At 60.2% G+C, this 41,681-nt stretch carries 40 protein-coding genes, 1 tRNA gene and 1 rRNA gene; 20 read left to right on the forward strand and 22 right to left on the reverse strand.

From position 1 onward, the window contains the following. Both AB5Y68_RS04040 and AB5Y68_RS04045 read left to right on the forward strand, forming a co-directional pair. Positions 1-230, forward strand: a 230-nt coding sequence (locus AB5Y68_RS04040; protein WP_368203035.1) for a hypothetical protein, incomplete at its 5' end; no start/stop codon positions are given. Positions 231-319: 89 nt separating this feature from the next. Next, a complete protein-coding gene (locus tag AB5Y68_RS04045) occupies positions 320-859 on the forward strand; it encodes a gamma carbonic anhydrase family protein (protein ID WP_039041153.1) in 540 nt (179 codons plus the stop codon). A 77-nt stretch (positions 860-936) separates the two neighbouring features. Here the strand turns inward: AB5Y68_RS04045 and polA are convergent, their stop codons facing one another. Then, entirely contained in the window at positions 937-3,687 is a 2,751-nt protein-coding gene (gene polA / locus AB5Y68_RS04050) for a DNA polymerase I (RefSeq protein WP_039041150.1), read from the reverse strand. Between the two features lie 401 nt (positions 3,688-4,088). Between polA and elbB the strand changes: the two genes are divergently transcribed. Continuing rightward, positions 4,089-4,739: an isoprenoid biosynthesis glyoxalase ElbB gene (elbB, locus tag AB5Y68_RS04055; protein WP_039041149.1), complete on the forward strand. Its 651-nt coding sequence runs from the start codon at positions 4,089-4,091 to the stop codon at positions 4,737-4,739. Positions 4,740-4,811: 72 nt separating this feature from the next. On the opposite strand, the gene AB5Y68_RS04060 is transcribed toward elbB, so the two are convergent. The 4 genes from AB5Y68_RS04060 to AB5Y68_RS04075 all read right to left on the reverse strand — a co-directional run bounded on the left by AB5Y68_RS04060 (position 4,812) and on the right by AB5Y68_RS04075 (position 8,244). Next, entirely contained in the window at positions 4,812-5,021 is a 210-nt protein-coding gene (locus AB5Y68_RS04060) for a cell division protein ZapB (protein ID WP_010672454.1), read from the reverse strand. Positions 5,022-5,242: 221 nt separating this feature from the next. Then, positions 5,243-6,523 (reverse strand): hypothetical protein, encoded by a 1,281-nt coding sequence (locus tag AB5Y68_RS04065; protein ID WP_010672453.1) that lies wholly within the window; start codon positions 6,521-6,523, stop codon positions 5,243-5,245. Between the two features lie 21 nt (positions 6,524-6,544). Further along, a complete protein-coding gene (cysE, locus tag AB5Y68_RS04070) occupies positions 6,545-7,324 on the reverse strand; it encodes a serine O-acetyltransferase (protein WP_010672452.1) in 780 nt (259 codons plus the stop codon). Between the two features lie 8 nt (positions 7,325-7,332). Further along, entirely contained in the window at positions 7,333-8,244 is a 912-nt protein-coding gene (locus AB5Y68_RS04075; protein WP_039041148.1) for a cation diffusion facilitator family transporter, read from the reverse strand. An 87-nt stretch (positions 8,245-8,331) separates the two neighbouring features. Between AB5Y68_RS04075 and AB5Y68_RS04080 the strand changes: the two genes are divergently transcribed. The 3 genes from AB5Y68_RS04080 (at position 8,332) to trmL (ending at position 10,914) form a co-directional block, all read left to right on the forward strand. Further along, complete coding sequence (locus AB5Y68_RS04080) at positions 8,332-9,027, forward strand: response regulator (RefSeq protein ID WP_010672450.1); 696 nt, start codon at positions 8,332-8,334, stop codon at positions 9,025-9,027. Next, positions 9,024-10,379, forward strand: a complete 1,356-nt coding sequence (locus AB5Y68_RS04085) for an ATP-binding protein (RefSeq protein WP_039041147.1) — start codon at positions 9,024-9,026, stop codon at positions 10,377-10,379. Before AB5Y68_RS04080 ends, AB5Y68_RS04085 begins: the two co-directional genes overlap by 4 nt. Before the next feature lie 70 nt (positions 10,380-10,449). After that, the gene (gene trmL, locus AB5Y68_RS04090; RefSeq protein WP_039041146.1) at positions 10,450-10,914 is read left to right on the forward strand and encodes a tRNA (uridine(34)/cytosine(34)/5-carboxymethylaminomethyluridine(34)-2'-O)-methyltransferase TrmL; all 465 of its coding nucleotides are present in this window, start codon (positions 10,450-10,452) and stop codon (positions 10,912-10,914) included. Positions 10,915-10,945: 31 nt separating this feature from the next. On the opposite strand, the gene dinF is transcribed toward trmL, so the two are convergent. The 4 genes from dinF to lexA form a co-directional block, all read right to left on the reverse strand. Continuing rightward, on the reverse strand, positions 10,946-12,316 hold the full coding sequence (gene dinF, locus AB5Y68_RS04095) for an MATE family efflux transporter DinF (RefSeq protein WP_052258911.1): 1,371 nt from the start codon (positions 12,314-12,316) through the stop codon (positions 10,946-10,948). A gap of 14 nt (positions 12,317-12,330) precedes the next feature. Further along, the gene (locus AB5Y68_RS04100; RefSeq protein ID WP_039041144.1) at positions 12,331-12,957 is read right to left on the reverse strand and encodes an SCO family protein; all 627 of its coding nucleotides are present in this window, start codon (positions 12,955-12,957) and stop codon (positions 12,331-12,333) included. Positions 12,958-13,147: 190 nt separating this feature from the next. Beyond that, entirely contained in the window at positions 13,148-13,438 is a 291-nt protein-coding gene (locus tag AB5Y68_RS04105) for a hypothetical protein (protein WP_010672445.1), read from the reverse strand. 350 nt (positions 13,439-13,788) lie between these two features. Next, the gene (lexA, locus tag AB5Y68_RS04110) at positions 13,789-14,415 is read right to left on the reverse strand and encodes a transcriptional repressor LexA (RefSeq protein ID WP_039041143.1); all 627 of its coding nucleotides are present in this window, start codon (positions 14,413-14,415) and stop codon (positions 13,789-13,791) included. Positions 14,416-14,619: 204 nt separating this feature from the next. Here lexA and plsB point away from each other — a divergent pair, with 204 nt between their 5' ends. Beyond that, positions 14,620-17,043, forward strand: a complete 2,424-nt coding sequence (gene plsB / locus AB5Y68_RS04115; RefSeq protein ID WP_039041142.1) for a glycerol-3-phosphate 1-O-acyltransferase PlsB — start codon at positions 14,620-14,622, stop codon at positions 17,041-17,043. Between the two features lie 64 nt (positions 17,044-17,107). On the opposite strand, the gene ubiA is transcribed toward plsB, so the two are convergent. Together ubiA and AB5Y68_RS04125 are read right to left on the reverse strand one after the other, a co-directional pair. Further along, a complete protein-coding gene (gene ubiA / locus AB5Y68_RS04120) occupies positions 17,108-17,971 on the reverse strand; it encodes a 4-hydroxybenzoate octaprenyltransferase (RefSeq protein ID WP_039041141.1) in 864 nt (287 codons plus the stop codon). Continuing rightward, on the reverse strand, positions 17,968-18,519 hold the full coding sequence (locus tag AB5Y68_RS04125; protein ID WP_039041140.1) for a chorismate lyase: 552 nt from the start codon (positions 18,517-18,519) through the stop codon (positions 17,968-17,970). Before AB5Y68_RS04125 ends, ubiA begins: the two co-directional genes overlap by 4 nt. A gap of 145 nt (positions 18,520-18,664) precedes the next feature. On the opposite strand from AB5Y68_RS04125, the gene AB5Y68_RS04130 reads away from it, so the two are divergent. Together AB5Y68_RS04130 and AB5Y68_RS04135 are read left to right on the forward strand one after the other, a co-directional pair. Next, complete coding sequence (locus AB5Y68_RS04130; protein WP_010672440.1) at positions 18,665-19,096, forward strand: flagellar basal body-associated FliL family protein; 432 nt, start codon at positions 18,665-18,667, stop codon at positions 19,094-19,096. Between the two features lie 56 nt (positions 19,097-19,152). Then, positions 19,153-19,323, forward strand: a complete 171-nt coding sequence (locus tag AB5Y68_RS04135) for a hypothetical protein (protein WP_010672439.1) — start codon at positions 19,153-19,155, stop codon at positions 19,321-19,323. A 57-nt stretch (positions 19,324-19,380) separates the two neighbouring features. Here AB5Y68_RS04135 and AB5Y68_RS04140 read toward each other — a convergent pair whose 3' ends face one another. The 3 genes from AB5Y68_RS04140 to AB5Y68_RS04150 all read right to left on the reverse strand — a co-directional run bounded on the left by AB5Y68_RS04140 (position 19,381) and on the right by AB5Y68_RS04150 (position 21,294). Then, the gene (locus tag AB5Y68_RS04140) at positions 19,381-19,719 is read right to left on the reverse strand and encodes a DUF2799 domain-containing protein (protein WP_010672438.1); all 339 of its coding nucleotides are present in this window, start codon (positions 19,717-19,719) and stop codon (positions 19,381-19,383) included. Between the two features lie 168 nt (positions 19,720-19,887). Further along, a complete protein-coding gene (locus tag AB5Y68_RS04145) occupies positions 19,888-20,010 on the reverse strand; it encodes a hypothetical protein (RefSeq protein ID WP_010672437.1) in 123 nt (40 codons plus the stop codon). Between the two features lie 261 nt (positions 20,011-20,271). Then, the gene (locus AB5Y68_RS04150; protein ID WP_039041139.1) at positions 20,272-21,294 is read right to left on the reverse strand and encodes a LacI family DNA-binding transcriptional regulator; all 1,023 of its coding nucleotides are present in this window, start codon (positions 21,292-21,294) and stop codon (positions 20,272-20,274) included. A 252-nt stretch (positions 21,295-21,546) separates the two neighbouring features. Here AB5Y68_RS04150 and AB5Y68_RS04155 point away from each other — a divergent pair, with 252 nt between their 5' ends. The 4 genes from AB5Y68_RS04155 to AB5Y68_RS04170 all read left to right on the forward strand — a co-directional run bounded on the left by AB5Y68_RS04155 (position 21,547) and on the right by AB5Y68_RS04170 (position 24,853). Beyond that, positions 21,547-21,990 carry a PTS sugar transporter subunit IIA gene (locus AB5Y68_RS04155; protein WP_103858482.1) on the forward strand — a complete coding sequence of 148 codons (444 nt, stop codon included), beginning with the start codon at positions 21,547-21,549 and terminating at the stop codon, positions 21,988-21,990. Positions 21,991-22,022: 32 nt separating this feature from the next. Beyond that, a complete protein-coding gene (locus AB5Y68_RS04160) occupies positions 22,023-22,310 on the forward strand; it encodes a PTS sugar transporter subunit IIB (RefSeq protein ID WP_026142047.1) in 288 nt (95 codons plus the stop codon). 60 nt (positions 22,311-22,370) lie between these two features. Further along, entirely contained in the window at positions 22,371-23,627 is a 1,257-nt protein-coding gene (locus AB5Y68_RS04165; protein ID WP_042864639.1) for a PTS ascorbate transporter subunit IIC, read from the forward strand. A gap of 215 nt (positions 23,628-23,842) precedes the next feature. Then, positions 23,843-24,853, forward strand: coding sequence for a glycosyltransferase family 9 protein (locus tag AB5Y68_RS04170; protein WP_368206923.1), 1,011 nt, complete (start codon positions 23,843-23,845; stop codon positions 24,851-24,853). A 314-nt stretch (positions 24,854-25,167) separates the two neighbouring features. Here AB5Y68_RS04170 and AB5Y68_RS04175 read toward each other — a convergent pair whose 3' ends face one another. From AB5Y68_RS04175 to rfaD, 4 genes are all read right to left on the reverse strand, one after another. Further along, entirely contained in the window at positions 25,168-26,088 is a 921-nt protein-coding gene (locus AB5Y68_RS04175; protein WP_201895274.1) for a glycosyltransferase family 2 protein, read from the reverse strand. Positions 26,089-26,172: 84 nt separating this feature from the next. Then, positions 26,173-27,486 carry an O-antigen ligase gene (locus AB5Y68_RS04180; RefSeq protein ID WP_231959404.1) on the reverse strand — a complete coding sequence of 438 codons (1,314 nt, stop codon included), beginning with the start codon at positions 27,484-27,486 and terminating at the stop codon, positions 26,173-26,175. Further along, entirely contained in the window at positions 27,470-29,230 is a 1,761-nt protein-coding gene (locus tag AB5Y68_RS04185) for a polysaccharide deacetylase family protein (protein WP_368206924.1), read from the reverse strand. The genes AB5Y68_RS04180 and AB5Y68_RS04185 overlap by 17 nt, the downstream gene beginning before the upstream one ends. Positions 29,231-29,279: 49 nt before the next feature. After that, positions 29,280-30,239 (reverse strand): ADP-glyceromanno-heptose 6-epimerase, encoded by a 960-nt coding sequence (rfaD, locus tag AB5Y68_RS04190; RefSeq protein ID WP_039041134.1) that lies wholly within the window; start codon positions 30,237-30,239, stop codon positions 29,280-29,282. A gap of 154 nt (positions 30,240-30,393) precedes the next feature. Between rfaD and AB5Y68_RS04195 the strand changes: the two genes are divergently transcribed. The 5 genes from AB5Y68_RS04195 (at position 30,394) to AB5Y68_RS04215 (ending at position 36,588) form a co-directional block, all read left to right on the forward strand. Then, complete coding sequence (locus AB5Y68_RS04195; RefSeq protein WP_010672429.1) at positions 30,394-31,038, forward strand: TetR/AcrR family transcriptional regulator; 645 nt, start codon at positions 30,394-30,396, stop codon at positions 31,036-31,038. A 183-nt stretch (positions 31,039-31,221) separates the two neighbouring features. Beyond that, positions 31,222-32,412 (forward strand): glycine C-acetyltransferase, encoded by a 1,191-nt coding sequence (locus AB5Y68_RS04200; RefSeq protein WP_039041133.1) that lies wholly within the window; start codon positions 31,222-31,224, stop codon positions 32,410-32,412. A gap of 89 nt (positions 32,413-32,501) precedes the next feature. Then, positions 32,502-33,527: an L-threonine 3-dehydrogenase gene (tdh, locus tag AB5Y68_RS04205; RefSeq protein ID WP_010672427.1), complete on the forward strand. Its 1,026-nt coding sequence runs from the start codon at positions 32,502-32,504 to the stop codon at positions 33,525-33,527. 220 nt (positions 33,528-33,747) lie between these two features. Beyond that, positions 33,748-34,200, forward strand: coding sequence for a cytochrome c5 family protein (locus AB5Y68_RS04210; protein WP_039041132.1), 453 nt, complete (start codon positions 33,748-33,750; stop codon positions 34,198-34,200). Between the two features lie 84 nt (positions 34,201-34,284). Beyond that, positions 34,285-36,588, forward strand: a complete 2,304-nt coding sequence (locus tag AB5Y68_RS04215) for a bifunctional diguanylate cyclase/phosphodiesterase (protein WP_052258909.1) — start codon at positions 34,285-34,287, stop codon at positions 36,586-36,588. Here AB5Y68_RS04215 and rep read toward each other — a convergent pair. Further along, the gene (gene rep, locus AB5Y68_RS04220; protein ID WP_039041131.1) at positions 36,575-38,587 is read right to left on the reverse strand and encodes a DNA helicase Rep; all 2,013 of its coding nucleotides are present in this window, start codon (positions 38,585-38,587) and stop codon (positions 36,575-36,577) included. The genes AB5Y68_RS04215 and rep overlap by 14 nt on opposite strands. Positions 38,588-38,739: 152 nt before the next feature. Between rep and AB5Y68_RS04225 the strand changes: the two genes are divergently transcribed. Next, the gene (locus tag AB5Y68_RS04225; protein ID WP_039041130.1) at positions 38,740-39,960 is read left to right on the forward strand and encodes a cysteine desulfurase; all 1,221 of its coding nucleotides are present in this window, start codon (positions 38,740-38,742) and stop codon (positions 39,958-39,960) included. 13 nt (positions 39,961-39,973) lie between these two features. Continuing rightward, complete coding sequence (locus tag AB5Y68_RS04230; protein WP_039041129.1) at positions 39,974-40,408, forward strand: SufE family protein; 435 nt, start codon at positions 39,974-39,976, stop codon at positions 40,406-40,408. 21 nt (positions 40,409-40,429) lie between these two features. On the opposite strand, the gene tcdA is transcribed toward AB5Y68_RS04230, so the two are convergent. The 3 genes from tcdA to rrf form a co-directional block, all read right to left on the reverse strand. Continuing rightward, positions 40,430-41,266, reverse strand: coding sequence for a tRNA cyclic N6-threonylcarbamoyladenosine(37) synthase TcdA (tcdA, locus tag AB5Y68_RS04235; protein ID WP_039041128.1), 837 nt, complete (start codon positions 41,264-41,266; stop codon positions 40,430-40,432). A 147-nt stretch (positions 41,267-41,413) separates the two neighbouring features. Further along, a tRNA-Asp gene (locus AB5Y68_RS04240) sits at positions 41,414-41,490 on the reverse strand. 98 nt (positions 41,491-41,588) lie between these two features. Continuing rightward, positions 41,589-41,681: ribosomal RNA gene (rrf, locus tag AB5Y68_RS04245) — 5S ribosomal RNA — on the reverse strand; the annotation flags it as partial.

A 41,681-nucleotide genomic window follows, 5' to 3' on the forward strand; every position in this document is an offset into this window, starting at 1 on the left:
ATTGCTTGATTCAAATTGTTAAAGAGCGACGCAGCTTTTGGCTGCTGCGGGAGTGGCATTCTACTCAACCGCCTTCTCGAGTCAAGCCTTATTTTCAAAGGCTTTTCGATGCTACCGACTCAGGCTTTGCGTTGCCGCTTGCCCTGTCGATGGAGGCGCATTATAGGGAGCGGATTCGTTCTGGCAACCCCTCCTCTGCAATAAAATTGCAAAAATCGGCACTTTTTTAGTTATTCATATCCAGGCACAGCTTTTATACAAACTTATCCACAGAAACCGGCCTCGAATTGCTAGAATGGCCGAAAACAAGGAGGCCAAGATGGACTTGCGACTGAGACCTTACAAGGGAAAATGCCCGCAACTGGGCAAACGGGTATATGTGGATCCCTGTGCCACCCTGGTGGGGGATATCCAGCTGGGTGACGATGCCAGCATCTGGCCCATGGTGGCCGCCAGAGGGGACGTCAACCATATCCGCATCGGTGCCCGCAGCAATATCCAGGACGGCACAGTGCTGCACCTGACCCGCAAGAGTGCCAGCAACCCCGGCGGCTATCCGCTGCTGATAGGTGAGGATGTCACGGTCGGTCATAAGGCCATGCTGCACGGTTGCACCATAGGCGACCGGGTGCTGGTCGGCATGGGTGCCATCCTGCTGGATGGGGTGATCGTTGAAGACGATGTGATGATCGGGGCGGGCAGCCTGGTGCCACCGGGCAAGCGGCTCGAGGCCGGCTTTCTTTATATGGGCAATCCCGTCAAGCAGGCCCGCCCTCTCAAGCCGGTCGAGATCGCCTTCCTGAAGACCTCGGCCGACAACTATGTGCTGCTCAAGGATGAATACCTGCAAGAGGCCTGACCCTGCAGCCACAAACAGGAAGCCCGGCATCATGCCGGGCTTCTCTTCTTATATAGCTATGTGACCATCAGGCAGGATCAGTGGGCCTGATCCCAGTTGTCACCGGTGCCCGCTTCCACCACCAGCGGCACATGCAGTTCTGCTGCGGCTGACATCTTCTCCTTGATGAGGGCGATGTACTCCTCCAGCTTCTCTTCGCGGATCTCGAACACCAGTTCATCGTGTACCTGCATCAACATACGGATCGACTCGTCTTCAATGCCCCGGATCCAGCCATCCACGTTGATCATGGCGCGCTTGATGATGTCGGCAGCGGTGCCCTGCATAGGTGCGTTGATGGCGGCCCGTTCGGCCGCCTTGCGCAGACCGGCGTTGCGGGACTTGATATCCGGCAGATAGAGGCGACGGCCAAACAGGGTTTCGACATAGCCCTGGACGTCCGCCTGCTGGCGGGTACGCTCCATGTACTCCAGCACACCCGGGTAGCGTTCGAAGTAAAGATCCATGTACTTCTGCGCTTCGGCGCGACCGATCCCCAGCTGCTTGGCCAGACCGAAGGCACTCATGCCATAGATGAGACCAAAGTTGATCGCCTTGGCACTGCGGCGCATGTCGCTGGTCACCGCATCGAGCGCGACCCCGAACACCTCGGCGGCGGTCGCCTTGTGGATGTCCTTGCCCTCGGCGAAGGCGGTCAGCAACCCCTTGTCACCGGAGAGGTGGGCCATGATGCGCAGCTCGATCTGGGAGTAATCCGCCGCCACCAGCTTGTAACCGGCGCACGGAATGAAGGCCTGCCGAATACGGCGCCCCTGTTCGTTGCGCACCGGAATGTTCTGCAGGTTGGGGTCGGTTGACGAGAGTCGACCGGTCGCCGCCACCGCCTGGTGATAGGAGGTGTGCACCCGCCCGGTCTGCGGCTTGATCATCAGCGGCAGCTTGTCGGTGTAGGTGGACTTGAGCTTGGCCAGCCCACGGTGCTCCATCAGCAGTTGCGGCAGCTCATAGGTCTCCGCCAGCTCGGCCAGCACCTCTTCCGCAGTGGATGGCGCTCCCTTGGGGGTCTTTTTGATGATCGGCAGCCCCAGCTTGGTGAAGAGGATTTCACCCAGCTGCTTGGGCGAGGAGAGATTGAACTCCTGCCCGGCCAGCTCGTGGGCCTGCTTCTCCAGCTCTGCCAGACGTACTTCGATCTCCTGGCTCTGCTGGTGCAGCAACTTGGGCTCGATGGTGGTACCGAGTCGCTCCATCCGTGCCAGCACCGGCAGCAGCGGCAGTTCGATCTCGCTGAATACCTTGGCAAGTCCCGGCTCGGCAGAGAGCTTGCCCCACAGCGTCTGATGCAGACGCAGGGTGATGTCGGCATCTTCCGCCGCATAAGGGGCCGCCTGCTCCAGTTCGATCTGGTTGAAGGTGAGCTGCTTGACCCCCTTGCCGGCGATCTCTTCGAACGAGATGGTTTCGGCGTTCAGATACCTGCGGGCCAGGGAATCCATGTCGTGGCGGCTGGCGGTGGAGTTGAGCACATAGGATTCGAGCATGGTGTCGTAGGCGATACCCTGCAGCTCGATGCCGTGGTTGAGCAGTACGTTGCGATCGTACTTGAGGTTCTGCCCCACCTTGAGACGGGTCGGATCTTCCAGCAGCGGTTTGAGCTTGCCGAGTACCACGGCCTCGGTCAGCTGCACCGGCGCCCCCAGATAGTCGTGGCCGAAGGGCACATAGGCCGCCTTGCCCGGTTCGATGGCAAAGGAGACGCCAACGACCCGCGCCTCCATATAGTCGAGACTGGTGGTCTCGGTGTCGAAGGCAAACAGCGGCGCCGCCTGCAACCGTGCCAGCCACTCATCGAATTCGGCCTCATCCAGGATGCAGCGATAGTCGGTTTCGATGGCGGCTGCCGGGGCGGCGCCTTCCTCATCACCTGCGGCTTCGCTCTCCTCGTCACCAGACTCCAGCTCTTTGATCAGGTTGCGCAGCTCATACTCGCGATAGACCGCCAGCAGAGCCTCTTTGTCGATGGGGCCAAGCTGCAACTCTTCCAGGCTCTGCTCCAGCGCCACGTCGGTCTTGATGGTGGCCAGCACATAGGAAAGGCGCACCTGCTCTTCCTGCTCGCGGAACTTGTCGGCGAACGCCTTGGAGCCACGGAAGCCGAGCGCCGCCACCTTGTCGAGGTTGGCGGCGATCTCGTCGATGCTGCCTATCCCCTGCAACAGGGCCAGTGCGGTCTTCTCGCCGACACCTGTCATGCCGGGAATGTTGTCCACCTTGTCCCCCATCAGCGCCAGGTAATCGATGATGAGCTCGGGCGGTACGCCGAACTTCTCGATCACCCCTTCCCGATCGGTCTTCACATCCTTCATGGTGTCGATCAGGGTGACATGGTCGGAGACCAGCTGCGCCATGTCCTTGTCGCCGGTGCTGATGAGCACAGGCAACTGTTTCTCGGTCGCCTGACGGGCCAGAGTGCCGATCACGTCGTCGGCCTCCACCCCTTCGACCATCAGGAAGGGGAAACCCATCGCCTTGATCATCTGGTGGATAGGGGCGACCTGGCTGCGCAGATCGTCCGGCATGCTGGCGCGTGTTGCCTTGTATTCGGGATAGATGTCGTCACGGAAGGTCTTGCCCTTGGCGTCGAACACCACGGCCACGTGGCAGTCGGGGTACTGCTTGCGAAGGCTGCGCATCATGTTGGCCATGACACGGACGGCGCCGCTAGGCAAGCCGGTCGAGGTGCGCAGATCGGCCTGCTGCGAGGCAAAGAAGGCGCGGTAAAGATATGAAGAGCCGTCGACCAGAATAAGAGGATTGCTAGAGGCCATGAAAATCGTCCTGCCAAGAATAAACAGCCGCTAGGATGCCACAGGGCCCGCACCACACCAAGGGGACTCCCACCATCACCCCGGCGCACCGGTGGGGCATATTGCTGTGGATAACTCTGTGCTCAAAAATGGCACCATTGCATCACGGCCGTGATAAAGCTGTGGATTAAAACAAAAAATATCTTTTAAAACATTACGTTGAGATCATTAAAACTCAACATGACACACGCATCATGATCTCGAACAATGTGGAAAAAAATTCAAGGGGGGTACTGAGGCAGGATCCAAAACGAAACAATCCTAGCACAGGGAGATGACTTGACCAGCGGAGGTCGAACGATAACCATACAAAAGTACAACAATCTACCCTGGCTCACATTTTCAACAACGAGGAGTCTGTCATGAAAAAAGTGGCCGTGATCTTGAGTGGTTGTGGCGTGTTTGACGGCGCCGAGATCCACGAGGCCGTCATCAGCCTGCTGGCGCTGGCCCGTCAGGGAGCATCCGTTCAATGCTTCGCCCCCAATGTCCCTCAGCTTCATGTCATCAATCACCTGACCGGCGAGGTCAGCGAGGGAGAGAGCCGCAACGTGCTGGTCGAGGCGGCCCGCATCTGCCGCGGCCAGATCAGGGATGTGGCTGAACTGGATGCAGCCGACTTCGACGCCCTGCTGGTGCCGGGCGGCTTCGGCGCCGCCAAGAACCTGTGTGACTTCGCCATCAAGGGAGCAGAGTGCCGCATCCAGCCGGATGTGCTGAAGGCCTGCCAGAGCTTTGCCAGAGCAGGCAAACCGGCCGCCTACATCTGCATCGCACCGGCCATGATCCCGCTCATCTATGGCGCCGGTACCCTGGCCACCATTGGCAACGACGAGGGCGCCGCCAACGCCATCGAAGCCATGGGTGGCAGTCATCTCGACTGCCCGGTGCGCGAATTCGTGGTGGATCAGGAGCGCAAGGTCATCTCCACCCCTGCCTACATGCTGGCCAACAATATTGTGGAGGCGGCGGACGGCATCGAGAAGACCGTCAAACAGCTGCTGGCACTCTGATTGCCCGGCAGACCAAAACAAGCGGGCCGCTCAAGGAGCGGCCCGCTTTCATTCCGGTCAATCTAGACGGGATCAGATGGCATCGCCCATCTGGTCCATCTTGCCCAGCAGGGCACGCAGACGCTCTTGCCAGGCAACGTGCTCGTTGCGCAGTTGGTGGTTTTCGTCTTGCAGCTTGCTGTTCTGCTCTTTCAGCTCGTCCAGCTCCATCTTCAGCAAGGAGATGTTGTCGACGGCGGATTGTACTTTGGATTCGAGTTGCTCAAGGACTTCTAGTGACATATGCATACCTGTATGTTCAATTGCGATGCCCCACAGAGGGCGATTCAAGCGCGTGGAGCCAGCATACCCTGATGCGCTCGGCACAAACAAGCCAGCACGTTGCAAAATGCGCCCTGCGGCCCGGTATTGCTTAAATATGCGTCGGTTTTTCTCGCAGGCAGCAGGAACCTCGATCCCGGGCGTCCGCCGTGGCATAACCCGCCCTCCTGCCGATGCCGCCATCAGCCATGCAAGGCGATGAAGCCCCCCATCATCAGACAGGCCACGGCGTACATCAACAGGCCGTAGAGCAGGTTCCAGCGCAGCAGCAGCCCGGCGCTCAGGTTGTAGCGGGACGCCAGCGCCAGATTGGAGCCGGAGAGCGGGCTCGTCCCGGTCGCCAGCCCCCACCCCATGAGGAAGCACATGCCAAGCAGGCTGGGATCCGGTGCCAGCGGCCAGAGCAACGGCGCCACCCCCGAGATGCTGATGAGAGGATGCACGCCCACTATGGCCACCAGGAAGATCAGCAGCAGGGTCAGGCAGGCTTCCAGCCAGCCGAAGTGGTTGAACAGCGGCAGGCCGTGGCCACTGCCAAAGTCCAGTACTGACAGCGCGCTGTTGATGCCAGCCGCCAGCAGGCCGGCCCCCAGAAACAGCACAAGCTGGCCACCGATGGCCGGGAAGCGCTCCACCACCTGGCGCTTGAGAGCAGCCCCTCGCCCCGCTTGCGGCATGAACAGCAAGGCCAGCAAGGGCGCCACCAGGGCGATCACCGCCAGAATGCTGAGTCCGGGCCAGAAACGGTGGATCACCAGCACCAGCAGTGCCAGGGTCACCGGTAGCCCCAGGGTCTGGAGCCGCAGCGGATAACCTTCAAAGGTCTCCACACCGAGTCGCTCTACCTGCCAGGCCGTCAGCCCCATGGCCAGCAAGGCCGCCAGTATGCCAAAAGGCAGTATGCTGCCCAGTTGCAGACCCGGTGCATAGGTGAGGGCCACCGCCATGGCGACGAAGAAGGGGGACCAAAACGCAGCAGCACAGAAGATCCGGCTCAGCACCATGACCTGACGCCGCTCCAGCGTCCCGTTGCGCTCCAGCCGATCGCCGATGATGAAGAGCACCGAAAGATTGATGACGGCCCCCAGCAGATTGAGGCTGGCCATGGTGCTCCACAGCCCCTTGCGACCGGACCAGGAGGCGGTACCGGTCAAGAGACCGGAGGTAGCCAGATTGAGGGTGCTCACTGCGGCAAACATGGTCAGCATGTTGATATTCGGCAAGAGCCAGTCACCTGGGCTGAGGCTGGCACCTCGCCACCAAGAAAAGAGCAGCAGCAGGAGCGCCGCGCCGTAGAGGGCCAGCGCCTGACGCCGTGCGGCACCCACCAGCCAGGGCCAGGTGAGCAGGGAGGCGGCCCAGGCCGCGATGGCGGCGGGCCAGGGGGAGAAGTCCAGATAAAGGTGCAGCAGGTTGAGCAGCCACATCCCCAGGATCAGAAAGCCTGACCAGCGCTTGACCATACAACGGCCTCGGTCAGGGGATCAGAGGCACTGATCCATGTCCAGGGAAGGTTTGTCGCACTCGGGGCGGCCCACAATCCTGGCGGGCACGCCAGCGACCGTGGTGTGAGGCGGCACCGGGTTGATCACCACGCTGCCGGCACCGATCTTGGCGCCGACGCCCACCTCGATGTTGCCGAGGACCTTGGCCCCCGCCCCTATCATCACCCCTTCCCGGATTTTGGGGTGACGATCGCCACTCTCCTTGCCGGTCCCCCCCAGAGTCACACTCTGCAGGATGGAGACGTCGTTCTCGATGACGGCGGTTTCCCCGACCACGATACCGGTGGCATGGTCAAACATGATGCCCTTGCCGATGCGGGCGGCAGGGTGTACATCCACGCCGAACACCACGGAGATCTGGTTTTGCAGATAGAGCGCCAGGGCACGGCGTCCCTGACGCCACAGCCAGTTGGCCACCCGATACCCCTGAAGAGCATGGAATCCCTTGAGGTAGAGCAGCGGGGTGGAGAAGAGGTCGACCGCCGGGTCGCGATCCTGCACCGCGCAGATGTCGGCGGCCACTGCGGCCAGCAGCTCGGGTTCGCTGCGCAGGGCCAGCTCGATCACTTCCCTTAAGGCGATGGCAGGCATGGTGGTGCTGTCGAGCTTGTTGGCGAGCTGGAAGCTCAGCGCCGAGCGCAAATCCCGGTGATTGAGAATGGTGGAATGAAAGAAGCTGGCCAGCATGGGCTCCTGGGCCGCCATGCTCTGCGCTTCCTGCTGAATTTTTTGCCAGGTTCTGGCAACCAGATCATCCATGTTGCAGCCTACTGTTGTTCAGGGTGAGTGCTTTGTCGTTCTTTTGTCAGCACCGAGATGGGGTCCATGTGAATGATCACATCCATCCGCTCGAAGGCCTGGCGGACGGCCAGTTCAGCCTCGTCGGCTATCTGATGGGCCCTGACCAGAGGCAGTTGATCATCGAGTTCCAGATGCAACTGCACGAAACGGGTCGGCCCGGATTGGCGGGTACGCAGGTCATGTACGCCATGCACCCCCTCTACGGCGCAGCAGAGGGCCATTATTCTCGCTTGTTCCTCCTCTGGCAACTGACGATCGAGCAGGGCCTGCACCGATTCGTAGCCGATATGGACAGCCCCCCACACCAGGAACAGACCGATCAGAATGGCAAACAGGCCGTCGGCCCAGTACCACCCTTGCCCCGCCATCACCAGTGCCACCAGCACGCCGCCATTGAGCAGCAGGTCGGAACGGTAGTGCAGCATGTCAGCCTTGATGGCCACACTGTTGGTCTTGCGGATGACAAAGCTCTGGAAGCTCACCAGCAGCAGGGTCAGCACGATGGAGCCGACGCTGACCCAGATCCCGGCCTCCAGGCGCACCACGGGCACCTGATTCAGCATCGACGAGATGCCGTGCATCACCAGCAGCAGGGCGGACCCCGAGATGAAGGCCGACTGCACCAGACCCGCCAGGGACTCCGCTTTGCCGTGGCCGAAGCGATGCTCTTCGTCGGCAGGGGCCAGCGCATAACGGATGGCCAGCAGATTGATGAGAGAGGCGCTGATGTCCATGAAGGAATCGGTCAGGGATGCCAGCAGGCTGGATGAATCCGTCATCAGCCAGGCGATCAGTTTGCCCAGGATGAGCAGGGTGGCGGTGGTCACAGCGGCCATGCTGGCCAGGGTGACCCAGCGGGAATAGTGTTGGTGGCTCAAAACCGGCTTTCCTCCGACGCGTAAAAACTTATTATACCCTGACCCGGACGTCAGTTTGGCGTGCAAAATCAACAGAGTGACTCCCAGATGAACAAAATACTCCTGGTCGACGACGATCTCGAACTGACCCAGCTGCTCACCGAAATCCTGACCCTGGAGGGGTTTGAGGTCACCGTCGCCGAGGATGGGGAAGAGGGATTGCAGCGACTGGCAGAACAGGCATTCGACCTGGTGCTGCTGGACGTCATGATGCCCAGACTCAACGGCTTCGCCATGCTGACCCGGCTGCGCAAGACCCACGACACCCCGGTGTTGATGCTGACCGCCCGTGGCGACAGCCAGGATCGGGTCAACGGGCTGGAGGCCGGTGCCGACGACTATCTCGCCAAGCCGTTCGACGACAGGGAACTGCTGGCCCGGGTGCGCGCCATCCTGCGTCGAACCCAGAGCCAGGCTCCCCAGCGCGGCGGCAGCTCGGAAGAGGTGCGCTTCATGGATCTGGTGCTGCAGCCCGGCCTGCAACAGGCTCGCTGCGACGATCAGTTGCTGGAACTCACCGCCACCGAGTTCGGCCTGCTGGAGTGCCTGCTGCGCAATCCGGGCCAGATCGTCAGCAAGGGCCTGCTCTCCGAGCAGGTGCTGGGCAAGAAGCTCGAACCTTTCGATCGGGCCATCGACATGCACCTGAGCAACCTGCGCAAGAAGCTGCCGGAGCGGGCCGACGGCCAGCCCCGCTTCAAGACGGTGCGGGGACGAGGCTACCTATGGCTGGAGCAGGCATGAAATCGGCCCGCACCTTCAACGGCCTTTCCACCCAGATCTTCCTCTGGTTCTGGTTCATCCTGCTGCTGGTCGTGGCCGCGGTGGTAATCCTACCCACCCTGGACCCCCGCAACATCATCCCGCTGCCGGCCCACGAGATTACCCGTCTCAACAACAACCTGGCGGCGCTGCAACGGGGCGCGGATCCCGAGCAGGATTTCGATCTGGCCAAGGCCATCGATGCCGCGGGCCTTTTGCCGGTGGACAACATCTATCTACGCGATGCCAAGGGGCAGATGCAGTCCAGCACCCGGCTGAGCAAGTTCGTGATCCGTTTCATGCTCGACTCGGACAACCCGGCCAAGCCCATGCTGGGCAGCGAACACCAGCGCGCCATCGCCGGCCCCTTCCAGATGGTCCATCACGGCCAGACCTATCACGTCTATTTCGGTCTGAACGTCGAAAACTCCTACCTGTTCCTCTTCATCCAGATCCTGGATCACCCCATCCAGATCCTGGGCATCGCCATGCTGGTCAGCACCCCGCTCTGTCTATTGCTCGCCTGGCGCCTGACCCGCCCCATACTGCAGTTGCAGCAGTCGGTCTCCCAACTCGCCCAGGGTAACCTGGAAATACAGATCCCCAACCTGGGGCGGCGCGACGAGATAGGCCAGCTGGCCGAACATGTCAGTCGCATGGTCGATACCCTCAAGGACATGATCCAGAAGCAGAAGCAGTTGCTCTCCGACATCTCCCACGAGCTGCGCAGCCCCCTGACCCGCATCCAGCTCGCACAGGCGCTGATCCGCCGCAAGCAGGGGGACAGCGCCGAGCTGGCGCGCATCGAAGGGGAGATAGCCCGGCTCGACAAGCTGATAGGGGATCTGCTGGATCTGTCGCGGGTGCAGCAACATGTGGAGGCGCCGGTGACGCTGCCCCTGGCGGAGCTGCTGGAGCCCATCCTGGACGATGCCATGTTCGAGGCAAACCAGAACGGCAAACAGCTCAGGCTCCCTTCCCTGCCCGCCGAATCCCTCACCATGTGGCCGGAGCTGCTGGCGCGCGCCCTGGAAAACCCGCTGCGCAACGCCCTCAAGTATGCCCGCGAGTTCATCAAGGTGGACTGGTACCGGGAGGGACGGGAGTGGGTCATGACCATACGGGATGACGGCCCTGGCGTGCCGGTGGAGCAGCAGCCCCGGTTGTTCCTGCCCTTCTTTCGGGTGGACGATGCCCGCAACGCCAAGACCGGGGGCACGGGTCTCGGCCTTGCCATTGCCGCCGAGGCGATCCAGCGTCATGGGGGGACCATCCGGGCCAGCAGCAATCAGCCGACCGGACTGGTCATCACCATCCGTCTGCCCATGCCCTGACCTCCCCCTTTTCATCGACACGGGTGCTGGGTATGCTGGCGCCCGTTTCGCACCAGCCCAGGATCCTTCCATGCTCGATATCGTGCTCTACCAACCGGAAATCCCCCCCAACACCGGCAACATCATTCGCCTCTGCGCCAATACCGGCTACCGGTTGCATCTGATAGAGCCCCTGGGGTTCGAGTGGGATGATAAACGGGTCAAGCGGGCCGGGCTCGACTATCACGAGTTTGCCGACGTCAAGCGCTGGCCTGACTATGAGGCCTTTCTGGCGGCCGTCGCCCCCCAACGGGTCTTTGCCTGCACCACCAAGGGACGCACCGCCCACTCGGCGGCCCGGTTTGCCCCCGGTGACGCCCTGCTGTTCGGGCCCGAGAGCCGAGGCCTGCCCATGGAGATCATCGAGAGCCTGCCATTCGAGCAGCGGCTGCGCATCCCCATGCTGCCCCAGAGCCGCAGCATGAATCTGGCCAACGCTGTCGCGGTGTTCGTCTACGAGAGCTGGCGACAGTTCGACTATTCAGGCTCGCTCTGACCGCTGACGATATTGGCAAGGCGGCCAGAATTCAGACTGACTGCGCCGTCCCCTGCCCCGCCAGCAGCCGTCCATCACGCTCCAGTCGCCAGCAGAGCCAGCCCAGCGTCAAGCCACGACCGGCCATCAGGGCACTCATGGCGGCCCACAGGGCCGCCACACCCCATCCCTGGCAGAGCCACCAGATGGGAAAGAAGCCGGCAAACACCGCCACCAGCATGCTGTTGCGCATCTCCCGGGCCCGGGTGGCGCCGATGAAGACCCCGTCCAGCAGGAAGCACCAGACCGCCAGCAGCGGCATGGCCACCAGCCAGGGGAGCTGACGTTGCGCCTCGGCGATCACCGCCGGTATGTCGGTAATGTGACGGATGAGCCAGTGGCCCCCCAGGGCAAACGAGAGGGTGAATGCCAGGGCGATCAGCAGCGCCCAGCCCAGATTGAGGACGATGGCCTCCCGCAGCAGCGGCCTATCACGCCGCCCGATGGCGCGCCCTACCATGGCTTCCACCGCATAGGCAAATCCATCCAGCCCGTAGGAAATCAGCATCAGGAAATTGAGCAGCACCGCATTGGCGGCCACCGCCACATCCCCCAGTCTGGCCCCCTGCAGAGTCATGAACACGAAGCAGAGTTGCAGGCAGAGGGAGCGGATGAAAATATCCCGGTTCAGGGCGAGCAGCCGCAGCAGGGCCGGCCACTGGCGCCAGCGCTGCCAGGCGTTGTGCCACACCCCGGGGTCAAGTCGGCGCAGATGCCGGCTCACCAGCCAGAACCCCACCACGAGCGTGCTGTAATCCGCCAGCAGGGATGCTGCGGCCACCCCTTTCACCTGCCAGCCCAATCCCAGCACGAACCAGGCATCCAGCACCATGTTGACGAGATTGCCCAGGATCAGCAGCAGCATGGGACTGCGTGCATCCTGCATGCCCAGCAACCACCCCATGATGACCAGATTGCACAAGGCCGCCGGGGCGCTCCAGACCCGCACCGACACATATTGACCGGCATAGGTCTGTACCTCGGAAGAGCCGCCGCCGAGGGCGATGATGGCAGGCAGGAACGGCAACAACAGGAGCAACAGCGCCATGCCCAGTCCGATCGCCAAGCCCAGGGCCCGCGCCAGGGTGTCGAGCTGCCCTTCGGCATGGGCTGCACCCTGAGCCTGGGCAGTCAGCCCTGTGGTGGACATGCGCAGGAAGCCAAGCAGCCAGAACAGCAGATTGATGAAGGTCGCACCGACCGAGACGCCGCCGAGAAACCAGGCCTGGCCAAGATGACCGATCACCCAGGTGTCCACCAGCCCCAGCAAGGGCGTGGTGACGTTGGAGAACACCATGGGCAGGGCCAGGGCGAAGACGGCTCGGTGGCGGCGAGGATCCTTCAGCCAGGCGGGAATCAGCATGGTGCGCGCCGGGCTCACTCGCCAGCCAGCCGCACGATGCGCGCGAAGTCGGCCACCATGGTCTGCATGTCCACGTGGGGCACCTCACCCGGTGCCACTTTGGGTCGGAAGGTGGCCACCAGCTTCCCCTCGGGGTTGATCAGCACGATGGAGGCGGAGTGGTCGATCAGGTAGTCCTTGCGATCCCCTTCCACGATGGAATAGACCAGCCCCAGATTGCGGACCAGAGGAAAGAGGGCACTGTGAGGTGCGGTCGCCGCCTTGAACTCGGGCTCGAAGAAGGCGGTATAGCTCTTCAGGCGGGCGCTGTCATCCCGCTGGGGATCCGCCGAGATGAATACCACCTGGCTAGTGGGGGCTATCTTCTTCAACGCCGGATAGACGCTGCGCAGATCCGCCAACGTGGTCGGACAGACATCCGGGCAGTAGGTGTAGCCGATGAACAGAAAGCTCCAGTGTCCCGTCAGGTTGGCAGGGGTAAAGGGCTGTGCATCCGCATCCGTGAGGGCAAACGGGTTGATGTCTCGCCCCGCCGGGTAGTAATCGGCCTGTTCCGGCACCGCGGGCTGACTCCAGTAATAAGCCGCCGCAATGGCGCCGATGAACAGCAATAGCAGCAGGTAAAAGCGTGGTTTAACCATATAAAACAAAGCCTTGCTTATGTTAGAAGCCCTGGGGGCAAAACCGGTAGGGGTCATTGTAACCCGCCTGCCCCCGCCGATGGCTAGTCTTGCATCCCGGCGGGAAAGCGTCTGTGCCATGGATAAGCCGCATCGGCGCCAAAACAAGAGCCCCGCTCTGGCGGGGCTCTTGTTTGTACAGGAAGAGGGATCAGGGCCGCAGCCTGTGCTGCGGCTGGGCACGTCTCAGGGGGACGCGCAGCGGGATGACGGGGGCAGTCCAGGGCTCATCCGGCAATCCGATGTCGTGATGACGGCGAAACAGACGAACCAGGCGGACAATCTTGTCTTTGGGGCACCCAAGCCAGATGGTCCAACCATCTCCCTTGTGATAGACCCAGAGCGCATAGAACCATGTCATCCGACTGCCCTTGATGAATCGGGTGATGGAAGATGCGGGCGCTGCGGCCGGCACCGGATCCCACGGCGAGCTTGAAGCCATACCTGTCCTCCTTGCTCAACAGGTCACGCTGACGGGTCTCTTTGTCCCCAACGACGAACCAACCACGGCAGCGTACTGACTGTACGAGTCCCCAGTCTGAGGCGACTCTCCCTTATGCGCACCGACCCGGCGATCATGCATCCCTGCCATGGCGTACTGCCCGGTGCGACTCCCCCTTCCCTGATCACCGACCATGACAGGGGCCTTATCAAAGGATATATCCGAAATGCATGTCGTGCGGCGAGACTATGTGCACAGGAAGGAGAAGCGAAAAGGTGGGGAGGGAGATGCCATCGGCAGATGAAAATGAAGAGGCCTCCCGCAGGAGGCCTCTTCATCGCATCGGATGCTTACATCCAGTCGGCGTTGCGGATCACGCCGACCGCCAGGCCCTCTATGGTGAGGTGCTGACTGGCGAGATCCACCTCGATGGGGGAGAGATCTTCGTTTTCCGGCAGCAGCCATACCTGGCTGCCCTTGCGCTGGAAGCGCTTGACGGTGACGTCCTCGTCCAGACGTGCCACCACGACCTGGCCGTTACGTACCTCCTGGGTCTTGTGTACCGCCAGCAGGTCCCCGTCCATGATGCCGATGTTCTTCATGCTCATGCCCTGCACCCGCAGCAGGAAGTCTGCCCGCGGGTGGAACAGGGCGGGATCCACCTGGTAATGGCTCTCGATGTGTTCCTGGGCCAGGATGGGTTCCCCGGCCGCCACCTTGCCGATCAGTGGCAGGCCGTTTTCTTCAGGCTGCACGTCCTCTTCTTCGAGCAGCAGACGAATGCCGCGGGACGTGCCCGGCATGATCTCGATGACCCCTTTTTTGGCCAGGGCCTTCAGATGTTCTTCGGCCGCGTTGGCCGACTTGAAGCCAAGCTTCTGGGCAATCTCGGCGCGAGTCGGCGGCATGCCGGTCTCGTTCATGTTCGCCTTGATGAGCTCGAGTACTTCAGCCTGGCGAGGGGTAAGGGGTTTCATAGCATGGGCACCTGTCTTTTTATACAGCACACTGGCAGTATATACAGTGCTGGGGCCAAGGCAAGGCGCAACTGGCATTTGTCGCGACCCGACGCACATTTGTCCCTCCCCCCGCTCTGAAGTGCCGACTCATCGTACCTCTCGGCGACAAGCTGTCGGTGATTTGCTATGCTCACGCCGCATTTTTTTGGAGAGCAGACGCACATGTCCCTTGGACAGAAGATTTCCAGAGCCATCCTGCAATGGCCGGTCAGCGGCTTGGTCAATCACAAGAGCCTGCCGGAAAATCCCATCACCGAGCTCAAGCTGGATCCGGCCAGACCCATCGTCTACGCCCTGAAGACCAGCTCGATCACCGACCTGATGACCCTGCAACAGTGCTGCGAGGATCTCGGCCTGCCCGGCCCCTTCACGCCGCTGGAGCTGAACGGTCAACTGCTGCCACGCTACGTCTGTCTGGATCGTCCGCCTCCCCTGTTCGGCACGCGCAACAAGCCACTCCCCTTCCTGCAGGAGTTCCACCAGCTGCTGGACCTGCACAAGCAGGATCCGGCGCTGGACATCCAGGTAGTACCCGTCACCCTGTTCTGGGGCCGCGCCCCGGGCCGGGAAGACGAGGAGGCCTCCGGCTGGAACATCATCAGCAGCCTGGCGCCAAACCGCCTGAAGAAGGCGCTGATCGTGATCCTGAAAGGGCGCGAGAACCTGGTGCGCTTCTCCCCGCCCCTCTCCCTGCGCTACATGGCGGACAAGCACGGCACCGACGAGGCCATCGCCCACAAGCTGGCGCGGGTGGCCCGTACCCACTTCAGCCGCCAGCAGCTGGCCGCCACCGGGCCCAAGCTGCCGAACCGCAACCTGCTGTTCAAGCAACTGCTGGATTCGAGCGTGATCCAGCAGGCCATCGAGGAGGAGGCCAGACGGGAAGGGATCAGCCTGGAGAAGGCGCAAAAGCGTGCCCACGGCTACATGGACGAGATCGCCTCCAATTTCTCCTATCGGTTGATCCGCCTCGGGGAGAGTTTCCTTGGCTGGCTGTGGAACAAGCTCTACCGGGGCCTCTCGGTCAACGGTGCCGAGCAGGTGCGTCAGCTGGCCCAGGAAGGGCACGAGATCGTCTACGTCCCCTGCCATCGCAGCCACATGGATTACCTGCTGCTCTCCTACGTCATCTACCACCAGGGCATGGTGCCGCCCCACATCGCGGCGGGCATCAACCTCAACTTCTGGCCGGCAGGCCCCATCTTCCGCCACGGCGGCGCCTTCTTCATCCGCCGCACCTTCAAGGGCAATCCGCTCTACAGCACGGTATTCCGGGAGTACCTCAACCTGCTGTTCGCCAAGGGCTACTCGGTGGAGTTCTTCACCGAGGGCGGGCGTTCGCGTACGGGTCGCCTGCTGCCCCCCAAGACCGGCATGCTGGCGATGACCCTGCAGGCCATGATGCGCGGGCTGGACAGACCGGTGACCCTGGTCCCCGTCTATCTGGGCTACGAGCACGTGATGGAGGTGAACACCTATCACAACGAACTCAAGGGGAGCCGCAAGGAGAAGGAGAGCTTCCTGCAGGTGCTCGGCATCCTGCGCAAGCTGCGCAACTATGGCCGTGGCTTCGTCAATTTCGGCGAGCCGCTGACCCTCAACAGCTATCTCGGCGAACATGTGCCCACCTGGAAGGAGAGCATCGGCCGGGAGGAGCGTCCCGAGTGGATGGCCTCCACCGTCAACCAGCTGGCCGAGCTGCTGATGACCCGCATCAACGATGCCGCCGCCGTCAACGGCCTCACCCTGAGTGCCCTGGCCCTGCTGGCCGCCGAGCGCCACGCCCTGACCCGGGACGAACTCCAGGCCCAGCTCAACACCTATCTGGACCTGCTCAAGCAGGTGCCCTACAGCCCGCACAGCACCATGCCGGACGAGGACGCCAGGACCCTGCTGGAGCAGGCGATGGAGCTCAACAAGTTCGAGGTGAGCGAGGACAAGCTGGGCCAGATCATCAGCCTGGACCGCTATCAGGCGATCCTGCTCACCTACTACCGCAACAACATACTGCACCTGTTCGCCATGCCCTCCCTGGTGGCGGCCCTGATCGAGCGGTGCGAGGGGATCTCCCGCAGCGAGATCGTCGCCCGCTGTGTCGACATCTACCCCCTGCTCAAGACCGAACTCTTCCTGCGCTATGAAGAGGACGAGCTGCCGGAGCTGATCGATGCCCTGCTGGCCGAGCTGTTGCGCCAGCAACTGGTCGAGGCCCGCGACGGCGGCTACTGGGTCAACCCCGGCAACCAGATGCGCCTGCTGCTCTTGGCCGAAAGCATTCAGGAGACCCTGCAACGCTACGCCATCGTGCTGACCCGCATGCTGGCCCAGCCCCACATCGAGGCGGAGCAGCTGGAAGCGGACGGCCTGATGATGGCGGAGCGCCTCGGCACCCTGCACGGCATCAACGCCCCCGAGTTCTTCGACCAGAAGCTGTTCAGCACCCTGATCCACACCCTGCGCAGCGAAGGCTATCTGGATCCGGGCTGCAAACCGGATCTCGGCCGCTTCCAGGCATTGGCCGACAACATAGTGCCGCTGCTCAGCAACAAGATCCGCCGCACCATCCAGGCGGGCAACCGGCTCTGAGGCGTCGACACCCAACAAAAAGGCCGCATCATGCGGCCTTTTTTCATCAAGGAAGGGGCGCGGGTTAGAGGTAGTGAACCATCACCCCGAGCAGCACCAGCGCCCCCACGTAGTTGTTGTTGAGAAACGCCTGGAAGCAGGCTTCCCGCTGCCGCTCCCGGATCAGTCGCTGCTGGTAGACGAACAGCGCCGCCGCCCCCAGCAGCCCCCAGTAATAACCTGACCCCAACCCCATCAGCTGCCCGACCCCCAGCAGGATCAGCAGGGTCGCCAGTTGCAGCGCGCCGATGATCCGCTTGTCGTGGCGACCGAACAGGATGGCGCTCGATTTCAGGCCGAGCTTGAGGTCGTCATCCCTGTCCACCATGGCGTACTCGGTGTCATAGGCAATGGTCCACAGCAGGTTGGCAAGAAACAACAGCCAGGCTTCCGGCGGCAGGGTATTGGCCTGGGCCGCATAGGCCATGGGAATGGACCAGGAGAAGGCCATGCCGAGCACCAGCTGGGGGATGGGGATGAAGCGCTTCATGAAGGGGTAGCAGACCGCCAGCAGCAGACCGGCAAAGGACAGGCTGATGGTGAGCGGGTTCAACGTCAGCACCAGGGCGAACGAGAGAAGCGCCAGCACGGCAAACAGCACCAGCACTTCCCGCTCGGCGACCCGCCCCATGGGCAGCGGTCGCCCGGCGGTGCGTTTGACATGACCGTCGAAGTTGCGATCCGCATAGTCATTGATGACACAGCCGGCGGAGCGCATCAGAAAGACGCCCACCACGAACACGGTCAGGATCCAGGGGTCAGGCAGGCCACCAGCCGCCAGACAGAGCGCCCACAGGGTCGGCCACAGCAGCAGCAGGGTACCGATGGGCTTGTCGATGCGGGCCAACTGCGCATAGGCCAGTCCCCGCTCCTTGGTTAACAGCTTCACTCCAGCTCCTTATCCGATGGCAACGAATGAGACGATAGCGAGGGCAGGAAAAGTTCATGGACCAGCAGTGGCCATTGCCTCAGAAACAGGCGGGAACGACGCCCCCAGACGGTGGCGGCCGGACACCAGGGATTGCTCGCTATCTCGAAACAGGCCAGTTGCAGGTGATCCCGCCGCGCCGGAGCATCACCGAAAATGCGCTCTCCCAGCGGCTGCTCTCCCAGATCCTGCAAACCGCCCCCCTGCAAGGCAGCTTCGGCAAACAGGGTCCAACCCAGGATGGCAGGCCCGCCATCACCGTGCAGGATCACCTCGCGGCACATGCCCACGGGGGCCGACACCGCCACCAGCGCCTGCTCGTCCACCGTCAGCGACACGGCGCGATTGCCGAGCAGTTGCACCGAGAGGTGATGATTGTAACGACGCAGGCGCCGGGTCATGGAATCGGCCTCCAGCAACCAGGGACGCAGCGCCTCGGGTGGTTCGCACTCTGCAGGCGCCCGCCACGGGACGAGCTGGACGAGGGGAACAGTCAACTCGGACTTCACAGCTTCACCATCCGGAGATTTCCGTTGTCAGGTTAAAAACCGGTTTATTATCCGTAAATCAATGGCGAATTGTAAGAACATCCGTGCTTGACGGCCCCGATGGCAGCATCAAAAATGGGGCATCCGTCGCTGCCGAGCCATCCAGATGAAGATCTTCAGAATTCTGCTGCTGTCCCTGGGGTGTACCCTCTTGAATACACAGGCCTTCGCCAATGAGGAAGAGGCCACCGATCCCGCCTCCTCCGCCGTCCAGCCGGGATTCGCCTATCACGCTCTGGATCCGGACATCATCACCAACTACCTTGGCGACGGCAAAACCCTCGGCTATGTACGGGTGACGGTAGAGCTGATGGCCACGGACGCTGCCGACCTCAAGTTGCTGGAGCAGCACGACCCCCTGATCCGCGACGCCATCATCCGGCTGATTGGCAGCAAGACGGGCGCACAGATCAAGTCCCTGGTGAACCGGGAAGAGCTGCGCAAGGAGTGTGAGGCCAAGGTCAATGAGCTGCTGGTCAAGGAGACAGGCAAGAAGGCGGTCCGCGAGCTCATCTTCACCAAATACCTGTACCAGTAACCACACCGGGAGGGGTCCCGCCCCTCTCACCCGTTGCATTCACTGTCGAGGACGTCATGGGTCACAAGACGCTGTGTGAGTGGCGCCGTCACGAGATCCCCGCCGATCTCAAGACGCTGCGCAAGATTGTGCGCAAACCCAAATTCGTGTGTGGCAAGTGTGCCCGCAGCGCCAATGACAAGGATTACCTGTGCCAGCCGCTGCGGCTGAAGCATAAAGAAGGGTAGGTCCCTCTTCTCACGAAGAGGTTCACGCAAGATTTCAGAAGAGAGAGGAAGGCTGATTTATTGATCAGTCCAGCCATGGCGACCCTGTTCAAACAGGCGACGGGCCTGCACGTCGTTGGGACAGACGCCGCGATACTCCTCTCCCGACCGTCCTGCCAGATAGAGATGCTCGGGTCGGCAATACCAGGCCAGCCCCTTCTGGCGACCCAGCTCCCAAAGGGCAACGTCCACTTTTTCCCCGCACTGGGTCTGGTGAAAAGCAACCCGATCGCCAGCAAAACCGAGCTTGCCGTCCGCCTCTCCCACGTCGCTCCACACCTTCTCGCAAGGGTCGTCGGAGTTGGAAACACAGCCCCCGAGCAGGGCGGCACAAAACATGATGACGAGTGAGCGCATATTCATCCTTGGCGTCGTTGGAATCGTTGTTGAGCCGCTGCCTGCCTCGTACAGCGTCATTTGAGCAGTTCATTCTAACCAGCCCGCCCCATTCTCACCAAGGGCTGCCCCCCTAGCCACACAAAAAATCGGGCGGGCACCAGGCCCGCCCTCAGGCGTTACAGGGAGTCACTGATCGTCGAGAGGGTCATAGTCCTGCCAGCTCTCGTCATCCAGCTCCTCCAGCTCGTCTTCCCAGGATTCCGGCTCCCAGTCATCATCGAGATCGAAATCAGGCGTCTGCGTACCCATGCTCATTCTCCTTGGATAGTGCACCGGCCTACAAAGTCTATCCAGAATAATGGGGCTCGCCAGTGGTTCCGATCAGAGCTTTACCTGGGTGCAGCCACCTGGAGTCATGGCTCCGGTGGCATCCACGCTCTGTGTCAACCTGGTGACAGACCGGGCGAACACGTCGGCTGGCAGTTCCCGCGCAGGGCGACGGGGCACCGACTTGGTCTTCGGTCACAACGCCTTGAACATGCTTGCCTCGCCCTGTCGTGGCATCGCTCCTCAGGTGCTCTGGCGCTTTTGCAATTGAAAATCCAGGGCGAGGCTCATGCCGGCCACCTCCTCGCCCGCCAGCTGGCGCAGGATCAGCTCCGCCGCCTCCCTGCCCATCTGGTGATAGGGGATCCTGACCGAAGTCAGCGCAGGATGACAGGCGCGCGCCACATCCAGATCGTCGAAACCGGCGATGGCGAGCTTGCCCGGCACGCTCAGATGGCGGCGCTGGCATTCGAACAGCACCCCGGCCGCCAGCTCGTCGTTGACGCAGATCAGCGCATCCAGTTCGGGCCAGCGCAGCAGAAACTCCCCCAGCATGGCCGCCCCCGTGCTAAAACTCGGCAGCTCAGAGGTGTTGATGATGGCGTCCGGGGAGAGGTAGTTGTCCAGCAGCGCCTTCTGCCAGCCCTGCATGCGCTGCTGCAGCATCCACTGCTCCTGGCGGGCACAGAGAAAGCCGATGTTGCGGTAGCCGCGCTCGATGAGGTGGCGGGTCAGCTGGTAGCCGGCATCGAAGTTGGAGACCCCGACGTTCATGTCGATGGGATGGCGCGCCATGGCTCCCACCTCCACCACCGGCAAGCGGGCCGCCTGCAGGCGCTGCCGGATGACCTCCCCGGGATCCCCCCCAAACAACACCACAGCGGCCGGATTGTGCTGCAGGAAATTGCTGAGCAGGCTGGCCTCCTGCTGCTTCAGGTGCTGGGCATCCCCCAGCATGATCTGGTAGCCCTCGGCGAGCAGGGTCTGCTGCAGCCCGGCAATCATGTCACCGCAGGCGCGCTCCGCCAGGCTGGGGACGATGACCACTATGGTCTGGGAAGTGGCGGAAGCCAGCGCCCCCGCCGCCCGATTGGGGATATAGCCGAGCTCATCCACCGCCGCCTCGATGCGCTCTCGCATCTTGTCTGACACCAGCTCGGGGGTGCGCAGGGCGCGCGACACCGTCATGGCTCCCACGCCAGCCAACTGGGCCACGTCGTTGAGGGTCACCCGACCCGTGCTGCGGCGTTTTTTCGCTTCTGACATCCTTTCCCTTCCTCGGCATACGGGTGCTCACTTTAAGGCAAAAGCGGGGCACTGACTATTTGCTCAAACCGGATTTTACCTTCTTTGAGGCCGATAAGGGGCAGGATGAATCCCTTCTGTGAGAGAAATGATAGCGCTATCACAGATCAATGTTAGCGCCATCTGGTAGCGCTAACTTTCGGGATCAAGCTCACAGTTATCAAGAGGCAAGATCGCTAGATTGGCGCCATCCTATCCAGCCCGGACACTGCCATGCTGACCCAATTGCTGACCGAGGAGGTCATTTCCATCGAAGCGGGCGCCCGCGACTGGCGCCACGCCATCGAGCTGGCCACCGCCCCCCTGCTGGCCAACGGCACCATAGAGCCCTCCTATGTGGCGGCGCTCTATCGCTCCCACGAGGAGCTCGGCCCCTACTACGTGCTGGGACCGGGCCTGGCCATGCCCCACGCCCGCCCGGAAGACGGCGTCAACCGGTTGGGACTGGCGCTGACCGTGCTGAAGGAGGGGGTCAACTTCGGCTCCGAGGGCAACGACCCGGTGCGGCTGCTGGTCACCCTGGCCGCCAGCGACAGCAACTCCCACGTGGAGACCATCGCCCGGCTGGCCGAGCTGTTCATGAATGAAGAAGACGTGGCGGCCATCATGGCGGCCACCAGCAAAGACGACATCTTGCGCATCCTGGCGCGTTATTGAGTGGCGCCCTGCGCCCGACAGAGGAAGAGAACATGAAGATTCTGGTTGTATGCGGACACGGCCTGGGCACCAGCCTGATGATGGAGATGAGCATCAAGAGCATTCTCAAGGAGCTGGCCGTGACGGCCGAGGTGGATCACCGGGATCTCGCCTCCGCCGGCAGCGAGCGCGCCGAGATCTTTGTCGCCACCCGCGACATCGCCGAACAGCTGGTCAGCATGGGGGTCGACGGCCGGCTGGTATCCCTGGACAACATGGTCGACAAGGCCGCCATGAAAGAAAAACTCGCCATCGCCCTGCGCGAGCTGGGCGCACTCTAACCCCTTTGCGACTGTCTGGGCGGCCGGTGAGCCGCCGCTTCCATCTGCTTGGAGCTGACCATGGAATTTTTCAATTTTCTGATGTTTGACGTGCTGTCGGAGCCGGCCGTGCTGGTTGGCCTCATCGCCCTCATCGGCCTGATCGCCCAGAAGAAACCTGTGACCGAGTGCATCAAGGGCACGGTCAAGACCATCATGGGCTTCGTCATCCTGGGGGCCGGCGCCACCCTGGTGGTGAACTCGCTGGGCGACTTCGCCACCATCTTCCAGCACGCCTTCGGCATCAAGGGGGTGGTCCCCAACAACGAGGCCATCGTCTCCATCGCCCAGCAGTCGTTCGGCAAAGAGATGGCGATGATCATGTTCTTCGCCATGCTGGTGAACATCCTGATCGCCCGGCTCACCCCGTGGAAGTTCATCTTCCTGACCGGTCACCACACCCTGTTCATGTCGATGATGGTGGCGGCCATCCTCTCCGCCGGCGGCATGAGCGGCATTCCGCTCATCGCGGTGGGCAGCCTGGTGGTCGGCGTGACCATGGTGCTGTTCCCGGCCCTCGCCCACCCTTACATGAAGCAGATCACCGGCTCCGACGATGTGGCACTCGGCCACTTCTCCACCTGCTCCTACGTGCTGGCCGGCTGGATCGGTGCCAAGTTCGGCAACAAGGCCCACAGCAGCGAAGAGGTGCAGGTGCCCAAGAGCCTGCTGTTCCTGCGCGATACCCCGGTGGCCATCTCCTTCACCATGGGCATCATCTTCCTTATCACCTCTCTGTTTGCCGGTGCGGATTACGTATCGGAAATCGCCAAGGGCAAGCACTGGTTCATGTTCTCCCTGATGCAGTCCATCACCTTCGCCGCCGGTGTCTACGTGATCCTGCAGGGGGTACGGATGGTCATCGCCGAAATCGTGCCGGCCTTCAAGGGGATCTCCGACAAGCTGGTGCCCAACGCCAAGCCGGCGCTGGACTGCCCCATCGTCTTCCCCTACGCCCCCAATGCGGTGCTGATCGGCTTCCTGTCGAGCTTTGCCGCCGGTCTGGTGGGCATGGTGCTGCTCTACCTGCTGGGGCTCACCGTCATCATTCCGGGGGTGGTACCGCACTTCTTCGTCGGCGCGGCGGCCGGGGTGTTCGGCAATGCCACCGGCGGTCGTCGCGGTGCCCTGCTGGGAGCCTTCGCCAACGGCCTGCTGATCACCTTCCTGCCGGTGTTCCTGCTGCCGGTGCTGGGGGATCTCGGCTTTGCCAACACCACCTTCAGCGATGCCGACTTCGGCGTGGTGGGGATCCTGCTCGGCCTCATCGTACGCTGATCACTCTTGCCCATCGGGGGCATGGCCGACGGTGCCATGCCCCCGCTCATCCTCCCGTACTGCCAGCCGGGCCCCACCAGCCCAAACAACGTCGAAAATATGTGCAAACACAGTGCGTTGGATCGGATTTTCACCCCATAGCGGCAGCATCTGACAGGGGAGTGCGATATGCTGATGCGCTGACGTTCAACCCGACCTCGCTCGAGGCCCTTTCCATGAAATACCTGGTAGTACAAACCAAACAGATAGGAGATGTGCTGATCTCCACCGCACTGTGCAACAACCTCAAGCAGCACGACCCTGCCGGGGAAGTTCACTATCTGGTCATGGATTACTGCGCGGGCATGGCAGAGGGAAACCCCAACATCGATCGATTGATCGTCATCGAGAAGGCGCGCCGCAACGAGTGGCGCTATATGAAGGATTTGCTGCTGGGCATTCGCCGCGAACGCTACGATGTGGTGATCAACAGCCAGGGCCAGATGATAGGCCTGCTGACCTGCCTCTTCTCCGGCGCCCGCCTGCGGATCGGCTTCGACTCCTTCCCATGGCGCCTGGGCCACAACCGCATCGTGCGCTTTCGCCATGACACCGAGCATCAGGGCAACAGCACCCTGGTGGACGACCGGTTTTCACTGCTCAAGCCCCTCGGCCTCGCCAGGGAGGATCGCAACTACTACCTCTGGCTCAGCGACGCGGAGAGACAACGGGGGCGCGAGACCCTGCTGGCCGCTGGCGTCGACACGACCCGGCCACTCATCGCCATGGGAGTGAACTCCCTCGGCCATTACAAGCGCTGGCCCATCGACTGCTTCGCCAAGGTCGCCCAGTGGCTCATCGAGGAGCACAATGCCCAGATCCTGGTCTATTGCGGACCGGGGGAAGAGGAGTACAACCGGGGGCTGAAGCCGCTGCTGCCAGAAGCGCTGCAGGCCAGCGTGTTTGACCATGTGCAGACCCGCTCGGTACGGGAACTGGTGGGGCTCTTCGCCCATTGCCAGCTGTTCGTTGGCAACGACACAGGCCCGCGCCATATGGCGCAGGCGCTGGATATCCCCCTGCTCACCATCGTCTCTCCCCTCGGACACTCCGCCATTGCCAATCCCGTCTCTCATCCCCGTTATCGCTTCGTCGACACGGGTCGTCAGGATCCGCAGCAGGAAATTTTGAATGTGCAGGAGATACTGGCCACATTCTGTGCTGAGCTAGGAATAATGAATAAATAATCGGCTACAGAGGTATGCCCCGCCAGTAACGCAATTTATGGTCTGACCTTTAATTCGTTACTGGTTATGGTCATTCCACCCGAAAACGGGCTTCACCACCACCGATATGATCGAATGACTCTCGTATTCGGAACTATAGATTGACGCTAGAAACTGCATTAAAGATAGTAGACTATATGTGATTATTATTTCGCAGTCTGTTAAAATAATTAAATTATATCTCAGCTGATTTTAATGCCACTTTCTATAATTTTTTTAAAAAAGCTATGCTTTAAGAAAAAAGTCTATCTAAACTCATCCATTGTTAAATGATATTAATTTTTTAATCCTCGCTGCTTATGTCTTAAGGAATAAGACAGTGATGGTCTTATGATAATAGCAAAGAATAACTTAAATCTAGTCGGCTTTTTACATGATTTGATGAGTTCCTTGATAATAAATCTAAACTTAAGAGATTTTGCAGATAAAAAATTATAATTTTTATCAAAAAAATAAAATAAAGATCTGTAAAACTCTATTTCTATGTCTAGATTTCTATTCGTACTCCCACCACCATAATGAACTATCTTTGCATCAGGAACAAAGAATATATTCATTTTTTCTTTCTTCATTCTAATACAGATATCTTCTTCCTCACAGTAAAGGAAAAAATTAGGATCTAAACCTCCAACTTTAAAATAGTCGGATGCGCGAAAAAACATTGATGCTCCACTACCCATTTGGACCCTGAATGGTTTTTTATATTCCTTCTTCCTATCCATATACTCTGATGATTTTAACATTCGACATAATCCGTTGCCAAACCATTGATTACCTACTGATGGTAAATAGGCAAAGGATGGATGATATGTACCATCTTTATTATACTGAGATGGTATACACAGCGATACATCTGGATTATCCTCCATGAAGGAATGAAGTATATCAAGCGCGCCCTCATCCACTAGCGTATCATTGTTAAGAACAAATATGTACTCTCCTTTAGATTCTGATATTCCAAGTATGTTTCCAAGAGCAAATCCGAAATTAATATCATTATCTATAAAATGTATTTTATCATTATTTTTAATTTTCAAGTAATCAATAAATATGCCACGTTCATCCTCGCTCGAGTTATTATCAACCACTATTAATTCATAATCTTGAAATGAACCACGCAATATACTATCAATGCAATCCATTGTGTATTTAGACGAATTGTAATTTAAAATTACAATAGAAACAGAAACCCCCATTCTATACCCTCACTGTTAAAGATGACATTATTTATAATAACTAATCACACAAAAAAACAATACCCCCTGTTTATCGCTATCAATTCATTCTGTATCACTCTCCTTAAAAACTATAGATGCAGCTATAACCAGCGATGAGACAAAGAAAGTAATACCAGAATTGTGACCAAAAAATGCCTGACTGAGGCAGTAATCAATCGATGAAAAAACAGCCACAATAACCAACGCGGAACCACAATGCACATCATCATTATGGGGTCGGTGCAAACGACTTTTTACCAAGAATAGGGGGATCAACATCATCAATAGCAACGCACCAAGGCCAACAATGCCTCGTTTGGCCATTTCATCGAGAAACTGGTTATGGGCATGAGAATTGAAATCATAGATAAACTGGCTAATTTCTCCTCGTGCCAGCTGCGCTTTTTGTGACTGCCGAATCCCATGATTTCCCCAGCCAAATAGTGGCTTTTCGGTAAAGCTCTGCCAAGCACTCTGCCAAAGCTGAAGTCTGATCCCAAGCGAGGTGTTGAGGTTGGTTTTGTCGAGATATTGGCTGATATCATTCTGAGCCAGCTCTATCCGTGCTTCCACACCACTCTGCGGTTGGACAATCAAAAAACCACCGCATAACAGTCCACCTACAAGCATAACGAGGGTTGTCTTGCGATACAGGCACTCTTTAAACAGCACCGCAATAGTAAATAAAATAACAGGTAATAATACCCACCCCCCACGCGTTCCCGAGAGGAAACTGGCCCCCATCCCAGCACAACCTCCCAGCAGCATGAAAAAAGAGAAGGCCAATTTTCCCTTTTTTTGTGCCCAAAGAAGTCCACACAGGCAAAATAATCCTAACGACATGGCAATATTACCACTCTGTAGTGGCATCATATCGTTAAATGCCCGCTCATAGCCCAAAATAAATTTATCATGAATGGCTATGCCACATGCGAGGAGAGCACCGACACCACAACCGGAAAGCAGTATAGGAAGGCGCACAGGCACGCAAGCTAGTAAGGGCAATATGACAACAGCCATCAGCGCTCTACTTGCCCTGTCGATTTGGCTGATCTTGCCACCATCAAACCAAACGGAAATAACCATCACCAGAAAATAGAGCGACAAGCCAAGCCCGATAAACTTGAGTTCACGGGGTAATACCCAATTCAAGCGCCTCACAGCGAAGAAACACAGGCTTGCCAGCAACAACAAAGCTGGGCCATAGGAGTAACCACTGGGCACGGATAGTGCCAGAGCTCCAAATAAAAAAGCTGAGAGTTGAACTAGTAGCGGCAACGCTTGGTCATGGACCAGCCCAAATGCGCCCTGATTGGGCGGCGATTCTGTTTGCATCGGCATACGTTCCTCTACAACAACCTTATTTTCTGAAGACATAATTCCCCCTGATCTTGCGCCACAGACCGAACATGTCGGTGCGGGGGAAGATGGCGATCCGGCGGATCTGGAACGGATCCCGGTGCATGGCTCTGGGGCCGCTGTTGGTGGCCACAGCATAGCGATAACCGGCGGCAACGGCCTGGGCTTTTGCACTGTCGTTCAGATCCCCGTAAGGATAGGCAAACGAGATCAGGGGATGGCCGAGCAACTGCTCCAGCCAGGCCTTGTTGGCCTGGATCTGGTGGGCCTGCTCCTCTGGGGGGAGCGTACTCAGGCGGGGGTGAGTCAGGGTATGGCCCCCGATCTCCACATGACCGGAGGCCACCAGCGCCTTGATTTCGTCCGGGGTCATCAGGGTCACCGGGGTATCGGGGTAGGTCGGGTGCTCCACATCCCAGCGATTGTGATCCTCACCGGTCACCACATAGACCACCGCCTTGTAGCCATACTTTTCCAGCAGCGGCAGCATGCGGGTGAGGTTGTCCCGATAGCCGTCGTCCACGGTGATCATCAGGTACTTCTTGCCGTATTGCAGCCGGTGGATGAACCCGTTCTCCGCCAGGTCGGCAAATGTCAGCGTCTCGTAGCCCAGCCACTTCATCAGCTTGAGGTGCTTCTCGAACATGGCGACCGGGAGCCAGGTGCCATGCACTCCCTTTTCGCTCTCGTGCTCGATGAAGCGGTGATACATGATGACCGGCATCTCCCGGCGCAGGGTCTCGACCACGGCATCCTGATAGACGGATTCCAGTCCGGTCACGACGCCTTGCAAGTCATACTCTTGCAGGATCCGCTGGCGCACTGGGTCTGGCACCACCTTGGAGGCCAGCGCCGAAGGGATCTGCGCCTTCAGCCCGGCAAAGTCGATGGCCAGATCCCTAGGGCCGATGTCGCCGAAGTTGCTGGCGAGGGCCTCGTCCAGATTCTGCTCCGTCACCAGACCGATGGCCCTGGCTTCGCCGATGGCAAACGCCGGACGACCGCACAGCAGCGCCTCCATCGCCACCCGACCGGCACCGATCACCAGATCGCAGCCCGCCATCAGGGCGGGCACATCGTCCACATAACCGATGAAGTCGACCTTGTCCTGAAAACGGGCAAAACGCGCCGGCACCTGGGTGCCGCTGACGATGCGCACCCGGCAGGCTTCCAGATCCAGCACCTCGTCCAGCAACCGGTAGCAGAGCTCCCCCTTGGGACCGCTCAGCCGACCAATGATGGCGATCACCGGTTTGTCGTTGTCCGGTATCGGCACGGGCTGGAACTTGTCGGTCTCGATGCCGTTGCGCAGCACCTGCACCATGGCCGGGTCCACCCCCAGGTTGTCGATGATCTGGCTGGCGATATCCTCGCACACCGCCACCGCCCGGTAGCCCAGCGCATGGAATGCCTTGCGGGAGGCGTGTACCGGCTGGCGCCCGTGCACCGTGGTGATCATGGGGGTGCCGGTCAGCTTGCAGGCGACGTAGCTGCTCCAGCCCGAGGCGCGCGAATGGGCGTGCACAAGCTGGATCCTGTGCTTGCGGATCAGATAGATGAGATAGAAGACGTGCCAGAAGCGGCGCAGGATGCTGCGCTTGTTGAAACGCAACCGAAAGACCGGCCCCAGAGTCGGTTTGGTCAGGGTGTCAGAGACGTAGAAAACCTGGTGGCCACGGCGGGTCAGCTCGTTGCCGACCGTGGTGGCATAGACCTCCGCGCCCGTCACTTCGAGCTGGGAGAGAGCCATCAATATGTTCATGCAAGCGCATCCGATCGACGGGTGGCCAGAGCCACCCGCCAGAGGGGGATCAAGCCCGGTTCAACCAGGCCATGTAATCGGCCACGCCTTCGGCCACAGTCTTGAACTCGCCGTCATAGCCGACGCCGCGCAACTTGGTGAGATCCGCCTGGGTGAAGCTCTGGTAGCGACCCTTGAGGTGATCCGGGAAGGGAATGTATTCGATGGCGCCTTTCTGGTGATGCCTGATCACGGCTTCCGCCACGTTCTGGAACGGCTCAGCCCGGCCGGTGCCGCAGTTGAAGATGCCGGAGTGCTGCGGATTCTGCCAGAACCAGAGGTTCACCTTGCAGACGTCGTCCACGTAGATGAAGTCGCGCATCTGGCCGCCATCCGGGAAGCCGTCACAGCCCTCGAACAGCTTGGGATTGTCACCCTGCTTCACCTGGGTATTGAGGTGGAAGGCCACGGACGCCATGGAGCCCTTGTGCTGCTCGCGGGGACCATAGACGTTGAAGTACTTGAGACCCACCACCTGGGAGTTGATCTCCGGCATCCAGCGACGCACGTACTGATCGAACAACTGCTTGGAGTAGCCGTAGACGTTGAGGGGCTGCTCGAACCTCGGGTCTTCGATGAAGTTGTCGTTGCGCCCACCATAGGTCGCGGCGGAAGAGGCATAGATGAAGGGGATTTCCCGCTCGATGCAGTAGTGGAACAGATCCTTGGAGTACTCGTAGTTGACCTCCATGATGAACTTGCCGTTCCACTCGGTGGTCGCGGAGCAGGCGCCTTCGTGGAAGATCACCTCGATGCCGTCATCCCACTCCTCGAATTCGTCACCGGAGACGATCCGCGCCTGGAACTCGTCCTTGTCCATGTAGTCGGCGATGGTGAGGTCGACCAGGTTGACGAACTTGGTGCCGTCGGTCAGGTCATCGATGACCACGATATCGGTCCGTCCTTGAGCGTTCAGCTGCTTGACCAGATTGCTGCCGATAAAGCCAGCACCGCCAGTTACTACGATCATGGAGTTTGCCTCGCGTACGTTGTGGCCCCGTGTGACTGCCTGTTAAAGCTGTGTATAGTGGGCCAATTTGAAATTGCCGAAAAGTTTATCACGGGCCGCAAGGGGATTCGACCTCGATGACTTTTCCCCTTAGGGCCCGGCAGAGGGACCAGCGATGAAGACCAGAGACAGGATCATCCACAGCGCCACCGAGCTGTTCAACGATCAGGGCGAGCGCAACATCACCACCAACCACATTGCCGCACACCTTGGCATCAGCCCGGGCAACCTTTACTACCACTTCAGAAACAAAGAAGACATCATCCACTCCATCTTCGATCAGTACGCCCGCCACCTGAGCGACAGCTTCACTCCGATCCGCAGCAGCGAGATCCGGCTGGAGGATCTGATGGGCTACCTGGATGCCATCTTCTATTTGATGTGGCAGTTCCGCTTCTTCTACGCGAACCTGCCGGACATCCTGAGTCGCGACGAGCTGCTGCAGCAGAAATACCTCAAGGCACAGGAGCAGCTCCGTGCCACCGTGGAGACGCTGCTCAGAAGCCTGCGCGAAGGCGGTATCATCGCCGTCAGCGATGAAGACCTGCCGGATCTCGGCCAGACCATCAAGATGGTCGTCACCTGCTGGATCCCGTTCCAGATCGCCCAGGCCCCGGCCACCCGCATCACCAAACCCCTGCTCTACCAGGGGGTCTTGCGGGTGCTGTTTTTGCTGCGCCCCTACGTGCAGCCACAGGTGGCCCCCCAGATACATCAACTGGAGCAACATTATCACCAACTGGCCCAACCAGCCGGGTGAGATCTGTTTCACAATTGTTGATTATCAGCATAAAAATTTGAATTTATACGCAGGGATTACAGTAAAATGTCGCCCATTCTAGGGTCTGTCGGCGTTTCGTCGCGACCGTGACGACGCCGAACCGTGCGGGTTGCACGGCCCGGGATCCTGATAACACAGTCGATACAGCAATGAGGACCGAGGATGTCTAACGGATTCTATCGTCACCTGACCGAACAGCTCGAACAGGTCAAGGCGGAAGGGCTATACAAGCAGGAGCGCATCATCACCTCGGCCCAGCAGGCCCAGATTGCGGTGGGCGGCGAGCAGGTACTGAACTTCTGTGCCAACAACTACTTGGGGCTGGCCAACCATCCCGACCTGATTGCCGCCGCCCATCAGGGGCTCGACAGCCACGGTTTCGGCATGGCCTCGGTGCGCTTCATCTGTGGTACCCAGGACCAGCACAAGGAACTGGAGCAGAAGCTGTCCGCCTTCCTCGGCACCGAAGACAGCATCCTCTACTCCTCCTGCTTCGACGCCAACGGCGGTCTGTTCGAGACTCTGTTCGGTGCCGAAGACGCCATCATCTCCGACGCCCTCAACCATGCCTCCATCATCGATGGGGTGCGGTTGTGCAAGGCCAGGCGCTATCGCTACGCCAACAACGACATGGCCGAACTGGAAGCCCAGCTCAAGCAGGCCGATGCCGACGGCGCCCGCTTCAAGCTGATCGCCACCGACGGCGTCTTCTCCATGGATGGCGTCATCGCCGACCTCAAATCCATCTGCGATCTGGCCGACAAGTACGACGCGCTGGTGATGGTGGATGACTCCCACGCCGTCGGCTTCATCGGCGAGAACGGCCGCGGCACCCACGAATACTGCGAGGTGATGGAACGGGTCGACATCATCACCGGCACCCTGGGCAAGGCGCTGGGTGGCGCGTCCGGTGGCTACACATCCGGCAAGAAAGAGGTGATCGACTGGTTGCGTCAGCGCTCCCGTCCCTACCTCTTCTCCAACTCCCTGGCACCCTCCATCGTCTCGGCCACCATCAAGGTGATCGACATGCTGGCCGAGGGTCACGACCTGCGTGCCCGCCTCAAGGAGAACAGTGCCTACTTCCGCGAGCGCATGAGCGCCGCCGGCTTTACCCTGGCCGGCGCCGATCACGCCATCATTCCGGTCATGCTGGGGGATGCCAAACTGGCCGCCGAGATGGCGAGCCGCATGCTGGCCGCCGGTATCTACGTGGTGGGCTTCTCCTTCCCCGTGGTACCCAAGGGTCAGGCGCGCATCCGGACCCAGATGTCCGCCGCCCATACCCGGGAGCAACTGGACAAGGCGATCGATGCCTTCATTCGCATCGGTCGCGAGCTCGGTGTGATTTGATCACATGGCTGGCTGATTAAAACGGGGGCCAAGGTTGGGCCCCATTTTATTACCCTCTGTACCCGGCATGGCGCCGTGAGGAATCTGTCATGAAAGCACTCTCCAAACTCAAATCCGAAGTCGGCATCTGGATGACCGATGTCCCGGCTCCCGAGCTCGGCCACAACGATCTGCTCATCAAGATCCGCAAGACCGCCATCTGCGGCACCGACATGCACATCTACAACTGGGACGAGTGGGCCCAGAAGACCATTCCCGTCCCCATGGTGGTGGGGCACGAGTATGTGGGAGAGGTGGTCGCCGTCGGCCAGGAAGTGCGCGGCTTCGCCATCGGCGATCGCGTCTCCGGCGAAGGCCACATCACCTGCGGCCACTGCCGCAACTGCCGTGCCGGTCGCACCCACCTGTGCCGCAACACCATTGGTGTGGGTGTGAACCGCCCGGGATCCTTCGCCGAATACCTGGTGATCCCGGCCTTCAACGCCTTCAAGCTGCCGGACAACATCCCCGATGAGCTGGCCGCCATCTTCGATCCGTTCGGCAACGCCGTGCACACCGCCCTCTCCTTCGACCTGGTGGGTGAAGACGTGCTCATCACCGGCGCAGGCCCCATCGGCATCATGGCTGCTGCCGTCTGCCGTCACGTTGGCGCCCGTCACGTGGTGATCACCGACGTCAACGAATACCGGCTGGAACTGGCCCGCAAGATGGGCGCCACCCGTGCCGTCAACGTGGCCAAGGAGAAGCTCTCCGATGTCATGGAAGATCTCGGCATGACCGAAGGGTTCGATGTGGGGCTGGAGATGTCCGGGGTGCCCAGCGCCTTCCAGGACATGATCGACAAGATGAACCACGGCGGCAAAATCGCCATGCTCGGCATTCCTCCCTCCACCATGGCCATCGACTGGGGCAAGGTGATCTTCAAGGGACTCTTCATCAAGGGGATCTACGGTCGCGAAATGTTCGAAACCTGGTACAAGATGGCAAGCCTCATCCAGTCTGGCCTGGATCTCAGCCCCATCATCACCCACCATTTCCATATCGATGACTTCCAGCAGGGCTTCGAAGCCATGGGCTCGGGCAAGTCCGGCAAGGTGATCCTGAACTGGGATTGACGACGCGCGAGGGGCGCCTGGGCAATCAGCGTGTCCTGCTCTTGTTCAGCCTCACGAAACCCGGCGCATGCCGGGTTTTTTGATGTGGGATCACCCCTTCCCGCTCTACCACTTTGTTTGCAGATTGCTTAACACTTCACACACAAGCGTTTAAATGGCTGTAACTATTCGGTTATAATCCCGTCGTTTTCTGGGGATAATAAGAGCCTGCTGGGAGTACATGAGCGTGTTGAAAAAACTGAGCTATTTGCTGGCTGCCGGGATGGCGGCTGCCACTCTGTCCGGCGCCGTCCTTGCCGCCGATGACATGTCGACAGAGGCCATCGCCGAGCGTATTGCCCCGGTTGGCCAGGTTTATACCGCCAAGGATCTGGAAGGCATTGCGACCGCCGCGGCCGCGCCTGCGGCAGCCTCCTCTGGCCCACGTGACGGCGAGACCGTGTTCAAGGGTGCCTGCTTCGCCTGCCACGATACCGGTGCCGCTGGCGCCCCCAAGCGAGGTGACAAGGCCGCCTGGGAGCCACGCATCGCCCAGGGATTCGACACCTTGCGCAAACACGCCATCGAAGGCTTCACCGGCAAGGCTGGCATGATGCCACCGCGGGGGACCTGCGCCACCTGCAGTGACGAAGAGATCGAGAACGCCATTCACTACATGATCGACAAGCTCTAAGTAATTGAAAGGGCTCCTCTTGCAGCCCTTTCAATCCCATCACTTCCGACTACGCTTGAAGGTAAGTTTTTTCGGGAGTGTTGCATGTCAGTTCAGCCCACCACACCGCCAGACTCGCACTCCTTGCTGGCGGTCGTCTCCTCCATCATGGATTTTCCCGCCCCCGGCATTGCCTCCCCCGAGGATTACGCCCGACTGGTCGGTCTGCTGGACAAACTCTGCCCTCTGCAACATTTCGCCATGCTGGGGCTGGCCGACGGGGGGCTGAACTGGCGTTACACCTATCAGCTTCCCGACGTGTTCAAGCAACAATTGGGACGGGAAGAACCTCGCCTCACCGAACAGCTCACCCGGCTCGATGAAGGTCAGGGCTGGTGCGTGCAGCCTGTGGAGCATATCGACGTGCAGTGGTTGCTGGCACGCAGCACCCCGGATCAGGCACCCACCCTGAGGTTGCTGCTGGAGTGCCTGGCCAAACGCCTGCACGAAACCCAGACCGGTACCCAGCTGGCGGGGCAGGCTTCCCCTCTCATGCAGCGAGATCCCCAGTGGCAGGAGAAAATCGAGAAGATCGGCCGAGTCATGCGCCTGGCTCACAACCTGCCTCAGCATGCCCTGTTTGCCCAGTTGGAAGCGGTGTTGCGCCAGATGCTCTCGGTCAGCGACATGTTGCTGATCCGGCTGGAAAACCAGCGACTGGAGCGACTCTATCCACCACACCTGACATACGACGATGACATCATTCGGGCTATGTGCCACAGCACCAACAGCGTAGAGCGCCATGAAGAGAGGCTTTACTGGTACAGCCTGCCCCTGCGCCAGCAGCAGCAATACTTTGCCCACCTCATCCTCAACATGACCCGGCCTCTGGAAACCGATGACAGGCTGTTCCTCGATTTCCTGCGCCATCAGCTGACCCTGTTGCTGGAGCTCAAAAGGGTGCGACAGCAACTCGATGAGCTCAACTCGGAGGAGTCCATCAACCAGCGCCTCCAACAGCTGCGCCAAACCAACTTGAGGTTGCAGAAACGGCTCAAGCATCATCAGGAGCTGGAGCGGCGGCTCCAGTTCAATGCCCTGCACGACCCGCTGACCCAGTTGCCAAACCGGGCGCTGCTGATGAATCACCTGCATCATGCCATGACCCGCTACCGCCGTTACCAGACAGCCGGCTTCACCCTGATTTTCGTCGATGTGGATCACTTCAAGCAGATCAATGACGCCTTGGGCCACAGTGCTGGCGATCAGTTGCTGCAGGAGCTGGGCAGCAGGCTGCAAGGCTGCATCCGGCAAAATGACATGGTGGCGAGGCTCGGAGGGGACGAATTCGTCATCTATCTGGACAACAGCCAGCGGGAAGAGGACATCAGCCCCGTGCTCAATCGCCTGATTGGCCGCATCGGCCATCCGTTCAGGCTCCAGGGCAACGAGCTGACCATCACTGTCAGTCTGGGGGTCGCCAGCGTGACGGAGCAGACGGCCGATGTCAGTGAACTGCTGCACCAGGCAGACCTCGCCATGTACCAGGCCAAGCGCAACGGCCGCAGCCGCATCGTCATGTATTCGGAGGCCTGTACCGAACAGGCGGGGTCACCGGAAGAGCGGCTCTTCAGAGCCTTGCGGGAAGGGCGGATTGTGCCCTACTTCCAGCCGGTGATCAGGCTGTGTGACAGCCGCCTGGTCGGACTGGAGGTGATGGCGCGCTGGATAACGGAGGAAGGGGAGCTCAAGGATGCATTCGACTTCATTCCTCTGGCGGAACAGTGCGGCCTCATTCAGGATCTGGACCGCCAGATCCTCAAGCGCACCTGCCAGCAACTGAAGCTTTGGCAACCCGCCTCCGGGGTCGGTCGTTTCAGGATAGCCATCAACCTCTCCGGCAAGCACCTGGCCAGCCACGAGCAGATCATGCAACTGCTCACCATCATGGAGGAGGAGGGTGTCATCCCCGCATGTTTCATCTTTGAGTTCAACGAACGCGAGCTCTCCCGGCAGAGTGCCGACTCCCTCACAGCCTTGCATGAACTCAGGGCGAAAGGGATCCAGGTCAGCCTGGATGACTTCGGCACCGGCTTCTCTTCTCTCAACGCCCTGTTTCACTTCCCGGTGGATTACATCAAGGTGGACGACAGCTTCACCCATCGCATGTTGAACTCACCCAAGGATCTGGCGCTGATCCGCGCCATGCGGGACATCTGCCAGGACCTCGACTTCACCCTGGTGGTCGAGGGGATCGAAAATCAGCAACAGTTGCAAAAGCTCATCGAGCTTGGCTGCGCCCTCGGGCAGGGGCGCCACATCTCCCCCCCGCTGCCGGGAGCCGATATTCCCCCTCTGCTGGGTCAGGCCGCCCGAGAGGCCAAGCCTTCCGGCCTCAATCCTTCTTGAACAGGGCCCGCAGGTTGGCGACACCAACCTGCCCCTTCTGCTGGCGTTCCTCTGCCGTCACCTTCTTCTGGTTTTCCCACTCCAGGTCATCCTGGGGCAGCTCCAGCAGGAAGCGGCTCGGCTCCGGCCGCACCGACTCGCCAAACTGGCGACGCTCCTTGCAGAGGGTAAAGGTCAGCTCGGTCTGGGCCCGGGTAATCCCCACGTAGGCGAGGCGCCGCTCCTCCTCCACGTTGTCCTCGTCGATGCTGGTCTGGTGCGGCAGCAGCCCCTCCTCCATGCCCACCATGTAGACATAGGGAAACTCCAGCCCCTTGGAGGCGTGCAATGTCATCAGCTGCACCTGATCCGCCTCATCCTCCCCTTCGTTGCGTTCCATCATGTCCCGCAGGGTGAGCCGGGTAACCACCTGAGCCAGCGTCATCGACTCCTCCAGCTCATCCCCTTCCAGCATCTCGCTGATCCAGCGATAAAGGGTGGAGACGTTTTGCATCCGCATCTCCGCCGCCTTCGGGCTGGGGGAGGTCTCGTAGAGCCACTCCTCGTAGTGGATCTCCTTGATCATGTCCCGCACCGCCTCCACCGGGTTGCCGCGCAGGGCCTGATCACCGAGCCGTACCAGCCAGTTGGTGAAAGCCTGCAGCGCGGTGAGGCCACGACCGGAGAGGTGTTGCTCCAGCCCCAGCTCGAAGCTGGCTGCAAACAGGCTCTTGCCGCGCTGATTGGCGTACTGGCCCAGTTTCTCGAGGGTGGTGGGGCCGATTTCCCGGCGCGGCAGGTTGACCACCCGCAGGAAGGCAGTGTCCTCGTCCGGGTTCACCAGCAACTTGAGGTAGGCCATGATGTCCTTGATCTCGGTGCGGGAGAAAAACGAGGTACCGCCCGAGATACGGTAGGGAATGCGGTTGGTCATCAGCGCCTTCTCGAAGATGCGCGACTGATGGTTGCCCCGATAGAGGATGGCATAGTCTTTGAACCGGGTGCGATTCATGAACTTGTGGCCCATCAGCTCGGCGGCGATGCGCTCCGCCTCGTGCTCCTCGTTCTTGGCAAACAGCACCTTGAGCTTCACCCCCTCGTCCAGCTCGGAGAAGAGCGCCTTGTCGTAGACATGGGGGTTGTTGGCGATCAGGATGTTGGCGCACTTGAGGATGCGCCGCTTGGAGCGGTAGTTTTGCTCCAGCTTGATGAGCCGCAGATTGGGGAAATCTTCGTTCAGCAGCACCAGGTTCTGCGGCTTGGCACCGCGCCAGGAGTAGATGGACTGGTCGTCGTCCCCCACCACGGTAAAACGGGCCCGCTCACCGACGATCTGCTTCACCAGCTCGTACTGGCTGGTGTTGGTGTCCTGGTATTCATCGACCAGCAGGTAGCGGATCTTGTTCTGCCAGCGCTCGCGCACCTCCTGATTGCTCTTGAGCAACAGGGTCGGCATTACGATGAGGTCGTCAAAATCCAGCGCGTTGTAGGCCACCATCTGGCGGTGGTAGCGCTCGTAGAGCTGGGCCAGCAACACCTCTTCCGGCCCGCGGGCGATGCGCATGGCCCGGGCAGGCAGGATGAGGTCGTTCTTCCAGTTGGAGATCTGGCTGATGAGGGCCGAGAGCTTGTCCTTGTCGTTGTCGAGCTCCGCCTCGGTCAGCTCCTTGAGCAGCGCCAGCTGATCGGTGTCATCGAACAGGGAGAAGTTGGCCTTGAGGTTCAGGCTCTTGTGCTCGCGACGAATAATTTCGAGTCCCAGGGTATGGAAGGTGGAGACCATCAGCCCCCGCGCCTCCTTGCGACCCAGGGTCTGACCGACCCGCTCCTTCATCTCCCGCGCCGCCTTGTTGGTAAAGGTGACCGCCGCTATGTTGCGTGCGTTGTAGCCGCACTGCTGTACCAGATAGGCAATCTTGTTGGTGATGACGCGGGTCTTGCCCGATCCGGCACCCGCCAGCACCAGGCAAGGGCCGGAGACATACTTGACCGCTTCGTTCTGATTGGGGTTGAGCTTCATGGGCCGGATCTCTTGGCTTATGATGAGGGGCGGCATTGTAGCAGAGATCCCGCAAGCAGCCGAAACCGGGCACGGGATCCCGCCACTTCATCTTGTGTTTGCCCGCCATTTTCCGGATCATGACCGACTTTTCCAGACGAGATGAGGGGAGCATGAATCAGCAACAGCACGCCCGGCTGCGCGGCCAGTTTCCAGCCTTGGCGCAGGAGGTGAACGGCCACCCTCTGGTCTATCTGGACAACGCCGCCACCACCCAGAAACCGCAAGCCGTGCTGGATGCGATCAATCACTACTATCGGGCCGACAATGCCAACGTGCACCGCGCCGCCCATGCCCTGAGCGGCCGGGCCACACGCGCCTTCGAAGATGCCCGCGAGACGGTTGCCCGCTTTATCAATGCCCCTCGCAGCCACGAAGTGATATGGACCCGTGGCACCACGGAGGCGATCAATCTGGTGGCCCAGAGCTGGGGGATGAGCGAGCTGAGGGCGGGGGATGAAATCGTGCTCAGCACCCTGGAGCATCACGCCAATATCGTCCCCTGGCAGCTGGTCGCCCAGCGTACCGGTGCCGTCATCCGGGTCATCCCCCTCGATGAGCGGGGCGATCTCGACATCGCTGCCTATCTGGCCCTGCTGGGACCACGTACCCGACTGGTGAGCGTCGCCCACGTCTCCAATGCCCTCGGCACCGTCAATCCAGTCAAAGAGATGGTGGCTGCGGCCAAGGCGGTCGGGGCCTTGACCCTGATCGACGGCGCCCAGGCGGTGGCCCATCTCGAGGTGGATGTGCAGGCTATCGGCTGCGACTTCTACGCCTTCTCCGGCCACAAGCTCTATGGCCCGACCGGCATCGGCGTGCTGTGGGGTCACACTGCACTTCTGGAGCGGATGCCCCCCTGGCAGGCCGGCGGCGAGATGATCGACAGAGTCAGCTTCAGCGGCACCACCTTCAACACTCTGCCCTTCAAGTTTGAAGCTGGTACTCCTCATATTGCCGGCACCATCGGCCTCGCAGCAGCCATCGACTTTGTGATGGAGCAGGACAGGGACTCACTGGCCAGCCATGAAGCAGCGCTGACCGACTATCTGGTTGCCGGACTGCAACAGGTGCCAGGGCTGCGTCTGGTCGGCGAACCCGGTCAGCGCGCCGGCGCCGTCTCCTTCCTGCTGGAGGGTATCCACCCGCAGGACGCCGCCACCCTGCTCGACATGCAGGGCATAGCCCTGCGGGTCGGCCATCACTGCGCCATGCCGCTGATGGAATCGCTCGGTATCGGCGGCACGATGCGCGCCTCGCTGGCCTGCTATAACAATCGGGACGATGTCGACGCCCTGCTGGCCGCCCTGCACAAACTCAGTGACTTCTTCTAAGGCAGACAATCCAATGAACAGCCTCGCAACCTATACCCGGATCGGCCTTGAGCCCGATGCCGATACCATCCGCCAGCAGTTTGCGGCGGCGAACGGCTGGGAGAACCAGTACCGCCTTATCATCCAGCTCGGCAGACTGCTACCCACCTTGCCAGCAGAGTGGCAGCAGGAAGAGAACCGCCTGAAAGGGTGCGAGAGCCAGGCCTGGCTCAAGGGAGAGATGGGTGAGGACGGCAACTGGCACTTTGCTTGCGATTCCGATGCCCGCATCGTGCGCGGTCTGATTGTCATCGTACTGGCGGCACTCAATCATCAGAGTGCCGACGCTATCCAAGCTTTTGATATGGATGCCTATTTCAGTGAATTGGGGCTCGAGAAACACCTGAGCCCGTCGCGAGGCAACGGGCTCAGGGCAATCGTGTTGGCAATCCGGGCGCTGACGGTCTAACCCGCCTGGTTCAGTGGTCGATCAGGCTTCGCCAATCGACCCCGTGTCTTCATTTCCGGCCTCTTTTTCGGCGCGGGCTCCCCGCTCGGCAATCTTCTTCAATACCCGGGACGCGGCAACCAAGCCAAAAGTGGCCGTCACCGGCGTCACGGCACCGAAGCCGGAGGCGCAATCCATCTTCATATTGCCGTCGCTGGCCGCCTTGGCCTGGCAGGTGCCGCCATTGCCATCCGGATAACTCAGCTGCTCGGTTGAGAAGACACACTCCACCCCGAATTTGCGCGCCGGATTCTTGCTGAAGTTGTGCAGTCGGCGCAGGTCGGAGCGCACCTTGGCGGCCAGCGGATCCTGAATGGTCTTGGCCAGGTCGGCCACGGTGATCTGGGTCGGGTCCATCTGCCCGCCGGCACCGCCCGCCACGATCACCGGGATCTTGTTGCGCTTGCAGAAGGCAATCAGCGCCACCTTGGCCTTGACCGAGTCGATGGCATCCACCACATAGTCAAACTCCCGCTTGATATGCTCGCTCAGGTTGTCGGCGGTGACGAAGTCATCCACCTCGATCACCTCGCAATCCGGGTTGATGGCACGGATGCGCTCGGCCATCACCTCCGTCTTGAGACGGCCGACTGTGCCCTGCATGGCATGGATCTGGCGATTGGTGTTGGTGATGCAGATGTCATCCATATCGATCAGAGTGATCTGGTTGATGCCGGCCCGAGCCAGCGCCTCGGCCGCCCAGGAACCGACGCCACCAATCCCGACCACGCAGACTTTCGCCTGGCTGAAGGAGCGCAGCGCACTCTGACCATAAAGACGGGCTATGCCCCCGAATCGCTGTAGATACTCTGCTTTCATACCACCACCTTGCTTGAGGGCGGCCATTATAGCGGCAACCTCTCTCAGGGGCGATGATCGGATGATGGCGGTGTTGATGTGAGGGGAAATGGGTGCTGTCTCGGGAACGAAAAAAAGCCCAGTCGTTAGACTGGGCTTTTTAAGTAGTGGCGGAGCGGACGGGACTCGAACCCGCGACCCCCGGCGTGACAGGCCGGTATTCTAACCGACTGAACTACCGCTCCGCATTCGGTTAGCTTTCGCTAAATCTTTTGCTGCTTGTTTGTGAGGTGTCATCCTCGCAGCCAGTAACGTGATTTTTCACGTCACCGTTTAATTGTGTGCCTGGCAGTGTCCTACTCTCGCATGGCGAATGCCACACTACCATCGGCGCTACAGCGTTTCACTTCTGAGTTCGGCATGGGGTCAGGTGGTT

The sequence above is a fragment of the Aeromonas sp. R6-1 genome, assembly GCF_040908165.1.
GTDB classification, from domain to species: Bacteria; Pseudomonadota; Gammaproteobacteria; order Enterobacterales; family Aeromonadaceae; genus Aeromonas; species Aeromonas caviae.

What these genes read in the sequence shown, in the direction of transcription:
- AB5Y68_RS04045 (WP_039041153.1), top strand. Translation starts at nt 320, where the DNA reads ATGGACTTGCGACTGAGACCTTACAAGGGAAAATGCCCGCAACTGGGC.
- polA (WP_039041150.1), bottom strand. Translation starts at nt 3,687, where the DNA reads ATGGCCTCTAGCAATCCTCTTATTCTGGTCGACGGCTCTTCATATCTT.
- elbB (WP_039041149.1), top strand. Translation starts at nt 4,089, where the DNA reads ATGAAAAAAGTGGCCGTGATCTTGAGTGGTTGTGGCGTGTTTGACGGC.
- AB5Y68_RS04060 (WP_010672454.1), bottom strand. Translation starts at nt 5,021, where the DNA reads ATGTCACTAGAAGTCCTTGAGCAACTCGAATCCAAAGTACAATCCGCC.
- AB5Y68_RS04065 (WP_010672453.1), bottom strand. Translation starts at nt 6,523, where the DNA reads ATGGTCAAGCGCTGGTCAGGCTTTCTGATCCTGGGGATGTGGCTGCTC.
- cysE (WP_010672452.1), bottom strand. Translation starts at nt 7,324, where the DNA reads ATGGATGATCTGGTTGCCAGAACCTGGCAAAAAATTCAGCAGGAAGCG.
- AB5Y68_RS04080 (WP_010672450.1), top strand. Translation starts at nt 8,332, where the DNA reads ATGAACAAAATACTCCTGGTCGACGACGATCTCGAACTGACCCAGCTG.
- AB5Y68_RS04085 (WP_039041147.1), top strand. Translation starts at nt 9,024, where the DNA reads ATGAAATCGGCCCGCACCTTCAACGGCCTTTCCACCCAGATCTTCCTC.
- trmL (WP_039041146.1), top strand. Translation starts at nt 10,450, where the DNA reads ATGCTCGATATCGTGCTCTACCAACCGGAAATCCCCCCCAACACCGGC.
- dinF (WP_052258911.1), bottom strand. Translation starts at nt 12,316, where the DNA reads ATGCTGATTCCCGCCTGGCTGAAGGATCCTCGCCGCCACCGAGCCGTC.
- AB5Y68_RS04100 (WP_039041144.1), bottom strand. Translation starts at nt 12,957, where the DNA reads ATGGTTAAACCACGCTTTTACCTGCTGCTATTGCTGTTCATCGGCGCC.
- AB5Y68_RS04105 (WP_010672445.1), bottom strand. Translation starts at nt 13,438, where the DNA reads ATGGCTTCAAGCTCGCCGTGGGATCCGGTGCCGGCCGCAGCGCCCGCA.
- lexA (WP_039041143.1), bottom strand. Translation starts at nt 14,415, where the DNA reads ATGAAACCCCTTACCCCTCGCCAGGCTGAAGTACTCGAGCTCATCAAG.
- plsB (WP_039041142.1), top strand. Translation starts at nt 14,620, where the DNA reads ATGTCCCTTGGACAGAAGATTTCCAGAGCCATCCTGCAATGGCCGGTC.
- AB5Y68_RS04130 (WP_010672440.1), top strand. Translation starts at nt 18,665, where the DNA reads ATGAAGATCTTCAGAATTCTGCTGCTGTCCCTGGGGTGTACCCTCTTG.
- AB5Y68_RS04135 (WP_010672439.1), top strand. Translation starts at nt 19,153, where the DNA reads ATGGGTCACAAGACGCTGTGTGAGTGGCGCCGTCACGAGATCCCCGCC.
- AB5Y68_RS04140 (WP_010672438.1), bottom strand. Translation starts at nt 19,719, where the DNA reads ATGCGCTCACTCGTCATCATGTTTTGTGCCGCCCTGCTCGGGGGCTGT.
- AB5Y68_RS04145 (WP_010672437.1), bottom strand. Translation starts at nt 20,010, where the DNA reads ATGGGTACGCAGACGCCTGATTTCGATCTCGATGATGACTGGGAGCCG.
- AB5Y68_RS04150 (WP_039041139.1), bottom strand. Translation starts at nt 21,294, where the DNA reads ATGTCAGAAGCGAAAAAACGCCGCAGCACGGGTCGGGTGACCCTCAAC.
- AB5Y68_RS04155 (WP_103858482.1), top strand. Translation starts at nt 21,547, where the DNA reads ATGCTGACCCAATTGCTGACCGAGGAGGTCATTTCCATCGAAGCGGGC.
- AB5Y68_RS04160 (WP_026142047.1), top strand. Translation starts at nt 22,023, where the DNA reads ATGAAGATTCTGGTTGTATGCGGACACGGCCTGGGCACCAGCCTGATG.
- AB5Y68_RS04165 (WP_042864639.1), top strand. Translation starts at nt 22,371, where the DNA reads ATGGAATTTTTCAATTTTCTGATGTTTGACGTGCTGTCGGAGCCGGCC.
- AB5Y68_RS04170 (WP_368206923.1), top strand. Translation starts at nt 23,843, where the DNA reads ATGAAATACCTGGTAGTACAAACCAAACAGATAGGAGATGTGCTGATC.
- AB5Y68_RS04175 (WP_201895274.1), bottom strand. Translation starts at nt 26,088, where the DNA reads ATGGGGGTTTCTGTTTCTATTGTAATTTTAAATTACAATTCGTCTAAA.
- AB5Y68_RS04180 (WP_231959404.1), bottom strand. Translation starts at nt 27,486, where the DNA reads ATGTCTTCAGAAAATAAGGTTGTTGTAGAGGAACGTATGCCGATGCAA.
- AB5Y68_RS04185 (WP_368206924.1), bottom strand. Translation starts at nt 29,230, where the DNA reads ATGAACATATTGATGGCTCTCTCCCAGCTCGAAGTGACGGGCGCGGAG.
- rfaD (WP_039041134.1), bottom strand. Translation starts at nt 30,239, where the DNA reads ATGATCGTAGTAACTGGCGGTGCTGGCTTTATCGGCAGCAATCTGGTC.
- AB5Y68_RS04195 (WP_010672429.1), top strand. Translation starts at nt 30,394, where the DNA reads ATGAAGACCAGAGACAGGATCATCCACAGCGCCACCGAGCTGTTCAAC.
- AB5Y68_RS04200 (WP_039041133.1), top strand. Translation starts at nt 31,222, where the DNA reads ATGTCTAACGGATTCTATCGTCACCTGACCGAACAGCTCGAACAGGTC.
- tdh (WP_010672427.1), top strand. Translation starts at nt 32,502, where the DNA reads ATGAAAGCACTCTCCAAACTCAAATCCGAAGTCGGCATCTGGATGACC.
- AB5Y68_RS04210 (WP_039041132.1), top strand. Translation starts at nt 33,748, where the DNA reads ATGAGCGTGTTGAAAAAACTGAGCTATTTGCTGGCTGCCGGGATGGCG.
- AB5Y68_RS04215 (WP_052258909.1), top strand. Translation starts at nt 34,285, where the DNA reads ATGTCAGTTCAGCCCACCACACCGCCAGACTCGCACTCCTTGCTGGCG.
- rep (WP_039041131.1), bottom strand. Translation starts at nt 38,587, where the DNA reads ATGAAGCTCAACCCCAATCAGAACGAAGCGGTCAAGTATGTCTCCGGC.
- AB5Y68_RS04225 (WP_039041130.1), top strand. Translation starts at nt 38,740, where the DNA reads ATGAATCAGCAACAGCACGCCCGGCTGCGCGGCCAGTTTCCAGCCTTG.
- AB5Y68_RS04230 (WP_039041129.1), top strand. Translation starts at nt 39,974, where the DNA reads ATGAACAGCCTCGCAACCTATACCCGGATCGGCCTTGAGCCCGATGCC.
- tcdA (WP_039041128.1), bottom strand. Translation starts at nt 41,266, where the DNA reads ATGAAAGCAGAGTATCTACAGCGATTCGGGGGCATAGCCCGTCTTTAT.